Genomic DNA, 56,706 nt, shown 5'->3' with positions numbered 1-56,706 from the left:
TGTGCAATGATTCGAAAAAGTACCGAGAACGGACGTCGAACGATCCGCCGGACACGGCGAGAGCGTCCCTTGTCGCCGATGTACGCATCGATAGAACCTGTGTCAATCGAATGGTTGGCGCTTTGATTCGTATCTCTATGGAGAGGTAACCATGCACATCACCTACACCCCTGAGCAGCAACAGCTCCAGGAGGAGTTGCGTGCCTACTTCGCACAACTGATGACTCCCGAGCGGCGTGAAGCACTCGCTGCCACGACGGGTGAGTACGGCGAAGGCAATGTGTACCGCGAAGTCGTCGCGCAGATGGGCCAGGACGGCTGGCTCACGCTGGGTTGGCCGAAAGAGTACGGCGGACAGGAACGCTCCGCGATGGACCAGCTGATCTTCACCGACGAAGCTGCCATTGCCGGTGCGCCCGTGCCGTTCCTGACGATCAATTCCGTAGCGCCGACAATCATGCATTTCGGGACGGACGAGCAGAAGGCCTTCTTCCTGCCCAAGATCTCCCGCGGTGAGCTCCACTTCGCGATCGGTTACTCCGAGCCCGAGGCCGGCACCGACTTGGCGTCTCTGCGCACGTCGGCCGTCCGTGACGGTGACGATTACGTCATCAACGGGCAGAAGATGTGGACGAGCCTGATCCAGTACGCCGACTACGTGTGGTTGGCGTGCCGCACCGATCCGGAAGCCAAGAAGCACAAGGGAATCAGCATGCTGATCGTCCCGACCACCGCAGAAGGCTTCTCCTACACCCCGGTTCACACCATGGCCGGCCCCGACACCAGCGCCACTTACTACCAGGACGTACGGGTCCCGGCGTCGTCGATAGTCGGCCAGGAACACGGCGGCTGGGCACTGATCACCAATCAGCTCAACCACGAGCGTGTTGCCCTCACCTCGGCCGGACCGATTCTGACCGCGCAGCGTGAGGTCCGCGAGTGGGCACAGAACACCAAGCTGCCCGACGGCCGACGCATGATCGACCAGGAATGGGTGCAGATCAATCTGGCTCGCGTGCATGCCAAGGCCGAGTACCTGAAGTTGATGAACTGGGAAATCGCCTCCGCAACCGATCACGCTCCCGGTCCCGAAGCGGCGTCGGCCAACAAGGTGTTCGGTACCGAATTCGCCACCGAGGCTTACCGCTTGCTGATGGAGATCCTCGGATCCTCCGCCACGATCAGGCAGAACTCCCCCGGCGCTCTTCTACGTGGACGCATCGAACGCATGCATCGTTCTTCGCTGATCCTGACGTTCGGCGGCGGTACCAACGAAGTGCAACGCGACATCATCGGAATGACAGCTCTGCGGCTTCCCGCATCGAAGCGATAAGGACCAACGATCATGGAATTCACCCTTACCGAGGCCCAGCAGGACCTGTCCGGACTGACACGATCCGTCGTCGCCGAACTGGTCACCAACGACCGCCTTCGTGAACTCGACGCCGCCGAAGACCGTTTCGATGCCCTCTTGTGGAATGCACTGGCTTCGGCCGGCGTTCTCGGCGCGGCCCTTCCGGAATCGGTGGGCGGCGACGGATTCGGTGTCCTCGAGCAGTGCAGCATCCTGGCCGAACTCGGCCGCGGCGTCGCAGCTGTTCCGTTCCTGACGTCCATCGTCGGGTCCGCCGCAGCGATAGCCGAATTCGGCTCGGACAAGCAGCGCGACGACTGGGCAAGCGCTGCCGCTGCCGGTGAGAAGATACTCACCGCGGCCCTCGCCGAGGAATACAACGACGACCCGGCACACCCGATCACGCGTGCCGAGAAGACCGCCGATGGTTGGCGCATCGACGGAGCCAAGATCACCGTCGACAGTGCTCCGCTCGCAGATCTGTTCCTCGTCCCTGCCATCACCGAGGACGGTGTCGCGGTCTTCCTCGTCGAACCGTCGGACGCGGGCGTGAGCATTACCAGGCAATCGACCACGGATTTCTCGAGTGCGGCCCTGGTCGAGTTCGATTCGGTGCAGATCCCGGCCGATCGTGTTCTCGGCTCGGTTGCCCAAGGATCCGACATCGCGGCATGGATCGTCGAACGAATTCAGCTCGGTTCCAGCGCCTACCAGTACGGGGTGCTCGATCAAGCGCTGAAGCTGACCGCCGAATACGCCACCGAGCGTGTACAGTTCGGCCGTCCGATCGGTAGTTTCCAGGCCGTGGCCCAGCGCCTCGCCGACGGATACATCGACGTCAAGGGCGTGCGCCTGACTCTCTGGGCCGCAGCGTGGCGTCTGAGCGAAGGACTTCCGTCCGACGGGGCCGTGCAGACGGCCAAGTTCTGGGCTGCAGATGCGGGACACCGCGTCGGGCACACCGCTGTTCACGTTCACGGCGGCGTTGGTCTGGACGAGGACCATCCGGTTCACCGCTACTTCCTCGCGGCCAAGCATCACGAGTTCCTGCTCGGCAACGCAACAGATCAGCTTCGCGCACTGGGCAAGGAACTTGCCGCAGTTCCTGCCTGAGTGCGTCCCACCGAGTGGAAATCCATGACCTGGTCCGAGACGAATCGATGATGATGCAGCTATGAGTCAGAGCCCCACTGTTTCCGATCTACTCCTCGGAGTCAGCGAGATCGACGACCGCGGTATCCGTTTCGAGGACCAGGTCATCACCTGGCGCGAGCACATTCAAGGCTCGTTCGATCGAGCAGCGCTGCTGGACACGCTGCTCGATCGAACGCGCCCCCGGCATTTCGGTCTTCTGATGGAGAACGTCCCCGAATTCTCACTATTGCTCGGCGCAGCATCGTTCTCGGGTTCGGTTGCTGCCGGCCTGAACACGACCAGGCGCGGCCCGGCATTGGCGCGAGACATCCAACTCTCCGACTGCCAGGTCATCTTCACCGAGAACAACCAGGCACATCTACTCGACGACGTCGATCTCGGTGACGTCCGGGTGATCAACGTGGATTCTCCGGCCTGGACGCAATTGTTGGCGCCCTTCGCCGATACGCCGGCCTACGCGTCGACGGCGCAGCCCGATGATCTGTTGATGCTCATTTTCACTTCCGGAACAAGCGGTGATCCCAAAGCGGTTCGGTGCACGCACCACAAGTTGGCCTCTCCCGGAGTCATGCTTGCCGATCGTTTCGGGCTCGGCGCCGACGACGTCGTCTACATGGCGATGCCCATGTTCCATTCCAACGCCATGATGGCGGCGTGGACGGTCGCGCTGCACGCTCGTGCGGGAATTGCCATGCGCCGCAAGTTCTCCGCTTCGGGCTTTCTGCCCGACGTTCACAAGTACGGAATCACGTACTCCAACTACGTCGGAAAGCCGTTGTCCTTCATCGCTTCCACCCCCGAGGTGCCGAACGAGCGGGAGAACACCTTGAAGATCATGTACGGCAACGAGGGTTCGGCGCCCGCCGTCGCCACCTTCATCCGGCGCTTCGATGCCCGCGTCATCGACGGGTTCGGTTCCACCGAGGGCGGCATTTCGATTTCCGCGGCGCCGGTGCCGAGGACCGGCGCCCTCGGACTTCTCCCGGACGGAGTCAAGATCCTCGATCCCGAGACCGGAGCCCCATGCCCGCCTGCAGTCTTCGACGCTGACGGCCGGATCACCAATGCCGACGAGGCAACCGGTGAACTGGTCAACGTCACCGGCCCAGGCACATTCGCCGGGTACTACAAGAACCCGGAAGCCGACGCCGAGCGAATGCGCAACGGCCAGTACTGGAGTGGCGATCTGGCGTACACCGACGTCGACGGCTACGTCTACTTCGCGGGACGCAGTTCCGGTTGGCTACGAGTGGACGGCGAGAACATCGGCGCCGCACCCATCGAACGATCGCTCGTCGGTTACCCGGGCTTCGCGCAGGTGTCCGTGTACGCAGTACCCGACAGCGATGTCGGCGACCGCGTCATGGCGTCGGTGATTCCGGTCGGCGACGTCGACAACTTCGACCCGGTAGCCGTAGCCGAATACATCGATTCCCGGCCGGAACTCGGGCCGAAGCAGAAGCCGACCTTGATCCGCGTGTGCAGTGAGTTCCCGAGAACGGCGACGTTCAAGGTGGTCACTCGAACGCAGAGCGCCGAACGCTGGAACACACCCGATCCGGTGTGGATCCGCCGGCGCGGAGAATCCGACTTCCAATTACTCACTCCCGAAATGGCACTCGGCCTCGAGAAGACGCGAGAGCCCGTCTAGCCCGATATCTCAGTAGTGCTGAGCAAGCGGTTTGTGCGCAGACACCGTTTTGTAGAACTCGGTGAGCCGAAGCTGTGATGCCGCTGCATCGTCGATCACCACCGTCGCGTGTGGATGCAGTTGGAGGACCGATGCCGGGCACACCGCGGCCAGCGGCCCCTCGACGGCAGCGGCAACCGCAGCGGCCTTGCGCTCGCCGGTTGCGATCATCACCAGATGATTTGCTTCGCAGATAGTTCCGAGGCCCTGGGTGATCACGTGCCGTGGTACCTCGTCCGGACTCTCGAAGAATCGGGCGTTGTCGGTTCGAGTCTGTTCCGTCAGCGTCTTGACCCGGGTCCTCGAATTCAGCGAGGACGTCGGTTCGTTGAAACCGATGTGACCGTTGCCGCCGATGCCCAGAAGTTGTACGTCCACCGGACCATTCGACGCAATCGCCCGGTCGTAGGCTGCCGCGGCGGCAAATGGATCCGGCGCGGTGCCGTCGGGGCTGAATACCCTTGCCGCGTCCAGGTCCAGGTGATTCACCAGTTCGGTGCGGATCACCTGGGCATACGACTCCGGGTGGCCTTCCGGCAGGCCTACGTATTCGTCCAACAGGAACGCCTGCACGCCGGCAAAACTCAACCCGTCCTCGCGGTGACGGCGCGCGAGTTCGCGGTAGACAGAGAGCGGTGAAGATCCTGTCGCCAGGCCCAAAGTCCGTGCACCTGAATGCACCGCGTGTTCGAAGATGTCGGCAACAACGGTGCCGGCCGCCTCCGCACTGTCGACAATGACAATTTCCATCGGTTGATTCCTCAGCTTTCGGTGTAGTTCATGAGCCAGTTCCCAGCGGCCATGACGGCGCGGGTTTCGAGTTCTGGACCGGTGACGATCAGATCGGCGCGGCAACCCGGCACGAGATCGCCGACCATTCCGGCCAGCCCCATCAGCGAAGCAGGCGTTGCTGTCGCTGCGATGACAGCCGAAAGCAGATCGACGCCGGCGTGATTGACAGCCCGGCGGACTATGTCCATCAACCGACTCGTCCCGCCGGCAATGGCCGTTTCCCCCTGGCCGGCCAATCGCGCCACGCCACCGACCACGTCGACGTCGAGAGGCCCGAGTGGGTAACGGCCGTCGGGCATTCCGGCGGCAGCCATCGCGTCGGAGACCAACGCGATCTGATGCGGACCGACAAGATCGAACACCGTCGCTACCGTCTCGTCGGCCAGATGTACTCCGTCCCCGACCAACTCGACCACCATCTGTCCTTTCGCAGCCGCGGCAAGACATGCCGCCACTGCGCCGGGAGCACGGTGATGCATCGGAGCCATACCGTTGAACAGGTGAGTGGCACTGAGCGGTGCATGCGCCGAGTGTGCGATCGAACGTGTCGCAATCGGGTTGGACGCATCGGTGTGTCCGATACTCACGACGGCACCGTGACGCTCCAGCAATGAGGCAAGTTCGTCGAAGTGTGCTGTCTCCGGAGCGATCGTCATCGAGCGAATGTGCCCACGGCCGGCTTCGAGCAGCGACTCGAGCAGAGCCGGGTCGCCGTCGAGAATGCTGTCGGGATCCTGGGCGCCACAACGGAGTACCGAAAGGAATGGACCTTCCAGGTGAATTCCGGCCAGCGTGCCCTCGTCCACCAGTCCTGCCAGGAGCTCGATGCGACTGCGCAGGATCTGCGGCGGCGCGGAGACGAGCGAGCCGATCACCGAGGTCGTGCCGTTCGTCCGATGGTGATCGGCAGCCACGGTTGATCCGAACTCGTCTGCCTCGGGGAAACCGAATCCGCCGGCGCCGTGGCAGTGAACGTCCACCAAACCCGGAATGATCGTTGTTCCCGCAGCTGCCCGTTCGGGTAACGGGTCGGTTCGCTGCGACGCGGGTCCGGCCCACACCACACGATCACCGGAGATCTCGACAACCCCGTCCGAGAGCAATCGACCACCGGTCACCAATTGTCCACGCAGAATTTGTCCACGAAGTATCACGACATCACCTGCGGTACAACGGGAACTTCGGTATCCGCGATCGACAACTCACGGAGCACGGCGTCCGCGAGCACGTAGTGCCCTTGTTCGTTCGGATGGAACGCGTCAGCCAGGAGAGCCGGCGGTGGGCCCTCGGGAGAATGGGCCGTCCACTGCGCGTAGTGGTCGACGAACACAACGCGCGTCGAGGCGGCAACCTGCCGCACGACCTCGACGTACTGAACCAATCCCGCTCTGGTGGGCGCATTCTCGACGTCGATCGGTGGCGGCGTCTGGAGGATCGGCACCGCACCGATCGCTCGCGTCCGGAAAATCATGTCCGAGAGGTCGTCTCGAAACCGCTCCAGTCCTTCTTCGCCATCCAATGCGTCATTCGTACCGAGCATGATCAACACCACCGAGGGTTCGAACACTTCGATGCGGTGTGCGAAACCCGCACGCACATCGGAGGATCGATTGCCGCTCACCCCGGTGTTGACAAGGACGTGGTTGAACAAGGAAAGTTCACCACGGACGCGCTCGGCGCAGTGTTCGACGTAACTTCGATGACCGTCGGTGTGCGTCAATCCCTGAGTGATGCTGTCGCCGGTGAAGACCCACCGGATCGGCGTCGACGAGTCTACGAGCAAAGTCTCCAGTCGAATCCGTTCAGCAGTCTTGGACTTCAAAGCCTTCGACGTCGGGGTCACACCCTCTGCCTTTCGGCGCCCGATACTGCGGCTGCAAATTTCGACGTGATGAACGCCGGATCCGTGATTGCGGTTCCGACAACCACCGAGTCTGCACCCAGGGCGATGGCGCGTGCCGCATCCTCCGGGCTGTGGTATCGCCCCTCGGCGATGAGGACTACATCTGGAAGTGCCTGCCGCAGTTCCGAAACCAGCTCCAGGTCCGGGCCTGCCAGCCGTCGGCTGTTCTCGGTATATCCCGCCAGTGTGCTGGAGATGATGTCGGCACCCGCCGCGGCGGCAGCGATGCCGTCCTCGAGTGTTCCACAATCAGCCATGACGAGGCCGCCGCGATCATGGACCGCGTCGACGGTGTCGGCAAAGGTCAGCCCGTCCGGACGCGGTCGCAGCGTGGCATCGGCAGCCACGATCTGCGCACCCGAATCCACGACTTCGAGGGCTGATTCCCTTGTCGGCGTGATGAACACGACCTCCGAGCCGATCTTCGTCAAACCGATCACCGGTACCTTCACTGCCGACACGACTGCGGCGACATCCGGGGTTCCGCCCACACCGCCGCAGCGGATCGCCACTGCACCGCCGTCGACCGCGGCGCGGGCCATCCTCTCGATGGTCCCGGTGTCGCGCAAGGCATGGCCGTGTCCGGCCTGACAGGACACGATCAGCTTCCCGCTGATGATCGTGAGCAGTTCTTCGACAGTCACGGTGTTACCTCGATTCGTGTTGCGGCGGCCAGGAGCGCAGCTCCGACGAGCGGCGCATCGGTGCCCAAACGGGCAGGAAGAATGGCGGTTTCGGCAATCGGACCCATCGCTTCCACCCGGAAAGCGGACGTCAGCGGCGACAAGAGGTCGGCTCCGATCTGGGCTGCGCCGCCGCCGATGACGATCACCTCGGGATCGAATGCGGTGGCGACGCCGCCCAGGACTCGGCCGAGCAGAGTACCGGCGTCGGTGACCACGGCACGGGCGATCGGATCGCCGGAGCGCATGAGTGCCACCACCTTCTGCAACGGTTGAGTGGGCACACCCGCCCGCGCTGCGTACTCGGCCGCCATCGCCGGGCCAGAGGCGACTGCCTCGAGGTGATCGGTTCTACCGCATCCGCAACCTATCGCCCCGGGGACCGGAACCAGCAGATGCGCGAGCTCGCCGGCTGTTCCGTGGGCACCGTGGTACAGCTGTCCGCCCACGGTCAACGCGCCACCGATTCCGGTACCGATCGAGACGAACAGTGCAGAGCTTCGACCACGACCGGCGCCGATCATGTTCTCGCCGTGGGCCATCGCGCGCACGTCGTTGTCCACCGTCACCGGTAGACCCGAGTGCGCCTCGAGTTCCCCGCGAACCTCGGCGCCACTCCATCCGGACAGAATGTCGGAGGCGAAGACGACGCGGCCACGCACCCGATCGATGATTCCCGGTGCACCGACTCCGATTCCGGCTACCGGGTGATTCGCCCTCAGACGGTCGACCAACGCGGTGGCGGTCTCGAGAACAGCCTCCCTACCGGCCGTCGGTGTTGCCGCACGAACGGTGTCGATCACGTCTCCGTCGGACGTCACCACCGCGGCAGCCACTTTGGTGCCGCCGATGTCGATGCCGATCCATCGCTTCTGCCCAGATGTCATGTCAGAGGAGCCCCGCCTGTTCCAGAACGACCTTGATCGTTGCGGTCTCGGACTCGTCGAGCGAGAGCATCGGGGCGCACATCGTGTTGCCGGTGATGACGCCGCGCAGGGCCAGAGCCGTCTTGAATGCGCCCAGACCCGCGGCACCGGCACTGACGCGACCCGGTGTCGGTGCCTCGACGATGGAGAACAGATCGGTGAGTCGATCCTGCTCGGCCTTCGCCGCCGCCCAGTCTCCTGCCTGCGCAGCGCGCCACAGTCGCACGTAGCCGTGCGGGTCCACGTTCGCCAGGCCGGGCACAGCGCCCGAAGCACCCATCAGCAGGCATCCGTCGACGACTACCTCGTGCCCGGTGAAGACGGCGAAGTTTTCGAGCCCGGCCGACTGACGGAGCAACATACGGAAACTGACGTCGTCGCCGCTCGAATCCTTCACGCCGGCGATGACTCCCTCGCGACCGAGCTCGACCAGCATTGCCGGGCTGAGCTTGCTGTGGACACGAACCGGGACGTCGTAGGCGAACAACGGAAGATCCACTGCGGCGTGGATGGAGCGGAAATGCGTTGCCGTCTCGGCTGCGTCGGTGATCGCGTAGAACGGCGCCGTCGCGACGATGGCATCCGCACCCGCTTCGCGCGCCTGCTCTGCGACGGCGATGACCCGGTTGGTAGTCATGTCGTTCACTCCGACGAGGACCGGTACCTGGCCGCCGACGTGACCGATGGCCGTCTGCACCACCTGGGCGCGCTGAGCGTCGGTGAGGTAACCGACCTCACCCGAGGAACCGAGGACGAACAAGCCGTCGACTCCGGCTTCGATCTGCAGTGAGAGCAGGCATTCGAGCGACGTGGTGTCGACCTCGCCCTCGAGCGTCAGTGGTGTGACGATCGGCGGGACGATTCCGCTGAAGGTGGTGGTTTCCGTGCTCATGGGGTCTCCATATGTTGGTTGTCGGATTGAGTTGTGGGTGGGGCTGTCAGGGAGAGACGGAGACCGGCTGACCGCTCGAGGCGGACAGATAGGCAGCATCGATCACGCGCATCGACGCGCGGGCGTCTGCCACGGTGTAGTCGGGTTCGGTCCGTGTGGGAAGTCGATCGAGCACGTGAGAGAGAAAGCTCGACACCGCGTTGTCCGAACCGAAGCCGCCGATGGGTAGTGCGGTCACGTTTCCCGAGGATGCGAAGTGGGTCACCGCGGGTTTGTCGTCGTCGGAACTCGCGTATCCGTGGGAGCCGAGGACCCGAACCGTCGCGGTATTCGCGCCGAAACCCGGTGCTGCGGGGATTCTTCCGACGGTCACCGTCGCGGTGACGCCGTTTTCCAGGGCGAGCGAGATCAACGCCGTGTCTTCGACTCCGAACTGCTGGTGGGCCCCGCCGTAGAGTGTGCTCGTCTCGGCGTACACCTCGGTGACGTCCAGGCCGGTGAGGTATCTGAGGTAGTCGGCGGCGTAACCGGCGAAGTTCACTACTTCTCCCCCGCCGGAAAGCGCGGGATCCACCACCAGTTCGGGACGCTCGACGGACGTCGCGAAATGTGTTCCGCTTGCAAGGAACTCGATGTCCACGTGGCGCGGCAGTCCGAGGTTTCCGGCATCGATCCAGCGGCGCAGTCGCCGGAGCGCAGGTGAATGAGTGCGGTTCACCACCGTACAGATTCGCCCGTTCGACCGTGCCGCTTCCTCGACCGCCGCGGCCTCCGACTCGTCGATACCCACCGGCTTGTCCACCAGGACGTCGAGTCCCGCGTTCAGTGCGGCAATCGCAAGCCGTGCATGCCTGGTCGGCTCACTGCAGATGATCGCCAGGTCTATCCGTTCGGGGTCGAGCAGCTCGCCGAGTTCGTCGATCCACTCGATGTCTGCGGCCTTTGCCATCGCGATTCCGTCCTCACGAATCCAATCGTGGACCGAGGATTCGTCGGAGGCCCCGATCAAGCTCACTCGAGGATCGGAGCGCAACAGGTCCGCATAGGAGCCGGCATGCCTTACGCCGCTGACAAATCCGACGCGGATCGAACCGGTGCCGGTCATCGGTGTTCTCCGATCGAGATCGCGCGGCCGGTGTCGAGTGACTGTTGTGCAGCGATGGCAGTCGCGAGAGCTGCACGTACCTGCCAGTTCTCGACTATCGGGGTCGCGGAACCGTCGAGAGTGGCGATCCAGTGGCGCATCTGATGCGCCATCGCATCTTCGATCGACGACGGCGGCGCGTTTGTCGTATCCGTCATCAGGCCTGGGTCGTCGCCGGTGTCGTGCGCGAGCGTGCCGGACGTCCCCGACACCACGATCCGGCGCACCATCTTTCCCGATTGCGGCAGTGCGTAAGCCAATTCGATGAGCGCCAGCGATCCGTCCTCGAAGCGAACGGTCAGATGGAAGCTGTCGTGCACGGGCATCCCCGCCGCGAAGGTGGGGAAACTACGAGCGAACACACGGATCGGACGACGACCGATCAGCCACGTCACCAGATCGAGAGCGTGGGTTCCGTTGTGAACGGGGTGACCACCCGAGCGTTCCTTGTCGTGTTGCCAGCCTCGCCAGCCCCCTGGCCAGACGTGGCCGGTGTACCAACTGAGGTGGATCAACCGGGGGTCGCCGATGGCGCCTTGTGCAACCGAGTTTCCGATCGAGGTGATCGACGGCTGGAATCGTACGGTCTGTCCGACCATCAGTGAGGTGCCGCCACCTTCGGTGGCCTCGACCATCGCGTCGAAGTCCGCGACTGTCAGCGCTGCGGGCTTCTCCACGTGCACATGCTTTCCCGCGCGGCCTGCGGCTATCGTCACGGGCGCGTGGTCAGGAGTGGCCCCGACGACGTTGACCGCGTGCACGCTCGGGTCTGCGAGAATCTTCGCCAGATCAGTACTGGCCTTCGCGCCCGGCGCCAATGCCGCGACCGATGCGGCACGGTCCAAGTCACTGCCGAATACGTAGGCGACTTCGACCGACGGGATGCGCGCCAAAGCGCTGACGTGGTCCCGCGCGATTGCGCCGCTGCCGATGACGGCTACACGCACGGTCACCTCGCACTTCCCGACAGCGCCGCCGGTTCCCCGCCACCGAGTCGCACCTGTTCGGCGACGACGAGTGCGCGTTCACGTGCGTATGTCAACGGTGAGCCGGAGTCAGCCTTGCCGTCGAGAACTGCTGCCATCTCGTCGATTTCGTGGCGAATCGCAGCCTGCATCCACAGCGGGGATCCTCCGTTACCCGAGTTGTACTTCTGCGTCCTGCTCGCAGAGTCGATCAACGATTGATTCTCGGCGTCGACGTCGAAGATCGGCCACGACTCTTCGACCCGTCCCCCGCGCAGTCGGTTGACCCGGCCGGTGTGGAAGTCCGCGTGGACCGAGCCTTCGGCGGCATCGACCGTCAGCTCCCACGAAGAAGTGTGTGAACGCGTCGAGATGGTGTGTCTGCCGATCGCGCCGCCGGCGAACGACACCACTGTGTTGCGGAAGCCGTCGTCCGCGGTGGCGATGCTCGACACGGCAGTCACCTCGCCGCCGAGCCAGCACATCAGGTCCAGTTCGTGAATCTCGTGAGTCAGTTCTCCACCCGTTCGGCTCTTGTCGAGCTTCCACCACTGTGGATCTGCGCCGTCGGTGTCGATCCAGCGTGAGCGAGACGTTTCGATCGCAGCGACCTCACCGAGCTCCCCCGACGTCAGCAGGTCCGCCAGACGTCGTACACCCGGCATCATCCGCATGATGTGCCCGACCATCAACGGCGAACCGCTCGCGTCGGCGCTCGCGATCATGTTCTGCGCATCGACCAGTTCGACGGCAAGTGGCTTCTCGACAAAAACTGCCTTGCCGTGTTCGAGTGCCGCGATGGCAGGTTCGGCGTGCGCGTGATTGGGCGTCGCGACGACAACGAGGGCCAACTCCGGGTCAGCGGCCACCGCGTCGTGATCGTCTGTCGGGGTTGCCGAGAACTCTGCGGCGACATCCTTGGCCCGCTCGAAGTCACGGTCGCACAGCATCGCCAGTTCGAAACGTGGATGGGCAGCCAGCTCGCGAGCGAGGGAACTACCGAAGAATCCGCAACCGACCACACCGACTTTATATCGGGTCATGAAGTCTCCAAAGATTGGATGAGGGATGTCCTATGTTATACGGCCAGCGTCATCGGTCGTCAATTCGACGTCGGTAACGCAGTCTTCATCTATGCAGGTGAGCGCACTATTTTTGGTTCAAAACCGGCGAAACGTCCAAGTTCAGCGCCGCCAGTTCCGAAGATTCTCTAGACGCTTTCTGATCCACAATGTAAGTTACGCAACATCGGACGTCGAACATAGGACATCCCCTATCCACTCCCTTGATGTCCCGCTCCCCGCCTTGGAGGCCGCCTTGAAGAACGAACGACCGCTGAGCTCCGCGTTCACACGCCGAGACCTGTTCCGGTACACCGGGCTACTGGGAGCTGCAGCAGGTATCACCGCGACTCTCGCGGCCTGTGGCGGCGGCCCGTCGTCGACCTCGGTTGTCGGCGGTTCCGCGAGCACCGGCGATCTGACCACCGCCATCGGATACGGCAACGACCAGAGCTTCGACCCGATGCAGACTGCATCCGGTTTCCTCATGGCAGCGGTCAACCACGTCTACGAGGGACTGCTCGAAAACGATCCAGGCACCGGTGAGACGTATGCGGCGCTCGCACAGGCCGTCCCGACCGACGCCACCGCCTCGAGCTGGACCATGAAAATCCGCGAGGGCGCAACCTGGCACGACGGCACTCCGGTCACCTCGGACGACGTCGTCTTCACCTTCGATCGCATCCTCGATCCACAGCAGAACGTACTGATCCGCTCCTTCTTCTCCTCCTGGTTGCAGTCCGTCACCAAGGTCGACGACCAAACGGTGACCCTGAACTTCAACTACCCGTTCAGCGCTGCCGCACAGCGTCTCTCGATCGCCAAGATCATGCCCAAGCACGTCTTCGACGGCCACTGGGACGAGGCCAAGTCCGGAACGCTGGTCGTCGGTTCCGGTCCGTACAAGCTCAAGAGCCACACCCCCAAGAGCAACACAGCTTTCGAGGCGTTCGAGGCGTACAACGGGCCGCGTCCGGCCAACTTCGCGACCATGAACTGGCTCTCCATCGTCGACACCTCCTCACGCATCGCGCGCGTCTCGGGCAACAATGCCGGTGCACAACTCGCCGACAACATCCCCGTCGCCAACGTCCCTACCCTCACCTCCGGTGGGCGCACCGTCGAGGGCAACCCGGGCATGAACCTCATGTACCTGCTCTTCGACACCACTCAGGCACCGTTCGACGACGTTCGTGTTCGCCAGGCGATGTTCTATGCGATCAACACCCCGAAGATGATCGAGATCGCCCTCGGCGGCAAGGCAGCACCGGCCACGAGCTACCTGTACGAGCGCAACCCCGACTACGCGCGAGCGTCCACCGTCTACTCGTACGATCCGGACAAGGCCCGCTCGCTTCTCGCTGCCGCCGGTGTCAGTGGCCTCGACCTGACGCTGCTCTCCACCAACGTCAGCTGGTTGGCCGACTGCTTGCCGACCATCAAAGAGTCTTGGGATGCAGTCGGATTCAACACGACGCTCGAACCGCAGGACACCAGCGCCATGGTGAGCAAGCTCAACAGCGGCCAGAAGTTCCAGATCGCTGCGGGTACGTCCAACCCACAGGCATTCGGCAGCGACGTCGACCTCCTCGTGCGCTACACGTACAGCAAGGGCGGCCTGTGGACGAAGACCTACGCCAAGTGGGACGACACCCCCGAGGCACAGAAGATCTACGCCACCATGGACGAGGCCACCCGCGAGACAGACCCGGCAAAGCGCAGCACCCTTGTGCAGTCGTACCTGAACCAGATCGCCGAAAACGCTGTCTACTACCCGGTTCTCCATCAGGAACTCCTGACTGCGTGGGATCCGAAGAAGATCGCCGACGTCACTCCGCTGCCGTACCCCGGCGTCAACCTGCTTCAGGCGAAGCCGGCCTGATACCCGCCCGCTCGGCCGTTTCCCACAACTGAGAGATTCCCCGATGGCAAGAGTCCTCCCCATGCTGATCAGGCGATTACTGATACTGATCCCCCTGATCCTCGGCATCATCGCGTTCGTCTTCATCGTGATGCAGTTCGCGCCCACCGATCCCGCAACGGCGGCGTTCAACGGCGGCAACCCGACTGCGGAACAGTTGCAGAAGTTCAAGGAAGAGAACGGACTGCTCGATCCGCTTCCGCTGCAATACGTTCACTTCGTGACCGATCTGGTCAGCGGCAATATGGGTGACAGTCTGATTTCCGGTACCCCGGTGTTGGACTCGATCTCCACCGCTCTGCCACTGACCATTCAGCTCACGGTTCTCGGACTGGTGATCGCCATCGTGCTCTCGCTGATCTTCGGTGTCACCAGCGCACTGTTCCGCGATCGTTGGCCGGATCAGGTCATCCGAGTGATCTCCCTCGGTGGTGTGGCAGCACCGTCATTCTGGTTGGCACTGCTGATGATTCAGTATCTGGCCGTCCAACTCGGATGGTTCCCCACCGGTGGCTACGTCAATCCGAGCGACTCCGTCACCGACTGGCTCTGGTACATGGCGCTCCCGGCGCTGTCCCTGTCACTGCCCGTCGCAGCACAACTCACGCGCATCATCCGCACGTCGATGGTCGAGGAGTTGGACAAGGACTACGTCCGTACCGCGATCGGCAGCGGCCTGCCCTATCACGTGGTGATCGGGCGAAATGTCTTGCGTAACGCACTGATCAACCCGCTCACCGTCCTGGGTCTACGGGTCGGATACCTCCTCGGTGGCGCTGTGGTCATCGAGCAGATCTTCGGTCTTCCCGGAATGGGTCAGCTCATGATCAACGGCGTCACCAACGGTGACCCCGCAGTAGTTCAGGGTGTTGTCATCGTGATCGCGGTCGGCTTCGTCGTCGTCAACCTCGCCGTCGACATCCTCTACCTGCTCGTCAATCCACGACTTCGGAGCGCAGCATGATGAGAAGAAAACTCACCGAGAAGCTTTCGCGACCCGGTATCACCTTTTCTCGCTTCCCCCTCTCGGCCTGGCTGTCGATGGCGGTTCTCGCGATCATCGTGCTCGCCTGCCTCTTCGCGCCGCTGATCACGCAGTACACCCCACTCGAACAGGCGGTCGGTACCGCGGGCCCCAGCGCCGAGCACTGGTTCGGTCAGGACAGTCTCGGCCGAGATCTGTTCAGCCGCTTGCTCTACGGCGGACGCTGGTCGTTGACCATCGGTCTCGGGTCCACCTTCCTCGCATTGTGCGCCGGTGCTCTCATCGGGTCGGTCGCCGCAACGAGCCGAAAAGGCGTCGACGAGACCATCATGCGAGTGCTCGACGTGGTCATGGCGTTCCCGGGCATCGCGCTCGCTGCCGTACTCGTCGCAGCCTTCGGTGGTTCGATTCCGGTTCTGATCGTCACCATCGCGTTCCTCTACACACCGATGGTCGCCCGCGTCGTTCGCGCGAACGTTCTCGCTCAGTACGGTGAGGACTACGTCGCGGCCGAAAAGGTCATCGGCGCAAGAACTTCACACATCGTCGTCAAGCACGTCGTAGCCAACTGTGCTGCGCCCGTTCTCGTCTTCTGCACTGTCATGGTCGCCGACGCCATCGTGCTGGAAGCCAGCCTGTCGTTCATCGGAGCAGGTGTCCGTCCCCCGGATCCGTCGTGGGGATCGGTGATCGCCGACGGCAAGAACATGGTCCTTCTCGGTGGTTGGTGGGCAACGGTGTTCCCCGGTCTGCTGATTCTTCTGACGGTGCTCTCCCTCAACGTGCTCGCCGAGGGCCTGACCGACGCGATGGCAGATCCGAGTCTGAAGAAAACCAAGAAGACGCCCTCCGCACTGGAAGCAGCGCAGACTGCCGCAGCGGAGGAGACCTCCAACGAGCTCATTCTGGAGGACGAAGCCGCATCGGTCGCCAACACTCCGGAGTTGATCGACGACTTCGCCGACCCGAGCGTCGTGAAAGATGTCCTGAAGCCGGCGGCCGAGCCGACTCCTCTCGAAACTCACCTGAAGATCCTGGCGGAAACCGAGCGGTCTCGGTCCGATCGTCTTGTGTACGAGGGCGATGCAGCGCCCCTCCTCGAGGTCCGCAATCTCACGATCCGGTTCCCCGAACGCTACGGAGACACGGCGATCGTCGACAACGTGAGCTTCACCGTCCGCCCGAACGAGACGATGGCACTGGTCGGCGAGTCCGGTTGCGGAAAGTCGCTCACTTCGCTGGCGATCATGGGTCTACTGCCCAAGACAGCAGTGGTGACCGGCGAGATCCTGTTCGACGGCGTCAACGTCCTCGAACTGAACAACCGGGAGCGAAACAAGCTGCGCGGACACGACATGGCGATGATCTACCAGGATGCGCTGAGTTCTTTGAACCCGGCGATGCTGATCCGCGCGCAGTTCAAGCAGCTCACCAAGCGCGGCGGTACCCGCACAGCCGAGGAACTGCTCGAACTCGTCGGACTCGATCCGGTGCGCACTCTCTCCAGCTACCCACACGAGCTTTCCGGTGGTCAGCGTCAGCGCGTTCTGATCGCCATGTCGCTCACCCGCAGTCCGCGGTTGATCGTCGCGGACGAGCCCACCACCGCTCTCGACGTCACCGTCCAGGCGCAGGTCGTGGACTTGCTCAACGATCTTCGGGAAAAGCTCGGCTTTGCCATGGTTTTCGTGAGCCACGATCTTGCACTCGTTGCTTCACTCGCTCACAAGATCACGGTGATGTACGCCGGTCAGGTCGTCGAGTCTGCGCCCACCAGCGATCTACTCGTCGATCCGCGTCACGAATACACTCAGGGCCTCCTCGGCGCCGTTCTCTCCATCGAGGACGAGGCTCCGCGGCTCCACCAGATCCAGGGAACCGTACCGTCGCCCGGCAGCTTCGCCACCGGTGACCGTTTTGCCGAACGTTCCCTGCGTCCGGATTCCGATCCAAACCGAAAGCCCGAGATGGTTCGGATCGGCGAGACCGAGCATTTCTTCGCGAACCAGTCCGCGACTCCCGCACACGCAGAATCGGAATTGGAGAGCGTGCGATGACTACAGCTGAAGCACCCATCCTGGAACTGAAGAACATTCACGTCGTCCACAAGACCCGTTCGGGATCACTGTTCAAACCCGGCACGGTTCACGCGGTCAACGATGTCAGTATCGCCGTACGACGAGGGGCGACGATCGGCATCGTGGGCGAGTCGGGTTGCGGCAAGTCCACTCTGGCCAAAGTCATGGTCGGATTGCAGAAACCGACGTCGGGCGACGTGGTATTTCGCGGCCGAAGCGCTCTGACCCGGTCGGCGGGCGTGCGCAAGGAGTTCGGGCGGGCGATCTCGATCGTCTTCCAGGACCCGGCTACCGCGCTCAATCCGCGAATGACGGTGGCCGACATCCTTACCGATCCGCTCGACGTCCACGGCATCGGCAACCGCGCGAGCCGAACCGCCCGAGTTCGCGAGCTGGTCGGTTTGGTCGGACTCCCCCAATCTGCGCTCGAAGTCATTCCGAGCCAGATCTCCGGCGGTCAGCGTCAACGTGTCGCGATCGCGCGTGCACTCGCGCTCGAGCCTGACGTCATCGTGGCCGACGAACCGACATCGGCTCTCGATGTCTCGGTGCGAGCGCAGATCCTGAACCTGCTCAGCGACATCAAGGCTCGGTTGGGGCTCGGCATGGTGTTCATCTCGCACGACATCCAGACGGTGCGGTACGTCTCCGACACGATCGTCGTCATGAACGCCGGGCGGATCGTCGAGCAGGGGACGGCCCAGGAAGTATTCGACAACCCGTCGGATGCGTACACGGCCAAACTGCTGGGCGCGGCGCCCAGTCTCCTGCAACGCACCGTTGACGTGGGTTGACCAATGGAGCGGATGACCGGACATAGGATGAAGGACGTTCGTATCAGAAAAGGGGAATCGATGTCTGTCCGGAGTGGCACACAGGGCGCTCGTTTCAGCGCGCAAAACCGCATGCGCGCACTTCAGACCGACATCATGAACTTGATCCTCGAACGCAGACTCTCCCCCGGCGACCCGATGCCCACCGAGGCCGAACTGTCCGAGGAATTGGGTATCGGCCGGAACACCCTCCGCGAGGCACTCAAGGTTCTGCAGGCCTTGGGCGTCGTCGAGATCCGTCACGGTTTCGGAATGTTCGTCGCCCCGAGCAACTTCGACGCTCTCGCCGACGGCCTGACCTTCCGTGGCCGGTTGTCGTTGCAGGGCACCGGGCACGAGGCGATGGAACTGGTCGACATTCGTCAGGCACTCGAGACCGGACTGATCGGTGCGGCGATGGCCGAGATGACGTCGGCCGACCACGCCGACCTCGACGAACTCGTCACCGGCATGGAGGTCCGTGCCGCCGCCGGGAAGAACTTCTCCGACATCGACGCGACCTTCCATTCCCGCCTGTACTCCCCGCTCGACAACCAGGTCCTCGCTCAGTTGATGGACGTCTTCTGGCAGGTGTACAGCGAGATCCAGCAGGCTATCGGGCATTCGGATACACCACTGATCGACATCGCGTCGAAGCATCGTGCGATTCTCGACGCGATCCGTACGGGTGATGCCGTCGAGGCGGCGCACACTCTCGATGTGCACTTCGGTGGCCTGCGCGAGCGGATCGCCGGCCTTCATGCTTCCGAAGCGCAGTAGTTTCGAAACGCGTGATTTTGCTCCGCTGTCTCACCATCGCGCCCGTTCTTCCGGCAAAATTACGGGTATGAAGAACCCGAACCTGACGCCTTCGCGCGTTCTCGCAGTTGTCCTCGCTGCCGCCCTGGTCATTTTCGTGATCGCACGTCGCCGCGACGACGGCGCCCTCAGCCGCGGAGAATGGTTGTCGGACAGCGTCGGACCGGACGACCTCGCCGGCTGAAACGACGTATGCCCTCGGCCGAAACTCGGCCGAGGGCATACGTACGTGTCATCTACTACTTCATCGAATCCAGTCGGGTTCGCGCGTCCTCGAACCCCGACACCAGCTCTGCCATGACCTCGGCGACCGGTCGGATCTCGTTCATCCGTCCCACGATCTGACCGACGGGCATTGCCACAACTTCCGGGTTCTCCGATGCAGCGATTCTCTGATGAGCGTCGCTGACCAGTAGGTTCTGCAGCGGCATCGGCAAGGGCGCCGGTGCTCCCGGGTTCGACCAGGCTTCCGTCCACTTGGTCTTGAGCAACCGAGCGGGCTTACCCGAGTAGATGCGCGAACGTACGGTGTCGGCCGACGTCGCGCCCAACAGTGCACGCTGAATAGCGGAAGGGCCTTCGCCCGACGCACTGCCGAGTTTGTATTCGGATGTGGTGAGCCAGTACGAGCCCATCCACACTCCGGACGCACCGAGTGCAAGTGCAGCAGCCACCTGACGGCCGCTGCCGATACCGCCGGCAGCCAGTACGGACGCCGAATCGCCCAGTGCATCAACGATTTCCGGAACGAGAACCATCGACGCAATTTCGCCGGTGTGACCGCCGGCCTCGTAGCCCTGCGCGATCACGATGTCGACACCATTCTCGACGTGACGACGTGCATGCTCGACGGCGCCGGCCAGTGCTGCTACCGGAACGCCTTTCTCGTGTGCCTGATCGATAACGTCCTTCGGCGGTGATCCCAGTGCATTCGCAATCAACGCGATCCGGTGTCCCAGAGCAACATCGACGTGAGACCGCGCCACCGAGTGAAGCCATCCCAGTACGCCGGTCGCATGCTCGACGTCGTCGGAAAGCTGCGGCACACCGAGCTCGTCGAGCGTGCGGTTGACGAAGGCGCGGTGCTCCTCCGGAATCAGCTTGTCGAGATCGACGGCGCCGCCCTCGGTCGGCACCTTGGCCGGCATGACGATGTCGACGCCGTACGGCTTACCGTCGGTGTTCTCGTCCATCCACGTCAGTGCGGCTTCGAGCTCTTCCGGATCGTTGAACCGGACGCAACCGAGCACGCCCAGACCGCCCGCGCGGCTGATCGCGGCCGCGACGTGCTCGGAAGGAGTGAATCCGAAGATCGGGTATTCGATGCCGAACTTATCGGCCAGATCCGAACGCATCAGGCTTCCACGCTTTCGTTTGCGGACGCCACAGGAGCGCCGTTTCCGTTGTGATCGTCAGCCTCGCGCGATTCCGTTTCGGCCTTCGCCCAGCGGTAGTCGGGCTTGCCGGCCGGATTGCGTTTGATCTGGTCGACGAACCACACACTGCGCGGAACCTTGTATCCGGCAATCTCTTTGCGCGCTGCGGTGGCGATGTCGTGCAACGTCGGCGACGTGCCTTCGCGTACCTGAACCACTGCGGCAACCCGCTGACCGAAGCGCTCGTCGGGGATACCGACCACCAGCACGTCGAAGATGTCCGGGTGCGCCTTCAACGCGCCCTCGACCTCTTCCGGGTAAACCTTCTCGCCGCCGCTGTTGATGGACACCGAACCGCGGCCGAGCATCGTGACCGTGCCGTCGGCTTCGACCTGCGCATAGTCGCCGGGAATCGAGTAGCGAACGCCATTGATGGTGCGGAAGGTTTCGGCCGTCTTGACCTCGTCCTTGTAGTAGCCGAGCGGGATGTTGCCCTTGCGCGCGAGCATGCCGCGCTTGCCCGATCCGGGTTCGACCTCGTTGCCGTCGTCGTCGAGAACCGTTGTGGAGGCGTCGATCTTGACCGTCGGACCGCCAGTATGCTTCTGACCCTTGCTCAGCACGGCCAGTCCGCCGAAGCCGGTCTCGGATGCTCCGATGGAGTCTGTCAGCAGGCGGTTGGGCAACAGTTCGAGGAACTGCTCCTGGATGCTCGGCGAGAAGAGCGCAGCACTGCTGGCCATCACGTAGAGCGTCGAAAGATCGTACGGCTCACCCGTCTTCGGATTGCCGGCGATCAGTGCGTCGAGCATCGGACGGCCCATCGCGTCACCCGTGATGAAGATCAGGTTGACCTTGTGCTTGTCGATGTTCTGCCACACCTCGTGGGCGTCGAATTCCGGGTGCATCAAACAGGTTCCGCCGCCGAAGAGGCTGTGGAACACCGCAGACTGCGAACCACCGTGAATCATCGGGGGGATCGGGTAGCGGATCATGCTCGGGTTTGCTGCGCCGACCTTCGCCATCTCGTACTCGTCCTCGACCGGAACTCCGGTGACGAAGTTGATGCCGCCGCCGAGAACACGCCACCAGTCCTCGTGGCGCCACATGACGCCCTTGGGACTTCCGGTGGTGCCGCCGGTGTAGAGCATGAAGATGTCGTCGTTGCTGCGCTCTTCGAAATCACGCTCAGCCGAACTCTGCGCGAGTGCGTCCTCGTAGCCGATGCCGAAAGCATTGAAGCCCAGATCGGTGCCGTCCTCGACCACGATGACGGACTTGACCTTGGGAGTGTTCGGCAGGACGTTCGCGACCTTGTCCGAGTAGCGGCGCTCGTGAATGAGCGCAACCATGTCGGAGTTGTCGAAGATGTACTGCAACTCGTTCTCGACGTACCGGTAGTTGATGTTGACCATCACGGCCCGGATTTTGAAAACGGCGACCATGGCCTCGATCGCCTCGATGACGTTCCGGCAGTAGATGCCGACCTTGTCACCCGGCTGAACGCCATGTTCACGCAGGTAGTGACCGAGGCGGTTTGCTCGGTCCTCCAACTGCGCATAAGTCATCTCGCGGTTGTCCGAGACCAGCGCAACGCGGTCCGGAACGAGGTCGATTGCGTGCTCTACGAAGTCTGCGATGTTAAGGGCCACGAGTTCAAAGTAGAACGTGTTACCGTTTCTGGCAAGACCCAATTTGAGAGCCAGCTCACAGACCCGCCAGGAGTCATCAGTGTCCACTTCGACGACCGAAAAATCAGACATTTCGGAAACCGCGCCGCATTGCCTCGTGGAGAAGCGTGGCCACGTTCTCATCGTGACCATGAATCGCCCCGAACGTAAGAACGCCATCACCGGCGAAATGATGGCGATCATGGTCGACGCCTGGGATCAGGTCGACAACGACCCCGAAATCCGCGTCGCGATACTCACCGGAGCTGGCGGCGACTTCTGCGCCGGCGCCGACCTCAAGAACATGTCCGCCAAGCCTCCGGGAGATTCCTTCGCGGGCGGCGGCGTCGACATGTCCAAGATCGAAGGTCTACTCAAGGGTCGCCGGTTGACCAAGCCGCTGATCGCTGCGGTCGAGGGTGCAGCCATCGCCGGTGGAACCGAAATCCTGCAGGGCACCGACATCCGCGTCGCGGGTGAGAGCGCCAAGTTCGGCGTCTCCGAAGCCAAGTGGGGGCTCTTCCCGCTCGGCGGTTCCGCGGTGCGTCTCGTTCGACAGATTCCGTACACGATCGCAGCCGACATCCTGCTCACCGGTCGTCACATCAAGGCTCCGGAGGCCAAGGAGATCGGGCTCATCGGCCACGTCGTCCCGGACGGTCAGGCCCTCGACAAGGCGCTGGAGCTCGCGGACCTGATCAGTGCAAACGGTCCCCTCGCCGTGCAGGCGATTCTCAAGACCATCCGCGACACCGAGGGTATGCACGAGGAAGAGGCCTTCCAGATCGACGCGCAGCTGGGCATGAAGGTGTTCATGAGCGCGGACGCCAAGGAGGGCCCGCGGGCTTTCGGTGAGAAGCGGGCGCCCCAGTTCAAGGGTGTCTGACCCACCCCTGCCTGACCCACCCCTGCCTGACCCACCCCTGTCTGAGCCACCCCCCTTTCCCGTCCGCTCTCGGTCCCACCCACCCCCTTTTCGAGCGAACGTACCTTTCGGCGCCTTCAGTGCGCCGAAAGGCACTTTCGCTCAGCCGGTTTCGTCCAATTTGACCCACCTCGACCTCGCGAACACCTGTGGCCGGGGACGTGACTGCGCCAATCTGTAGTGCGCACGCAGGTCCTCGATCACACGATCAGGGTCCGTTCGCAGTGCACTGGGCACCGTCGGCAACACGATGATTCCCGCATTCTGCATACGCGTCCGACGTTCCACCGTGCGCTTGTAGTCCGTCGGCGCGGCATGCCATTCCAAGGAGTCGATGTCCCACGCGAAGGCAACCGAATCGATCCATCCGTCCGGAATTGCGATGAAGTCTCCGTCAGCATCCCGGATCTCATGGTTGAACAACATTTCCGGCAGCCCGCTCCGCTGCCACAGTTTTCGCGCGTGAACCTCCGGAACCGAGTGGACGTTCGCGTTCACTTCGCGCAACACGACCCGAGGTAGCGCGGAACCCCGACTGCTACCCGCCTCGAGTTCCTTCGCAAGTTCGCGCACCGAGACGTCGCCACGCTGAACGACCTCGGCAATGAGTGCCCGTGTGGGATCGAGGGCCTTGCACCGCCTCGCAGCGTCGAGTAGTGCCCGCGGCAGCGGCGCACAGCGCAGACCGTTGCGAATCTCCGCCTCAGGCAGTCGAATAGTGCGCTCCACCGTGACGAATCCAACCGATTGAACTCGACGGTCGATGGGTATGAGCACCTGCACATCCCCGGCGTGCGTCCGATATCCGTACTCCGACATGGCAGATCGCCCCGTCAGCAGAGACTCGTCACCGCTCAACATGAGCGCAGCGATCGATCGTTGACGTGGCGTCGGTTGACCATTTCGGAGCAGGATCACTCCTGGCAATATGCGCTGCCAGGGTCCGCCCGCTCGACACCGGGTGTGCACGGCGGAGTTGGAGACGCCCAATCGCGCCAACTCGGCCGTTCGGATCACTCCACTTCGACTGACGCGGTAGATCGCGTCCAGATCATCGCCCCACATTCCACGTCGCATGGTTGCAGCATGACTCGAGTAGCAGCGTGGGCCCCGGCGGCGACCTGGGGTTTTGGCGGCCCTGTGGATAACTTTCGGCGAGCGAAAGGCGCGTTGAGCGCCTCAGATGCGCTGAACGTACCGTTCGCTCGGAAAATGGGGGTCCCGCTCGAAAAAAGGGGGGTGCCCCGCTCAACCACCCACCGCGGCCGCGAGCTCTCGCACATGGTCGGCGTCGCGGCAGGTCACCAGCAGCATCGTGACTCCGGCTTCCTCCCAACGCTTCACGTCCGCGCGCACCTCGTCGACGTTGCCGATGATCATGGTCTCGGTGACCATCTCGTCGGGGACGACGGCAGCAGCTTCGTCCTTGCGACCCGACATGAAGAGGCGACCGATCTCGTCGACCTCCTTCTCGTAGCCCATCCGCTTGTAGACCTGTGCGTGAAAGTTCAACTCCGGGGCGCCCATTCCGCCGACGTAGAGGGCGGTCATCGGCTTGAGCGCGGCGATGGCGCCGGCGCGATCGTCGGTCACGATGACCTGGCACGTGGCGGCCACCTCGAAGTCTTCGCGACTACGACGGGCCCCGGCGCGAGCGAAGCCTTCGTCGAGCCACTTGTTGTACATCGGGGCCAGGCGTGGGGTGTAGTAGATCGCCAGCCACCCGTCGGCGATTTCACCGGCGAGCGCGACGTTCTTCGGCCCTTCGGCGCCGAGCCAGATCGGGATGTCCGCACGCAGCGGGTGCGTAATGGGCTTGAGCGGCTTGCCAAGTCCCGAACTGCCCGGTCCCGCATACGGCAGAGGGTAGTGGGGGCCGGGGCTGGTGACGGGCGCTTCACGGGCGAGGACCTGGCGCACGATCGAGACGTATTCGCGGGTGCGCGCGAGCGGCTTCTCGAATGGCTGGCCGTACCAACCTTCGACGACCTGCGGTCCGGATACGCCGAGCCCGAGGATCGTTCGCCCACCGTTGAGGTGATCGAGAGTGAGCGCGTGCATGGCACAGCTGGTCGGTGTTCGTGCCGAAATCTGTACGACGGACGTGCCGAGACGGACGTTCTCGGTCCGAGATCCCCACCAGGCAAGCGGGGTGAATGCGTCCGAGCCCCACGACTCCGCCGCGAAGACCGCGTCGAATCCCGCGCCTTCCGCGGCCTCGATCAGTTCCGGGGCGTTTGCCGGCGGCTGTGCGCCCCAGTATCCGAGTTGCAACCCAAGCTTCATCGCAGGCCTCCACATTGCCGGTGATCAGAAGTGACTCTTGCCACAATCTCTAGAACCTGTTCTACTCGATCTTGTGACCATCGGAAAGAGCGGGGTGGCCGACAAGCCCCTGAGCGCACCATTGAATCTCCATTTCGACTACACCAGATCGACGGGACCGACCATCGGCGCGTTCGTGACTGCCCTGCGTGATCGCAAGGTGATCGGCGCACGTGGGTCGAACGGTCGTGTCTTCGTGCCGCCACCGGAATTCGATCCGGATACGGCCGAACCACTGACCGACTTCGTCGGAGTCTCCGACGGCGGAACGGTCGTGAGTTGGACGTGGATGCCCGAACCCATCGAGGGTCAACCCCTGACGAAGCCTTTCGCGTGGGCCCTGATCAAGCTCGACGGCGCGGACACGTCCATGCTCCACGCGGTCGACGTCGACTCCCCCGACGACATCAGCACCGGCCTGCGGGTTCGTGCTCGCTGGGCGTCGGAGCGGATCGGGCAGATCAAGGACATCGAGTGCTTCGAACCAGGTGAGAGCGAAAATGGAATCGCGACAGTCGATTCCACCGCCGATCCTGTCACCATGATCACGACGCCTGTCGACCTGCACTTCATGCATTCCGCTTCGGCCGAGGAGAGTTTCTACCTCCGTGGTCTCGCAGAAGGCAAGCTGATCGGTGGTCGCAGCGGACCCGAAGACAAGATCTACATCCCACCGCGCGGCGCGAATCCCACCAACGGGAAGCCGACGAGCGAGCAGATCGAACTGCCCGACAAGGGAATTGTCACCACCTTCTGCATCGTCAACGTCCCGTTCCTCGGGCAGCGAATCAAACCTCCCTACGTGGCCGCCTACGTGCTTCTCGACGGGGCTGACATTCCGTTCCTGCACTTGATCCTCGAATGTGATGCCGCGGACGTACGCATGGGCATGCGCGTCGAAGCCAAGTGGAAGCCTCGCGAAGAGTGGGGTTACACCCTCGAGAACATCGAATACTTCCGGCCGACAGGTGAACCCGACGCCGAGTACTCCACCTTCCAACACCACCTGTGAGGCTCCTGAAATGACTTCTGCAGACATCGCAGTCGTGGGCTTTGCTCAGGCACCCCACGTCCGCGAAACCAACGGCACCACCAACGGCGTCGAGATGCTCGTCCCGTGCTTCCAGCAGCTCTACAGCGATCTGGGAATCACCAAGTCCGACATCGGCTTCTGGTGCTCCGGATCTTCCGATTACCTGGCCGGACGAGCGTTCTCCTTCATCTCGGCCATCGACTCCATCGGAGCGGTCCCGCCGATCAACGAATCTCACGTCGAGATGGATGCTGCGTGGGCCTTCTACGAAGCGTGGATCAAGATCTTGACCGGCGAGGTCGAGACCGCGCTGGTGTACGGCTTCGGCAAATCCTCCGCCGGGCACCTGCGCAAGATCCTGTCCATGCAGCTCGATCCGTACCTCGTCACTCCGCTGTGGCCGGACTCCGTCTCGATCGCCGGACTTCAAGCCCGACTCGGACTCGACGCGGGTAAGTGGACGCAAGAGGACATGGCGGAGGTTGCCGCTCGTAGCCGTCGTCACGCGCTGAGTAATCCGAAGGCTCAGCTCGCAGGCGAGGTCGACATCGAGGCACTACTCGCCAGCCCGTTCCTCGCAGATCCGTTGCGCGCACACGATTGTGCGCCCATCACCGATGGTGCGGCAGCAATCGTGCTGGCCTCGGGCAATCGCGCCCGCGATCTCTGCGAGCGGCCGGCGTGGATCACCGGACTCGAGCATCGCATCGACTCCCCCAACCTGGGTGCACGTGACCTGACCACCTCGCCGTCCACAACGTCGGCAGCCAAGGCGGCAACGGGCGGCGAGGTCGGCAACATCGACGTCGCCGAACTGCACGCGCCGTTCACTCACCAGGAATTGATCTTGAAGGAAGCGATCGGCCTGACCGACGCCACCACGATCAATCCGTCCGGCGGTCCGCTCAGCGGCAACCCACTGTTCGCCGGTGGTCTGGAACGAATCGGCCACGCCGCCAAGGCAATCTTCGACGGCCAGGCGAATCGCGCTCTGGCCCATGCAACAAGCGGCCCTGTGCTGCAGCAGAACCTGGTAGCAGTCTTGGAGGGACGGAACTGATGGCCGGAACGCCTCAACTCGCGGCCGTGCTCGGCACCGGCCAAACTCACTACGTCGCAAAGCGTCATGATGTCTCGATGGCGGGCTTGGTTCGTGAAGCCATCGACGCCGCGATGCTCGACGCCAACGTCGGCTGGGACGACATCGACGCCGTCGTCATCGGAAAGGCCCCCGACCTGTTCGAGGGTTCGATGATGCCCGAACTCGCCATGTCGGATGCCCTTGGCGCCAACGGAAAGCCGTTGCTGCGTGTTCACACTGCCGGCTCGGTGGGTGGTTCGACGGCTATCGTCGCCTCCAGCCTGGTCAAATCCGGTGTCCACAAGCGGGTTCTGACGGTTTCCTGGGAGAAGCAGTCCGAGTCGAACGCCATGTGGGCGCTGTCCACACCGGTACCGTTCAACATGCCTGTCGGCGCCGGCGCCGGTGGATACTTCGCCCCGCACGTCCGTTCGTACATTCGCCGATCGGGCGCACCGGAGCACATCGGCTACCTCGTCGCGGTGAAAGATCGGCTCAACGGCAGCCTCAATCCGTATGCGCACCTGCGGCAGCCGGACATCACCTTCGAATCGGTGCAGGCATCTCAGATGCTCTGGGATCCGATCCGCTACGACGAGACCTGCCCGTCCTCGGACGGCGCGTGCGCTCTGGTGATCGGCAACGAGGAAGCGGCCGCACAGGTCGAGGCCGAGGGTCGTTCGGTCGCGTGGATCCACGCAACCGCCATGCGCACCGAGCCGACCTTCTATGCCGGACGCGATCAGGTCAATCCGCAGGCCGGCCGTGACGCCGCGGCCGCGCTGTGGAAGTCCGCGGGAATCACCGATCCGCTCAACGAAATCGACTGCGCCGAAATCTATGTCCCGTTCTCGTGGTTCGAGCCGATGTGGCTCGAGAACCTCGGTTTCGCGGAGGAAGGCCAGGGCTGGAAGCTGACCGAGGCCGGCGAAACCGCGATCGGCGGCAAGCTCCCGGTCAATGCCTCGGGCGGCGTTCTCTCTTCCAACCCGATCGGTGCCTCGGGCATGATCCGTTTCGCCGAGTCGGCGATGCAGGTCATGCACCGCGCCGGCGATCACCAGGTGGCCGACGCGCGCAAGGCTCTCGGCCATGCCTACGGCGGTGGCTCGCAGTACTTCTCGATGTGGGTCGTCGGCTCCGAACGTCCCACCACGTAACAGCAGCACACACGCCGATCAGGAAGAGGCCGAAGATGAAGTACACCGTCGGGGTTGCCATGAACCCCTTGGACCAGTTAGCCGGTATCGCCAAAACGGCCGAGGAATGCGGCTTTTCGTCGATCGCTCTCCCCGATTCACTGTTCTTCATGGAAACGCAGGCGGCGGATTACCCGTACACCCCGGACGGGTCTCGGATGTGGAATGCCGAGACCCCCTGGGTCGATCCGCTGATCGCCGCAGCTGCAATGGGCGCGGTGACCGAGAAGATCGAGTTCTACACCCAGGTGCTCAAGCTGGGTAGCCGCAATCCGGTCCTGCTCGCGCGGCAGGTCGGATCTGTAGCGGCATTGACGAACAACCGTTTCGGCTTCGGCGTCGGAATCGGTTGGGCTCCCGAAGAGTTCGAGTGGTGCGGCGCGCCGTACAAGCGTCGCGGCGCCCGAGTGGACGAGATGATCGACGTTCTCAAACTTATTCTCGGCGGCGGGATGGTCGAGTATCACGGCGAGTTCTTCGATTTCGATCGCCTGCAGATGAGTCCAGCTCCCACCAAGCCGGTTCCGTTCTACGTCGGCGGCCACACCGAGGTGGCACTCAAGCGTGCTGCGCGAGTCGGCGACGGTTGGACCTCGGCGATGATCAAGTTCGACGACCTGGTGGGTGTGATCGCACGACTACGCGAACTGCGCGCCGAGTACGGCCGCGAGAACGAGCCGTTCGAAATCCAGACGGTGTGCATCGACCGTTTCGGCAAGGACGGTTACGCAGAACTCGAAGATGCCGGCGTCACGGACATCATCACCGTACCTTGGGTTTTCGACGGAATCGGCTTCGATGCCCCGCTGGAGGCAAAGCAGGATTCGATGCGTAAGTTCGCCGAACAGTACATCAACTGAGGAGTCGCGATGACTGACGAACACCCCGCCCGCGTCGCGGGTAACGCTTCGCGCGCCGCAGCGAGTGGCAAGAACAAGGAAGCCTGGCTGGACCTCTTCGCCGAGGACGGTTGGGTGGAGGATCCGGTCGGGCCGTCGGGATTCGATCCCGAAGGCAAAGGCCATCACGGACGCGAAGCGATCTCCAAGTTCTACGACATGACGATCGCGACCGCGGACAAGCTCGAGTTTCTGATCGACGATTCACTGGTGTGCGGCAACGAGAACGTCAACATCGGCAAGATCCGGACCACCATCGGCGGGCCCCGGTCATCGACCGGGGCCGCTCTCGTCGTATTCGAATCAGCCTGTCGTACTTGCACCGAGAACCCTGAAATGGTTTCCTGGTTGCCAACGTCGCGTGTCGATGACGGACTGCGTCAGGCATGGAGGCGTCGTACTGCAAGGGGTCACTCATGACCATTTCGTTCAACCACACCATCATCGCCGCAAAAGACCGACAAGAGTCTGCGTGGTTCTTCACTCACATGTTCGGTCTGCCAGGCCCGGTCGAGGCCGGCTACTTTCTCGGCGTCGAACTCGAGCACGGGGTGACACTGGACTTCGCACAGGTGGAAGAGGGCGCCGAGGTTGCGTCTCAGCACTACGCTTTCCTCGTCTCCGAAGATGACTTCGACGGCATCTACCAGCGGATACAGGCGTTGAAACTTGATCACTGGGCCGATCCGCGCCAGTCGAGTACCGGCTTCAACACCAACGACGGTGGGCGTGGGGTCTACTTCCTCGACCCGTCGGGACATTTCCTGGAAGCGATCACCAAGCCATACGGCGGCTGAATTAGAGATTGAACTACAAACGGCGGCGCCTACGGGAGATGAGGGATCCCGCAGACGCCGCCGCAGTTCCAGGTTGCCAACTAGTGGCCCCCCGGAACGTCTACTGTAGTTCTGCGTGTTCGAGAGTGCAGAGGCAACTCCCGAAAACCTACACAGAACCTACTCGCCGGTTACCAGGTCAGTATATGTCCGGATCAGTGTTTGACCGGGCAGCCCGATGTCTTGTAATCAACCTGAAACTCTTTGATGCCGTTGAGCCAGCCCGAGCGCAGGCGACGGGGATCGCCGAGCCTGGTGATATCGGGTAGGTGATCGGCGATCGCATTGAAGATCAGATCGATTTCGAGACGAGCCAAGTTGGCGCCGATGCAGAAGTGCGCACCCGTGCCGCCGAATCCGAGGTGCGGATTGGGGTCACGCATGATGTCGAACTTCGTGGGGTTCTCGAAGACGTCTTCGTCGAAGTTGGCCGACGCGTACATCATCACGACGCGATCGCCCTTCTTGATCTTCTGTCCCCCGAGTTCGGTGTCTTCGAGCGCGGTCCGCTGGAAAGAGGTCACCGGGGTGGCCCAACGAACGATCTCGTCGGCCGCAGTCTTCGGGCGTTCCTTCTTGTACAGCTCCCACTGGTCGGGATTGTCGAGGAAGGCAACCATGCCGTGTGTGATGGCATTGCGAGTGGTCTCGTTACCCGCGACCGCAAGCAGAATCACGAAGAAGCCGAATTCCTCTGGGGAGAGCTCATTTCCGTCGATGTCAGCTTCGATGAGCTTGGTGACGATGTCATCGGCGGGACACTTCTTGCGCTGATCCGCCATCTGGTACGCGTATCCCAGAATCTCCATCGACGCTGCCTGCGGGTCGATGTCGAACTCGGGGTCGTCGTAGGACGTCATCTGGTTGGACCAGTCGAAGAGCTTCATTCGATCTTCCTGCGGCACACCGAGAAGCTCGGCGATTGCCTGCAGCGGAAGTTCGGACGCGACCTGAACCACGAAGTCTCCGGCACCACCGGCAGCCGCAGTCTTGACGATCTTTTCGGCGCGCTCGGTCAGTTCTTCGCGCAGGCTGTTGATGGCTCGCGGGGTGAATCCACGCGAAACCAGCTTGCGCAGCTTGGTGTGCTCCGGAGCGTCCTTGTTGATGAGGATGAATCGCTGCATCTCGACGTTCTCGCGCGGGATGTCGTCGGCGAAGCGAGGAATCGCAGTGTTCTCGTGGGTCGAGAAGATGTCGCTTCGCTGCGAGACCTCCTTGACCTCTTCATGACGGGTGACCACCCAGAAGCCCTCGTCCTGGAATCCACCGATTTCCGGGGGCTGCGGATTCCACCACACGGGGGCCGTCTTCCGGAGTTCGGCGAACTCCTCGAACGGCATGCGTTCCGCGTAGATGTCGGGGTCCGTGAAGTCGATTCCCTCGGGGAATGCGGGCTGTGCCACTGATGTCTCCTGCCCTAAGCCTTTTCATCACAGGGGTGATGGGGATCCGTGATGTGTAACACGTTCTACTCTCATTGAAACACAAGCCTGCTTACTAGGAAAGGAAACGTCGACAGGTCTTGCTTCCCGCAGAGAACCTGTTCTACTTTTTCATTACAAGGAAAGGAGCCCGCTGTGGGCACACCAGTAATCGTCGAGGCTGTCCGTACACCGATCGGCAAGCGCGGAGGTTGGCTCGCCGGTCTGCACGCCGCCGAGATCCTCGGAGCGGCACAAAAGGGCGTTCTCGACCGGTCGGGAATCGACCCGTTGCTGATCGAGCAGGTGATCGGCGGCTGCGTCACCCAGGCCGGCGCTCAGTCCAACAACATCACGCGGACGGCTTGGCTGCACGCCGGACTTCCGTGGCAGACCGGCGCAACCACCGTGGACTGCCAGTGTGGTTCGGCCCAGCAGGCGAACCATCTGATCGCCGGTCTGATTGCCACCGGCGCCATCGACGCCGGCATCGCCTGCGGCATCGAAGCCATGAGCCAGGTTCCCCTCGGCGCCAACGTCGGCGATCAGGCCGGACCGCGTCGACCGGCGACGTGGGACATCGACATGCCCAACCAGTTCGAAGCAGCGGAACGCATCGCGCGTCGACGCGGACTGACCCGCGACGACATCGAAGCCCTCGGCGTCCGCTCGCAGGCGCTGGCCAAGCAGGCCTGGGAGGAAGGGCGTTTCGACCGCGAGGTTCTCGAACTTTCGGCGCCCCAGGTCGACAAGGAAGGAAACTTCACGGGCGAGACGAAGCTCGTCAATCGCGATCAGGGCCTGCGCGATACGACGGCCGAGTCCCTAGCGCGCTTGAAGCCAGTCCTCGAAGGCGGGATTCACACGGCCGGAACGTCTTCCCAGATCTCCGACGGCGCAGCCGCAGTCCTGCTCATGGACGAGGACAAGGCCCGCGCACTCGGCTTGAAGCCGCGAGCCCGCATCATCGCCCAGGCACTGGTCGGCTCGGAACCGGAATTCCACCTCGACGGACCGGTGCAGGCAACCAGCCGTGTCCTGGAGAAGAGCGGAATGAAGATCGGCGACCTCGATCTGTTCGAGATCAACGAAGCATTCGCATCCGTCGCACTGTCCTGGGCTCAGGTTCACGAACCTGACTTCGACAACGTCAATGTCAACGGCGGCGCGCTCGCTCTCGGCCATCCGGTCGGCAGCACGGGCTCTCGACTGATCACCACCGCACTGCACGAACTCGAGCGTCGCAACGGCTCGACGGCTCTGATCACGATGTGCGCCGGCGGCGCGCTGGCCACCGGAACCATCATCGAGCGTATCTGAGATGACTACTCCCCCAGCTAAACCCAAGGGACTCGACGCTCCGGCGACGGTCAAGATCATCAAGTGGATGTCGAAGGCAAACGTCGCCATGTATCGCGCCACCGACGGGCGGCTGGGTAGCAAGTGGCGGGTCGGCAGCGCGTTCCCACGCGGGCTGCCGATCTGCCTGCTCACCACCACCGGTCGCAAATCCGGCGAGGAGCGGATCAGTCCGTTGCTGTTCCTCGAGGACGGCGAGAACGTGATTCTGGTGGCGTCGCAAGGTGGTCTTCCGAAGAACCCGATGTGGTACCTCAACATCAAGGCGGACCCGGTGGTGACGGTGCAGATCAAGTCTCGGATCCGATCGATGAAAGCCCGCGTCTCCACCGAGGACGAGCGTGCTCGGCTGTGGCCGATGTTGACGGCGATGTATCCGGATTTCGACAACTATCAGGCCTGGACCGACCGGGTCATTCCCGTCATCGTGTGCGAGCCGCTGAAGAAATAAACGGACTGTTTACAACAAAACGTTTACATCGACCCGGGTTCATGCCAGCCTGGGTTCATGACCGATGACCAGTTCAGACCGATCGATTCCGGCCGCGAACGCGCACATCGCGAGTACGCCGGACTCTTTCGGATCAGCGAGCGCCACGGCGCGACCCAAAGCCAGCGCGCGCGGCAATCCCATCCGGAGATGCTCGAGCCCTACGGCGCGGTGCGCGTCGTGGCTCGTCTTGCCGGCGGCACCGACACACCGCAGGCGAACGAACCCGAGGTCGACGACGCCGATGTCATGGCTGCGTTGACTCTGATTCCCAAGGCCCGAGCCGAAATGGAACAGCTGGAAGCACTGTTCCTCGGAATTGCCCGCGAACGGGGCATGACCTGGCAAGATATTGCCTTCGGACTCGGGCTCGGCAGCACTCAAGCTGCCCGCCAGCGCTACGAACGGCTCGTTCGCCGCACCGGAGGCTGAACACGTGCCATAACGAGCGAGTTGGAGCACTATTGACTCGTACGGTCCGCACGGCGTTTCGACAGAGCCTCGAACACAGCAAGGAGTCGCATATATGACGACGCATATTCAAGATCAAATCCTGGACCGACGCGAGATCACCTCAGCCCTCGTGCGTGCGCTGGAGCGTCGCCACGAGGTGCTGGACGCAGTGGTCGACAGCAAGGACCACCAGGAGGCACTGACCACCGTCGCGGAACTCCTCGGCACGTCGGAAGCAAATGCCGAAGCAGTTCTGAGCCTCAAGTTCAGTGCGCTCACCAAGGCTGCGCGTGATCGCATCCAGGGCGAGCTGGAGAATCTCGACGCCACTCTCGAATGGACGACGCTCGATCGTCCCGCGAGCAGCGGGCAGAACTTCACCCTGCGCCCGTTCAGCGACAGCGCAGAAGACAAGTCGCTGTTCACGATTCGTTCGGGCGAGCAGCTCGGCGAAGACGGCAAGCCGTGGAGCGAGGATCGGATCGAAGCTGAGCGCGTCGGTGGCCTCGGCCGGATCGACGACGAGACCGCTGCCTGGTTCGTCGCCGAGGACGTCTCCGGTGACGGCTCGAAGAGCGTCGGCCTGGTATTCGGCGAACTCGACGGCCAAGAGGTCAACGTGGCGATCTGGATCGCGCCGGAATCTCGCAAGAAGGGCTACGGCACAGCCTGCGTGAAGCATTCTCGGCGCGAGCTCGCCGCAGAGTTCCCCGGCACCGTGTTGGTGGTTCGGGCGCCTGCGTAGCCGGCACACCACCTGTGAGTGGTTAAGGAGTCCCTGCACTCCTTAACCACACACGGGGCTGGAGGCCCTACGCCCCGTACACCGGCGTCGGAATCTCCGCCTTCTCCAACAGCGTTGCCACGACTGGCCCGATCTCCTTCGGGTCCCAACGGTCACCCTTGTCCTCGCTCGGGCCGTGACGCCAGCCCTCCGCGACGGTGATCTTTCCGCCCTCGACCTCGAACACCCGCCCCGTGACGTCCTTGGACTCGGCGCTACCGAGCCAGACGACCAGCGGCGAGATGTTCTCGGGCGCCATGGCATCGAAGCCCTCTTCGGGAGCTGCCATCGACTCGGCCATCGCCCCACCCGCGCCGACGGTCATGCGCGTGCGCGCAGCAGGCGCGATCGCGTTGACACTGACGCCGTAATTCTTGAGCTCGGCTGCGGCCTGGATGGTCATCTCGGCGATACCGGCCTTCGCGGCAGCGTAGTTACCCTGGCCGATCGAACCTTGTAGTCCTGCACCCGAACTGGTGTTGATGATGCGTGCGTCGACGGTCTTGCCCGCCTTGGCCTCAGCGCGCCAGTAGGCAGCAGCGTGACGCAGCGGCGCGAAGTGCCCCTTGAGGTGCACGCGAATCACCGCGTCCCACTCGCCTTCGCTCATGCCGACCAGCATGCGGTCCCGCAGGAAGCCCGCGTTGTTCACGAGTACGTCCAGGCCACCGAAGGTGTCGATCGCGGTCTTGATCAGATTCTCGGCGCCCACCCAGTCGGCCACGTCGTCTCCGTTGACCACTGCTTGGCCACCGGCGGCGATGATCTCCGCGACAACCTGCTCGGCCGGACTCTCACCGGTCTCGGAACCGTCGGCACCCGCACCGATGTCGTTGACGACGACCTTGGCGCCCTCGGCAGCAAACGCCAAGGCATGCGCACGTCCGATCCCGCGACCAGCCCCGGTGATGATGACTACGCGTCCGTCGACCAATCCACTCATATTTGTCTCCTAATGCACTCTGCTCGGGCTTGTCGGCTCCGCTTGTGTGCTAACTTACCAAGCAATCGCTTGGTTTGGTACACAGACGTAAGGAATCCCGATATGGGCATCAGCACCTCCTCCGACGGAACCGGCATCACCACGGTCACCATCGACTACGCGCCGGTCAATGCAATCCCGTCCAAGGGATGGTTCGAGCTTGCCGACGCCATCCTCGACGCGGGCAAGGATCTCAACACTCACGTGGTGATCCTGCGAGCCGAGGGACGCGGATTCAACGCCGGCGTCGACATCAAGGAGATGCAGGCGACCGAGGGATTCGACGCACTGGTCGCCGCCAACCGCGGTTGCGCCGCGGCCTTCGCAGCCGTCTACGACTGCGCTGTACCCGTCGTCGTGGCCGTCAACGGATTCTGTGTCGGCGGTGGCATCGGACTGGTCGGCAACGCGGACGTGATCGTCGCTTCCGACGACGCGATCTTCTCCCTCCCCGAGGTCGACCGCGGCGCACTCGGCGCTGCCACACACCTCTCACGGCTGGTGCCGCAGCACATGATGCGCACGCTCTACTACACCGCACAGAGCGTCGACGCCCACACACTCAAACAGTTCGGCAGCGTCTACGACGTGGTCCCGCGCGAGAAGCTCGACGAGTGCGCTCGCGAGATCGCCGCAAAGATCGCCGCGAAGGACACCCGCATCATCCGGTGCGCCAAGGAAGCCATCAACGGCATCGACCCGGTCGACGTCAAGGGCAGCTACCGCCTCGAGCAGGGCTACACCTTCGAACTCAACCTCCTCGGTGTGTCCGACGAACACCGCGACGAATTCGTCGCCACCGGCAAGCCGCGCGAGAACGCAACCCAGAAGGAAGGCTGAGACAAACATGGCTAGCAAGCGTGACAAGACGAAGTCGCTCGACGAGGTAGTCGGCGAGCTCCGCAGCGGAATGACGATCGGCTTGGGCGGCTGGGGATCTCGCCGCAAGCCGATGGCCTTCGTGCGTGCGATTCTGCGTTCGGACATCAAGGACCTGACCGTGGTCACTTACGGCGGACCGGATCTCGGGCTGCTGTGCTCGGCCGGCAAGGTCAAGAAGGCGTACTACGGTTTCGTGTCCCTGGACTCCGCTCCGTTCTACGATCCGTGGTTTGCCAAGGCACGCACCGCCGGTGAGATCGAAGTCCGCGAGATGGACGAGGGAATGGTCAAGTGCGGCCTCGAAGCCGCTGCCGCTCGCCTCCCTTTCCTCCCGATCCGCGCGGGCCTGGGTTCGGACGTTCGCAACTTCTGGGGCGACGAACTCAAGACCGTCACCTCCCCGTACCCAGAGGCCGACGGCCGTTCCGAGACCTTGATCGCGATGCCTGCACTCAACCTCGATGCGTCGTTCGTTCACCTCAATCTCGGTGACAAGCACGGCAATGCCGCGTACAACGGTGTCGACCCGTACTTCGACGACCTGTACTGCATGGCCGCCGAAAAGCGTTACGTCTCCGTCGAACGCATCGTCGAGACCGAGGAACTGGTCAAATCCGTTCCACTGCAGAATCTTCTGCTCAACCGCATGATGGTCGACGCCGTCGTCGAGGCCCCGAACGGTGCCCACTTCACGTTGGCCGGCGAAAGCTACGGCCGCGACGAGAAGTTCCAGCGTCACTACGCCGAGGCCGCCAAGACCCCCGAGTCGTGGCAGACGTTCGTCGACACCTTCCTCTCCGGCAGCGAAGAGGACTACCAAGCCGCAGTAAAGAAGTTTGCCGATTCATCAAAGGCAGGGGAGCAGGCAAAATGAGCGAATCCACCGTCACCCGCGCAGAGTACGTTGTTCTCGCGTGCGCTGAAATCTTCTCCGGTGCAGGCGAAATCATGGCCAGCCCGATGTCGACGTCGTCCACCATCGGCGCTCGCCTGGCTCGGCTCACCACCGAACCCGACCTGCTGATCACCGATGGTGAAGCCCTCATTCTCGAGGACACCCCGGCAGTCGGAACGAAGGGCCCCATCGAAGGATGGATGCCTTTCCGCAAGGTGTTCGACGTCGTCGCTTCGGGCCGTCGCCACGTAGTCATGGGCGCCAATCAGCTCGATCGCCACGGCAACCAGAACCTCTCCGCCTTCGGCCCGCTTCAGCAGCCGACGCGTCAGATGTTCGGTGTGCGCGGCGCCCCGGGCAACACCATCAACCACGCGACGAGCTACTTCGTCCCCAAGCACTCCAAGCGAGTGTTCGTCGACAAGGTCGACGTGGTGTGCGGTGTCGGCTACGACCAGATCGATCCCGAGAACCCGGCATACAAGTACCTGAACATCCCCCGCGTTGTCACCAACCTCGGTGTCTTCGACTTCGGTGGACCGGGAAACACCTTCCGCGCGCTGAGCCTCCATCCCGGCGTCACCGCCGAAGAGGTAGCCGAGAACACCTCGTTCGAGGTAGCCGGACTCGCCGAGGCCGGTATCACCCGTGACCCCACCGCCGAAGAGCTCCACCTCATTCGCGAGACCCTCGATCCGCGCAACCTTCGGGACCGTGAGGTCTCGGCATGACCCCTACTCTGAAGACAGCACTGACCGAACTGGTCGGTGTCGAGTACCCGATCGTGCAGACGGGCATGGGCTGGGTTTCCGGGCCAGCGCTGACGTCGGCGACGGCCAACGCGGGCGGTCTCGGCATCCTGGCTTCGGCCACGATGACCTACGACGAGCTCGAGCACGCGATCAAGAAGACGAAGCAGCTCACGGACAAGCCGTTCGGTGTCAACATGCGTGCCGACGCCACCGACGCGCCGCAGCGCGCGGACCTGCTGATCCGTGAGGGCGTCAAGGTCGCGTCGTTTGCCTTGGCTCCCAAGAAGGAACTGATCGCCAAGCTCAAGGACCACGGCATCGTCGTCGTACCGTCGATCGGTGCCGCGAAGCATGCGGTCAAGGTTGCATCTTGGGGCGCGGACGCCGTCATCGTCCAGGGCGGCGAAGGTGGTGGTCACACCGGCGGTGTGGCAACGACATTGCTTCTTCCCTCGGTTCTCGACGCGGTCGATATTCCGGTCATCGCCGGTGGCGGATTCTTCGACGGCCGCGGGCTGGCCGCAGCGTTGGCGTACGGCGCTGCCGGTGTCGCCATGGGGACGCGTTTCTTGCTCACCAGTGACTCTTCGGTGCCGGACTCCGTCAAGCAGGAATACCTCAAGCGAGGACTGACGGATACGACGGTCTCACGCAAGGTCGACGGCATGCCTCATCGTGTGCTCAACACCGACCTGGTCAACAGCCTCGAAGGTTCCAGCTATGCAACCGGTTTGATCGCTGCTGCCAAGAACGCCACCAAGTTCAAGGCAATGACAGGTATGAAGTGGTCGACGCTCGCCAAGGACGGCCTCGCGATGAAGCGCTCGGGTGACCGCACGCTGATGCAAATCATCATGGCGGCGAATACCCCGATGTTGCTCAAGGCCGGTCTGGTCGAGGGCAATACGGAAGCCGGCGTGCTTGCCTCGGGTCAGGTTGTCGGAATGATCAACGATCTGCCCAGCTGCAAGGAACTGATCGAGAACATCATGGAGGACGCGGCCAAGCGTATCGACGCGCTCGCGGCTCTTCGCTGACGCAGATTCATCCGAGTGCGTCTCCCCCACTGCGCTTTACGCGGAGTTGGAGGAGGCGCACTCTGCGCATTGCCGAGCTAACCGGTCTGCTGGTGACGACCACCCGGCACCTCGAAATACTGGGAGATTGCCACCGCGGCCATCTGTACCGGTGCAACGTGTCGATCGTCGATCTTGCCTCGAACGAGTGGGCCGCTGATCGACAGACCGACTTCCGCTTCGCCCAGCGCACCCACCCTCACACCGATGCAGCCGAGACCCGAAGTACACGTACCGAATACGACGCCGTACCGATGGTTGGCTATTGCGGAATGTTGCGCGACCGTCGAACGGCGGCCCGCTGCCAAGAGTGCCTTGCCGATTGCCGAGGATCGCGCCGGGATGCGAGAGCCGACGCCTGTCTGGAGGTCAGGTATCGCCTGGCTGCCGATCTTCTGAAGGTATCGCACGTTGCTTCCCTCGAGGACCCCGAGATGTACGGCCTGATTGGTGACGAGGTGCAGGTTGTACAACAACGGCACCACCACCCTCTCGAACTTGTTTCGATACAACGAGATTGCCCCAAGATCGCCGAGTTTGTCGCCGATTTCGTACTCGAGGCCTTCTCTGCGAAGCCAATCCATCCTCACTAGCTTCAGAAGCATCCTGTGCACGGACGATCGCGGAATCCCGGTTCGACGGGCCACCTCGCCCAGCGTCAACCGCGGCGCGTCACGAAAGCAATCCACTACCATCGCCAACCTGTCGAGGGTTGACATAGGGATGGGCTCTTCTGTGATCGGTCCGACCGACATGGCGTCTCCGTTTCGGTGATCCGCCCGTCGAGAGGACAGCGCTGGGCGTGCTCTGCTGACTGCAAATCTGGGCCTTCACCGGACGAACCGCCAGGGCGTTTCCCACCGTGCGGGAGACAAACCTGCCTGGCCACTCCACCTGCAGCTATACCGATCACCGGTTACCCCCGTTGAACCTGGACCAACTCCTCACCACAGTGGCCAACACAGATCACTGAACAAAGGACGACGTTTTGACCACAGACGTGACGACCACAACGGACCTCGGCGAAGTCGACGAGATCCGCATGATCGACGAGGGCGCTGCGCCCGAACGTTTTGCCCGCGGATGGCACTGCCTCGGACTTGCAACGGATTTCCACGACGGGAACCCACATCCGATCGAGGCCTTCGGCACCAAGCTTGTCGTATTTGCCGACAGCCAGGGCGAATTGAAGGTCCTCGATGCCTACTGCCGTCACATGGGCGGCGACCTCAGTCAGGGCACGGTCAAGGGCGATTCAGTCGCCTGCCCCTTCCACGACTGGCGTTGGGGCGGCAACGGCAAATGCACCGCGATCCCCTATGCACGCCGCGTTCCACCGCTTGCCAAAACTCGCGCCTGGACCACCCTCGAACAAGACGGACTGCTCTTCGTCTGGCATGACCCCGAAGGCAATCCGCCTCCGGCCGAAGTCGCCATACCGGTAATCAAAACTCCGGACCACGAATGGACCGATTGGGTATGGAAGTCAATCGTCATCGACACCAACTGTCGAGAAATCGTCGACAACGTCGTGGACATGGCGCACTTCTTCTACGTGCACTTTTCGTTTCCCACTTACTTCAAGAACGTCTTCGAGGGGCATGTCGCCATCCAGGAGCAGAGCGGTATCAACCGCGACGACATCGTGACCTGGACGGATCCCGACGTGCCGAAGTTGGTCTCGAACTTCTCGGTGGCCGCCTATCACGGACCGTCGTTCATGATCGATGATCTGGTGTACCAGTACGAAACGTTCAAGGTGGATTCGGTTTTGATCAACTGCCACTATCCGGTCAGCCCGAACAAGTTTGTCCTGATGTACGGCATCACCGTCAAGAAGACCGAGGAACTTCCCGCCGGGATAGCGGACCAAACCGTTGACGCGATGATCGGTTACATCGGCGTCGGATTCGAGCAGGACATCGAGATCTGGAAGAACAAGACCCGCATCGACAACCCACTACTCTGCACCGAGGACGGTCCGGTCTACCAACTGAGGCGGTGGTACGAACAGTTCTACGTCGACGTCGCCGACGTCACGCCCGAGATGATCGATCGCTTCGAATTCGAGATGGACACAAGCAAACCCATCGAGGTGTGGAAACAGGAGGTTGCAGACAACCTCGCACGCCGTGCAGGAGCAGCGCAGTGACCATGGAACCAGTGGACTGCGAGCGGTGTGGAACATATGTCCTCGTCGAGAAGAACAGCTGGCAACATACCTCGACTCAATGGCGATCGGATCCGCACAACGTGTGTTCGGAGTATCGCGAAGACAAGGCGTCGCCGAAAATTCGCACCGGAACTTGTTCGGCATTAAGAGATTCCATCAACCGAGCTGCAGTCGACGGGAGACTCACCGTTCCAGATTGACCTAGCGCGCGCCCACCGCATCCACCTCGTCGCCGGCCATCACAGCGGCCAGCTCTGATGCCAATGTTCCATTGTTCTCCACGACTACGGTGTCGCAGCCTTGCCACATTGCGGTTCTACGAAGGAGCTCAGCCAGACGCGGTGCAGTGTCGGCATCGGCGGTGGGCTCGGCCCAAGCAGCGCGCACGAGTAGCCGACGGTTCTGTCGGTCGTTCTTGAGATCGACTCGCGCGCAGATATTGTCGTCGATCAACACGGGGAGCACATAGTAGCCGTGAACCCGCTTGTGTGCGGGAGTATAGATCTCGATCCGGTAGTGAAAGTCGAAGAGCCGCAACGCTCGATCGCGCGCCCACACTACCGGATCGAAGGGCGACAACAGAGCCTCGGTTCGGATCGACCTTGGACGCTTTGCCTGTGGATCACTCCATACCTCGCGAGGCTTGCCACGACGCTCCCAGCCCTCGACGGAAACACTGCGTACATTGCCGGCGTCTTCGAGCTCACGCAAGGCAATTCGTGCCTCAGCGCTCGGCAGCCGAAAGTAGTCGGCGATATCGTCGAGCGTACCGAGTCCGTGGGCCTTCACACCGCGCAGCACCAGCTCACGGATCGCGTCCGATCGATCGATCCTCGCATCGAGGATCTCGGGCGCGAGCATGTGTTCGGCAAGGCCGTATCGACGTTCGAATCCTGCGCGACCCGCCGATACCACTTCGCCCCACCGGAACAGAGTCTCCAGCCCGACTTTCACGTCCGACCACCCCCACCACGGGCCGCGGCGTGTATTCGCTTCATGCTCGACTTCGCTCGCCGCCATCGGACCGTTTTCACACAGTTCGTTGCGCAACCAGTCGAGGAAGTGGCGCCGATCAGACGCCCATCCGTTCTTGTCGCTCAAAGCTTTGTCACGAAACTGGTCCATGCGCCAACGAAAGAGCGGCCACATGTCCACCGGCAGGAACGTCGCTTCGTGTCCCCAGTATTCGAGGTACCCCGACTCCGGGGAGAAGGTCAGCTGATCAAGCCTGGACTTGTCGTAGGCGCCCAGTCGCGCATAAACGGGCAGGTAGTGGCTGCGTTCGAAAACGTTGACCGAGTCGATCTGCAAGACCTGCAGCCGGTCCATCACGCTGACCAGATTGCGCCGCGTCACCGTTGCCGGGTGTGATTTGCCGAACCCTTGAGCGGCGAGCGCTATTCGGCGGGCAGCTGCCAGAGACACGACTTCGCTCATAGCCGACCACACTACGCACGCCGTCCGACAAGTTTCAGGGCGGCGAGAAGTTCAGGGCGGCGCGAAGTTCAGGGCGGCGGAGCCGGGCGGCCGAAGAGAACTGCTGACATGAACGTCTGAAGTGTGGAGGCGTTTTCTGCTGCAACATCGAACTTCATCAAGCGTCCGATGTCGGGGACGAGGTTCAAAGCAGCGTGAACCAGGAACTTCGCCTCTATCGCCGAAAGGTCCGGACGAATTTCGCGAAGTATCCGCGCCCACTCGACCACGTACAGCTTCTGGCGATTCTTCAGATCGCTTCGATGTCCCGGCAGAAGGTTGTTCATCTCGGAAAAATAGACCGACATCAATTCATGTTGTGCAAACGACAACTCCACGTACATCGCCGACAGTGCGCGCAGCGCTTCCTCCGGCGACGTCGCAGACTCGAATACTGCTGCCGTCGCAAGGTCCAGACGGTCCGCCGCTCGATAGAACACCGCCCCGAGAAGTTCCGCTTTGCTCGGAAAGTAGCGGTACATCCCGGAAGCGTTCAAACCCGCAGCGGCTGCCATCTCTTCGATACTGACGTCGTGGTAACCGCGAGAATCGAAGAGCCGCACGGCTTCCTGCAGCAGACGTTCACGCTTGTTCGTCGTCACCGACCGCGTCGACACAGTTTGCTCCGACCGCCGCGATGTAATTGCACTCCCACCATGTTCGATCGACAGACAAGCGTCGAGAAGAACTTGCTCCATCCGACGTTGGGGCAGTATCAGATTGTGAGCGGTGATGCTGCCGATCACGCTGAACATCGCTGAGGTGAGGATGGTTTCGGCACGAGCACTCGCCGGCGGTTCGGAGCGTGAAAGATGCAGTGCAACTCGGTGATTGACAGCAGCTGACTGAGCTCGGACCGATTTCCGATCGGCAGCGTCGAGAAACCGACTCTCCCACCGGTAGATCCCGGCTGTGCGCCGATTACGCACCGTCGTTCGGATCACAGCGAGCAAATCCTCGCGTAGGCGCTCCCGGTCAGTTGCATCGGCGGCGACGGAGACCGCATCGAGTGCACTCTCGAGCGCGTCGGTCAATTCCAGTGCCGCGTGGCGGAACATCGCATACTTGTTCGGAAAATGCCGATAGAGTGCCGAACCCGAAATACCGACGGACGACGCAATATCCTCGACGCCTACGGCAGGATATCCCCGTTCGCTGAACGCAATTGCAGCCGCAGCGGCGATCTTCGCCTTGCGGTCCTTCGGACGTCGCTTGACCGACTCCGATCCCGCCGCTCGAAGGATTACACGCGAGGTCTGTTCGTCAACTGTCTGCGCATCGACAGACTGCTGTCTCGGGCTCACTCGCGCACCCCCTCTCTCAGCCCCACCAGACACCAAACCGATCCTTTTGCGAATGAGCATAATCATAATCGCTGCGCGCCATCGGAAACTTTCGAGATTCCACTGTATCCACGCTCTATATACGCTGCTAGCTGCCCTAACTTTAGGTTGCCATCAACTGCATCGCCCCGATCATCGATGCTGAAGCTCGAGAGAATTCTCGTTAACAACGCCTTGCCCTGTGGTCGAAACCAGGGGTAGGGTCACCGCTCGAAGCGGCCCCTCTCTCCCCGATCGGGACATCGGACGACGGCTTCCGGAATTTCGATGAACTTAAGCCGAGGACGCCACCCGACAGAACTCATATTGGCACGTCAACGCACTCACCGTCGCTGTTACACCAAAAATTCCGCCGAGAATTTTCGTTCACATAATGCTTGCCACGTCACATATATGTGTGAGATGCTTCACAAGCAGTTCGCTCGACCGCCAGCGTCCGAACAGTTCGACTTTCGTGCTGAACCATGTTGATCTGCAAAGGAATTCAATTAGATGACGTACGAGCTACCAGCCCAGAAAGGCCCGGTACGAGACGTAGCGTTGCAGGGGGGCTATCTGATCGGATTCTCGGTGCAGGCACTGTTCGGCCTGTTCACGGCAATCCTCCGCAGGCGACTCTCGTTGCACGAGACGATCACTCAGACGCTCTTCATCGGTCGCGTCAGCACTGGTCCGTCGCTGCTCCTCATGATTCCGATCGGTGTCTTCATCGCGGTGTCGGTCGGCGAACTGGCCGGCCGCATCGGTGCCGGTGGCTACTCGGGCGCCGTCGTGGCATTCATCATCGTCGGACAGGCCGCAGCACTGGTGTGCGCGTTGATGATGGCCGGTGTTGCCGGGTCGGCGATCTGCACCGATCTTGGTTCGCGAAAGATTCGCGAAGAGATCGATGCCATGGAAGTGATGGGCATCGATGTGATCGAACGCCTGGTAGCTCCGAGATTGGTTGCGGCAGTGATCGTCTCCCTCGCACTGTGCTCGATGGTGACCTTCGGCGGAGTGATCGCGTGCTATCTGTACCACATCTACGTGCAGCATCTTCCGGCCGGAACGTTCATGGCAACGTTCAGCCAATACGGTCGATCGTCCGACTTCGTCATGGCTTTGGTGAAAGCCGCGATCTTCGGCCTCGCTTCGACTTTGGTGGCCACTTTCAAAGGTCTCCATGCAAAAGGCGGCCCCCGCGGCGTTGCCGACGCAGTCAACGAGGCCGTCGTCATCGCGTTTGCGCTCGTCTTCATCGTGAACACAGTGTTGTCCGCGTTGTACACCGTAATCGTCCCGGCAGTCGGTGAATTCTGATGTCGCTCGTCGATCTCCGTGTTCGAGCCCGTCAAGCGAGCAGACCCCTGCGAACCGCCGGCGACGGCCTCGTCTCCCTCGGTCAGCACGTCACTTTCTACGTCCGCACCATCGCATCGATCCCTTTTGCGCTCACCAAGTACCGCAAGCACGTACTCGGTCAGATCAGCGAGGTCAGCTTCGGCACGAACTCCTTGCTGTCCGGCGGCGGCACCATCGGGATCGTCTTCGCGATGTCGCTCGCCGCGGCAATGATGTTGGGCGTCGAGACTCACCGGGGCCTCGAACTCGTCGGGATGACCTCGCTCTCGGGCATGCTGTCTGCGGTCGCGAACACCCGTGAGCTTGCCCCTGTTGTCGTCGCTATCGCGTTGGCCGCCAAGGTCGGAACGGGTTTCACTGCCCAGATCGGGGCTATGCGCATCTCGGACGAGATCGACGCCCTCGACTCGATGGCGATCAGATCCATCCCCTTCCTCGCGGGTACGCGGGTGATCGCTGCCATGATCTGCGTCATCCCGATCTACATGATCGGACTGCTCGCCAGCTACCTGTCGACCCGACTGGTCGTCGTGTTCTTCAACGGTGCATCGGCAGGTACTTACGACTACTTCTTCCATCTGGCGATCTCGCCGCAGGATCTCCTGTACTCGGGCCTCAAGGCCGTGGTGTTCGCCGCTGTTGTCGCGCTGGTTCACTGCGCGTACGGCTACTATGCCTCCGGTGGTCCGGCCGGCGTCGGGCAGGCAGCCGGGCGCGCGCTCCGGACTGCGATCCTCGCGATCGGAATCCTCGACGTACTGATGACTTTCGCGCTGTGGGGCCTCGTGCCCCAGATCCCGGGAATGGGGGTCTGAGCCGTGGACAGACTCACTACACACACAAAGATCGTGTATGCCCTTCGCGGCGCGATCGCCGTAGTGGTAGCCGTCGCCGCCGCTGTGACAATGGTTCTACGCGGTTCGGGAAACCTCGAGCAGAGCACCGATATCTTCGTCGCTGTTCCAGCCACAGCCGGTCTCATCAGCGGTGAAGCTCCGGTTCGGTACCACGGCGTCAACGTCGGCCGAATCGGCGAAATCGAATCAGGCACCGCCGAATCCGTTGTGCAGTTGCAGATTCAGACCGATGACGCGTCGAAGATTCCCGCCGACGTGGTGGCCCGCGTCGTTCCGCGCACGTTCTTCGGCGACATCTACATGCAGCTCGTGGACAGTCCGAATGAGCAGGGCCAGACGACTCTGTCGGACGGAGACGAGATCCACATGGACGACGGTCCCGAAGCCGTTGCGCTCTACGACGTGTACACCAAATTGGTGGGAGTCCTCACGGCGATGCAGCCCGAGAAGTTGCAGACAGCCCTGACTGCGCTGGGCCAGGCACTCGACGGAAACGGAGCCGAGATCGGTACCACAATAGACAATCTCAGTGCCGCGTCCGGCGTATTGACGCCCGCCGCACACCAATTCCTCGAATCGACACCCGAATTCAAGTCGGTCGTCGACGCGTTGGACCGCGCGACCCCCGACATTCTCGATACCTTGGCAGCCGCCACAACCGTCTCGAACAACATGGTCGCCAACAGAGCGAATCTCGAGTCCTCGATCGGCGCGGCCGCAGTCTTCGCCGCTACCGTCGACGATTTTGTCGTGGAGAACAACCGAAACATCATCACTGTGATCGATTCCGCCGGAAAGATACTCGCAACCACCGCGGCCAATCCCGGAGGACTGCGTTCCACCCTCGCCAATGCCAGTACGTTCGGCGCCGCGGGCGCGCGGGTCTTCGCCACCGGTAAGTTCGACATCACAGCAGTTGCCACGTTCGCCGAACCGCTCCCATACACCGGCGATGATTGCCCGCAGTACGGGGACTCGCGCGGCGCGCAGTGTTCAGGCTCCAACCTGACGCCTGCACAACCCGTCAGTGCCCCGGTCGTGGGCGGCGAAGCCGAAGCGGCCACGCTGCGCTACCTCGAAGATCAGCTACTGGGCGGATCGCCGGAACGCTCGGACACCCCCAACCCGGCAACAACACTGATGTTGGGGCCGATGGTCAGAGGCAATGAGGTGACCGTCCCGTGAAGGTCCGTCCTGGCCAGGTAATTCGGTTGTCACTCTTCTGTCTCACCGGCGTCGCTTGTGCGTCGTTCGTGGCGAACACGTTGTCGGTACCGGTTCGCGGAAGCACCGATTCGTATTCGTTCGAGTTCACCGATGTCGAAGGCCTCAACCCGGGTAACCCGGTCACGATGTCCGGTGTGCGTATCGGCCGCGTGGACTCGGTTGCGTTTGCCGACAACGGCGGCGGCACGAGCAAGGCGATCGTCGACGTCGAAATCGAGTCGCAATATTCCCTCGAGTCGGATGTCCGTGCCGCCGTGCGCTACGGCGACATGCTCGGTGCTCGATATCTGGCACTGACGCAGGACGACAGCGCGACAACGGTATCCGCAAGACAGCTCGAACCAGGTGACACGATACCGCTGGCGCAGACAACACCGCCGATCAACTTGACGGCACTGATGAACGGGTTCAAACCGTTGTTCGCCGCGCTGCAACCCGAGCAGGTGAACACGCTCACGCGAAGTTTTGTCGAAACCTTCAACGGCCAGGGCCAGGCGATGACCACCCTCCTCGACCAGATCGCGACCATGAGCTCCGGCCTTGTCGACCGTCAGGACGTCTTCGCACAACTACTCACGAACATGAACACTCTTCTCACCTCCGTCGACGAACGCCAACCCGAATTGGTCGGTCTGCTGGACGGTTTGAACGATCTGAGTACTTCCGTCGTCGGGCAGAACGATCAACTGGTCTCGCTCTTGGATCAGGGAAACCGAACTGTCTCGTCGTTGGCTCAGATCATGGCCGGGTCGAACGGCACATTCGGTCAGACCGTGCAACAACTCGAAAGTATCACCGGGAGTTGGATTGCGAGCACCGACGAGTTCAACAAACTTCTCGCCAACCTTCCCCAGTTCGCCGACGCCGCCAACCGGATCGGAAGTTACGGAAGTTTCATCAGCCTGTATCTGTGCAATTTCACTCTGAAGGCAGGCGACATGGAAGCCAACATCTTCGGTCCGACACATTCGCCGGTGTGCTCATGATGTTCCTGGTCAAGCTGATCGACGTGTTCGTCGGCATCATGCTCTTCCTGTTCAAAGGGGATCGCCGTCGCAGCGGTAGCGGCACCGCTCTCGCCCTGGGTAGTCTCGGAATCTTCGTTCTGGTGGTGGGACTCGGCGCCGCCTTGGGCATTCCGAAGCTCTGGTACAACGTACGCACGTCGGCATACACAGCGGAGTTGGCCAATGCCAGCGGGCTTTCCGACACCGATCCGGTTTACGTGGCCGGGGTTCCCGCGGGCCGAGTGGATTCGATCGACCTTGCCGGCGACCACGTCGTCGTCAACTTCCGCTTGGACAAGGACCAGCCTTTGGGAAACCAGAGCACGGCGACTGTCAGGCTCAAGACGGTCCTTGGCAAGCGCTACCTGGAGATCGTGCCGGCCGGAGTCGTCGACGACTCCGATGCGCGGGTCATCCCGCTCTCCCGCACAACCGTGCCGTACAGCCTCGACGACGTCAGCAGTGATGCCACCACTGCGGCCACCGGCGTCGACCTACAGGCGATGGAGTCCATGATGAACACCCTTTCGCAGGTGATTCCAACTGATTCCGATCAGGTGGGCCGGGCTCTGGCCGGAATCAGCGGCGCCTCGGCGGCTTTCGCGCAGAACAGTGAACAGATCGACCAGATTCTCATCATGTCCCGCGAGCTGTCGGACATGGCTGCGGCACAAACCGATTCGATAGTCGGTACTGCGGCCAATGCTCAGACGATCGTTCGTACTCTTGCGATGCGCAAGGACGCACTGACTCAGCTGGTCGACAACCTGACAATCATCATCTCGAAGCTCTCCACCACTTTCGTCGATCGTCAGGACGAGTTCGGAGCCATGACCGACAACCTCGTCGAGGTCACCACCACGCTGAAGAACAACGCAGATCAGATCGACCTGCTGTTGACTCGTCTTCCTTCCGCGCTGCGTTCGGTCACCGATTCCACCGGCACCGGCAATTGGACCGACGTCAACGCGCCGGCCGCCGTGATCCCGGACAATCTGCTCTGCGCGCTCGGCATCATGGAGGGCTGCAAGTGAATACACGAAAAGCCGTCACGGCCATGCTGGTCGTGACCCTGGCGATTGCACTCCCCGGTTGGTACATCTTCGGACGAACGGATCAGTCCAAGACCGTCTACGCCGATTTCAGCTACGTCGGCGGAATCTACGAGGGAAGCAAGGTCACCGTCCTCGGAGTCGGCGTCGGGACGGTCACGTCGGTGGAACCTCGCGGAACTTCTGTTCGAGTAGCGATGTCGATGCCCAACTCCGTGGACCTGCCCGCCGACGCCTCGGCCTATGTCCTTAATCCATCGGTGATCAGCGATCGCCACATCGAACTCGGCCCGGCTTACACCGGCGGAGAGACGCTGAAAGACGGCGACCAGATTCCGATCGAACGTGCCCACTCCCCCATAGATTTCGACGGCTTGATGGGAAGCTTCAGCACTTTGGCCGACGCATTTGCCGGGGATGGGGGCAATCTCGGCGATCTCGTGAGCCGCGGCGCTGCCGGATGGCAGGGTCAGGGCGATCAATTCAACACCGCAATTCGCAACCTCAGCACGGCAACCGGAGTTGTCGGCGCTCGGTCGGAAGACATCGGTGCCCTTGTCGACAATCTCAATACCTTGATGAATGCTCTGGACGCGAGGCAGGTCAGCCTCGACGAACTTGTCGGTGACCTCGGCACATTGGGCGATCAGTGGGCGAACCAGAACATGGACATCTCACAGCCTCTGCAGGATCTGCAGGTGGTCTTCGACCAGTTGAACAGTTTCATGACAACTCACGGCGATGATGTCGGTGCCATAGCCGACAACGTGCGAGTTCTCGGTGACACTCTGGCTGCCAAACAACCCGGCCTCGCAGAGTTCATGGACCTTGTGCCGTTGATGATGCAGAACCTTTCCCAAACAATCGGTCCTGATCAGCGCGGGCGCATTCGGCTTAACGTCTCGACTGCATTGACTCAGTTCGCGGTTGCGAAACCGCTGTGCGACACCTACAAGTTGCCGATCTGCACCGGAGCCGGGTTCACGAATCCGATTTCCTTCCCCCTCAGCACTTCTGATCCGCTCGGAATCGCCTCCGCGATTTCCGGCGGAGCCGTCCCCGGAGGTGGCAATTGACGCGGCAATCGGTTCGAATAGTCGCCGGTATCGTGATCATCGGTGTGGGTTCTGCGGCCGTGTTCGCCTTCGGCGGCTGTAGCGCAGGCATTCAAGACCTACCCCTGGGTCGTTCGGCCGACGGTGATGCGTACAACGTGGCGCTGCAGCTGGCCGGCGCCGACGGCCTGGTGTTGGGGGCAGACGTCCGCAGCGGCCAGAAAGTCATCGGCCGAGTATCCGCGCTGTCCGCCGACGTCGTCGGAGCCGATGTGACACTGAGTCTGGACGCCGCGACGCCGTTGCCGGACAACGTCGAAGCATCCGTCGAACTCCCGTCCGCACTGGGCAACCCGTTCATCAGACTATTGGTGCCGGAGGTTCCGTCCGGCTCGATGCTCAGCGACGGCGACACAATTCCGGAGTCTCGCACCGAGATCGGTCCGCAAGTCGAAAGTGCGCTTGCCACGCTCGGTACGGTTCTGACCGGAAGCGGCATCGATCAACTCGATACCGTGGTGCGCGAGCTGAACACCGCGTTTTCCGGGCGCTCCGGTGAAGTTCGTTCTCTGACCGACACCCTGACCTCGCTCATGGCAGAGGCAAGCAGTCACCGCAGCGAGTTCGACGAGGCCGTCGACCTCGCTGCCCGGGTCTCCTCCCAACTGGCCGGCCAACGCGACGTCGTCGACAACTACCTCGATTCCGTTCCACAGGTGGTGTCGATTCTCGTGGGACAGAAGGATCAGATTGCAAGCCTGTTGAACTCGACCGTTCAGCTCGCCACCAACGCAAACACCATCCTCGACTCGTCACCCGACGGCCTCGACGCGATGCTGCACGATGCGTCGACCGTTGTCGGGACTCTGGATTCGTTCAATTCGGAGATCGGTCAGACACTGGCGAATATGAACGGACTGCTCGAGAACTTCACCAGTGCAGTCCAAGGTGACTACCTCGTTTTCGACGGCGCCCTGGATATTCCGGGAACGATCGACAAGCTCTGGAGCGGCGGGATGGCCGGTCAATCGATCACACCGGCGGGAACTCTCACCGATCTACTTCAAGGAGGTCTGCGTTGAGTCGCCTTGCGCTTGTTCAACTTGTCCTGTTCGCTCTGATCGCTGCTGTGGTAATCCCTTTCGGAATCGTCTACGTGGTCGGCCCTCAGGGTTTCGGTGGCCAAATCCGGCTGCACGCCAACATGTCCGACGCCTTCGGGCTGACCAAGGGCACGGTCGTCACGTATCGCGGCGTACAGGTGGGGAAAGTGAGTGAAGTCGAACTCGACGCAGGCACCCGCTCGGCTCGGGTGGAACTCTCACTCAACGACAACACCGAGATACCTACCGACAGCGTCGCCAAGGTGACGATGGGGACCGCAGCCGGAATTCAGAATGTCGACATCTATCCCAACACAGACCACGGCCCGTATCTTCGGGACGGCGACGAAATCGCCATGCCCGCGGATCAGCAACCGGTCCAGATGAGCCAGTTGATGCTTCAGGCGTCCGGTGTCCTGGAAGGGATTGATCCGCAAGCGATCAGCGACATCGGGACCGAACTGGGAAATTCGTTCAACGGGCTCGGCCCGAGCTTGGCGACGATGATCGACAACGGTGGGACCATGTCCGCGCAGTTGAACGACCAGTCGGCCGAACTCGCCGCGCTGCTGTCGCGAACCTCCACGTTGGTGGACTCCATGGCGACACAATCGGATTCGTTCGTCCGAGGAATGGCAGCTGCCAAGAACTTCACCGAACAACTCGAATCCAACGCTCCGGTGCTGATCTACCTCACCGATCATTCGCCCGCCGCCCTGAACAGCGCTCAACAGTTGTTCGACAAGTACCACAACACTTTCGGAGCGGTCCTGGCCAATCTCGTCACTGTCGCACCGATCATCTCCGACCGCACAGACGCCCTCGAAACCGGACTTGTCACGATTCCTGAAGGTCTCGCCAAACTGGCATCCATCGTCAAAGGCGATCGCGCCGACTTTGCCTTGGTTGCCACACAGGGGCCGGTCTGTAACTACGACACCCCTAGGCGTGAGGTCGGCGATCTGTCTCCCACCAGTCCAAGTCTGGCGATGTACTGTCCCCCCGCCGACGACCTCGTCCAACGCGGAGCACAGAATGCTCCCCGCCCGAACGACCTCGGATTGCAGAACTCGACGGTCCCCGGTACGCCGATCGGACCGCCCGTCGTCGCAGATCCGATTCTCGTCCCCACCGGAGTCGACGCCCTGAACTACTGGAGATTGATGTTGGAAGGACTGGGAAATGGCACACGGTGACAACGCACTACTCGACGAGGCTCAAGCCGAGGTGGCCGAACATCCGACTTCTCCGTCGCTACTTCGCCGCCTCAAGGAGCCACGCAACGCACTGATCTCACTCATAGCGGTAGCGCTGGTCGCAGCATTGGTGGTGCTCGGATTCCAGATGTACTCGGCGAATCAGGAAGACACGCTGCGGCAGGAGGCTTTGGACACCGCGCGGGATTACTCGACCATCATGTCCTCCTTCGACTATCAGAACCTCGATGCCAACAAAGACAGCATCGCCTCGATGTCGACCGACGAGTTTGCCGGCACCTACCGAACGATGGTCGATTCACTGCGCGAAGTCGTCGCCGGGGGGCAAGGCCAGGCGAGCGCAACGGCGACAGACGTCGGCATCGAATCGCTGGACAATTCGTCGGCCAAGGTGCTCGTGTTCGTCGACCAACAAGCGAAGACTGTCGCAGCGCCAGAGGGAAACACACAGAAGTACCGCATGGTCGTGTCCCTGGTCCGCTCGGACGACCGGTGGCTCGTGAGCAACGTCGAGACCAAGTAACTCACCACGCGCGGAGGAAGATCCATGCCCACTCACTACCTGGATTCGGAAAAGTCCGAGTCGTCTCTTCGGACCGATCAGACACGCATCACCATCACGGCGGAGCGTAGGCGGTGGGCACGTAAACCCGCACACATCACCGACGCACTCGATTTCTGGTCGTTCGCCGGAGCCGCTGCCAACGTCATCCTGCAACTCGGTTGGCCCGAGGTGGCGTACGGCGTCATGGAGAGCAAGGTCGAATCTGGTGCTCTGACAGCGCATCCGTGGAAGCGCGCACGAACCACAACGCAGTACCTGACGGTCGCGATCCTGGGCAACGAGGAAGAGCGAAAGGCCTACCGCGAGGCTGTGAATTCGGTACACCGACATGTGAAGTCGGATGCGAACAGCCCGGTCAAGTACAACGCCTTCAATCGCGAACTCCAATTATGGGTTGCTGCTTGCCTGTTCATCGGTTTCGAAGACAGTCATCAGTTGTTGCACGGCAAGATGTCGGAAGAACAGGCGGAGTCGTTCTATCAGTCCGCATCAACTTTGGGAACGACACTGCAGGTCACCGAAGAGATGTGGCCGGCCACACGCGCAGACTTCGAGCGCTACTGGAACCTCGGTTGCGAACGCGTCGTGATCGACGAACGCACCAAGCAGTATCTGATCGACCTGGTCAATCTACAGATGATCGCTTGGCCGATACGCCTGGTATTCCGAAACTTGTTGCGGTTCCTGACGGTCGGATTCCTTCCACCGATCTACCGCGACCAACTCGACCTCGAGTGGACCGAAGACGACCGCCGCCGGTTCGAACACCTCTTCATTTTCGTGTCGTTCGTCAACAGGTTCATCCCACGCTCCGTTCGTCAGGCCGGCAACACCATACAGATGCGCGACATTCGTCGTCGGATCAAGGCGAGCAAGAATCTCGTCTGAGCCAGCAGCGCGTAATTCGTTTTCAATTCTGCTGCCCCACAGGTAAATCGGGGCGGTCGGTCGACAATAGATCGCGGTTCGACACAGCCTCCTGTGTGACCAGAACTGGGGCCGGAAATCGACAAAACCGGCCGATCGAGCGCCACATTCGCCACATACCGACGCCATCAAGACGCATTTCCAGTGACTTGCATCACACTTTATCTCGATTATGTAACGCCGAGAGAGGTGGCATATCGCCACGCCACCTGGGAAAACACTCTTTGATGCATTTCTGTTGCACAAACATGCGTCGACACGCCGACCCGTGACCAATCCGTAATCATCTCTTATGGTTGGTGACAGCCCGATCAACCGGGCATTACCGAATCGCCACCGCCCGTCCCACCCCGCGGTTCGGACTCGACAACATTCCTAGTGGTGGGAGCGGAGCTGAGACGGTCACCGTCCTCCGTCGGCGGGACTCGAGAGGATTTACCAAAAATGACCAAGACCACCGTTACCCGTGCCCTTGCCTCTGTCGCCGCAGCCGGAGCCCTCGCAGCCGGAGCCCTCGGACTGAGCGCCGGCACCGCATCCGCAGCCACCCACGACTGGTCGGGTGTCGCAGAATGCGAATCTTCGGGCAACTGGGCCGCGAACACCGGAAACGGCTACTACGGCGGGCTCCAGTTCAGCCAGAGCACGTGGGAAGCCTACGGCGGAGCCGGCAGTGCCGCCAACGCCAGCCAGGCAGAACAGGTCCGCGTCGCGGAAAACGTCCTTGCCGGTCAGGGTGCCGGCGCGTGGCCGGTTTGCGGACAGTACCTCCGCTGAGCCCAGCCCAAGTAGTGCGTCACTGCCCGGTGTTCGTCGAGAATTCGACGGCCCGGGCAGTGTTGTACACCGATACCTATTTCCCACCACCATTACTGTTGAAAGATGTTACAGCGGTGCGTGATCCGTCGGGATGACGCGGTGCGAGCGAGGTATATCGACTCGCCTTCCGATCCCCCATCATCCCGCGAAGAATTATCGACAACCTTTGGAGCATCCTTCTGAACCGGTTGCGAGAACTGACCGGCGCAGCCGTAGACGCGTACGGGATGGGCTCCTTGCGCACGTAGTGCTCCATAACCCCAGTTTAGCCGTGTTTCGATGCCGAAATGCTCGAATACGGCGATGCCTCGCGGCCCTCATGGTGCCCGAACAAAATGTTCCAGCGAACTCGGTGATCCATCCTTGACCAGGCGTGCAAACCGGTCGGGTAAATCGCGTGGCCCGAACACTTCTCGACCATTGTGTGACAGAAGGCGGTCAACGCTCCACCACTCGAAGTGCTCGACCAGCTCGGCGGCCAGCGCTTCGCGCCCCAACGACCCACAGGGCTCGAATGCGGCCGCTACCGGCACGAGGAAGTAGTCGTTGATCGCACCGTCCCAACCCGGCAATATCGTCGGATCATGGATCTCCTCATGCCACACATGGGTGGCGTCGCCGTAGTCACGCAAGCCGATCTCCTCGTCCAATTCGCGCGCGAGCGCCTCGGGCGGGGTTTCGTCTCCTTCCAAGCCTCCGCCCGGAGGACACCAGACCGTCAGCCCGCCCCCGGGTGCGATGAATCGGTACAGCAGAAGACGAGACTGGTCGTCAACGACCAACCCCCTGGCCGAATGCCTCAGACGCATGAGTGCCACTGTAAGTCAGCAGGTCAGGCCACAACGGCCAACTCCGGCAGTCCGGCAACCACAACCGCGAGGTTGTAACCCGACATCCGCAGTTCTCCGTTGTCCCCGGTT

At 62.1% G+C, this 56,706-nt stretch carries 55 protein-coding genes and 1 pseudogene (1 of these 56 running past the window's edge); 36 read left to right on the top strand and 20 right to left on the bottom strand.

Annotation, left to right across the window (positions count from 1 at the left end):
- Positions 1-151: 151 nt before the first annotated feature.
- From AC1DVN_RS15605 to AC1DVN_RS15595, 3 genes are all read left to right on the top strand, one after another.
- Positions 152-1,333: an acyl-CoA dehydrogenase family protein gene (locus tag AC1DVN_RS15605; RefSeq protein WP_003945878.1), complete on the top strand. Its 1,182-nt coding sequence runs from the start codon at positions 152-154 to the stop codon at positions 1,331-1,333.
- A 12-nt stretch (positions 1,334-1,345) separates the two neighbouring features.
- Positions 1,346-2,467, top strand: a complete 1,122-nt coding sequence (locus AC1DVN_RS15600) for an acyl-CoA dehydrogenase family protein (protein WP_021332432.1) — start codon at positions 1,346-1,348, stop codon at positions 2,465-2,467.
- 61 nt (positions 2,468-2,528) lie between these two features.
- Positions 2,529-4,160 (top strand): long-chain-fatty-acid--CoA ligase, encoded by a 1,632-nt coding sequence (locus AC1DVN_RS15595; RefSeq protein ID WP_092764631.1) that lies wholly within the window; start codon positions 2,529-2,531, stop codon positions 4,158-4,160.
- Positions 4,161-4,169: 9 nt separating this feature from the next.
- On the opposite strand, the gene nagB is transcribed toward AC1DVN_RS15595, so the two are convergent.
- The 9 genes from nagB to AC1DVN_RS15550 are packed head-to-tail and all read right to left on the bottom strand — an operon-like array spanning position 4,170 to position 12,547.
- On the bottom strand, positions 4,170-4,949 hold the full coding sequence (gene nagB, locus AC1DVN_RS15590) for a glucosamine-6-phosphate deaminase (RefSeq protein WP_021332431.1): 780 nt from the start codon (positions 4,947-4,949) through the stop codon (positions 4,170-4,172).
- Positions 4,950-4,960: 11 nt separating this feature from the next.
- Positions 4,961-6,145: an N-acetylglucosamine-6-phosphate deacetylase gene (locus AC1DVN_RS15585; protein WP_021332430.1), complete on the bottom strand. Its 1,185-nt coding sequence runs from the start codon at positions 6,143-6,145 to the stop codon at positions 4,961-4,963.
- On the bottom strand, positions 6,142-6,834 hold the full coding sequence (locus AC1DVN_RS15580; RefSeq protein WP_021332429.1) for an SGNH/GDSL hydrolase family protein: 693 nt from the start codon (positions 6,832-6,834) through the stop codon (positions 6,142-6,144). The genes AC1DVN_RS15585 and AC1DVN_RS15580 overlap by 4 nt, the downstream gene beginning before the upstream one ends.
- The gene (locus AC1DVN_RS15575; RefSeq protein ID WP_021332428.1) at positions 6,831-7,538 is read right to left on the bottom strand and encodes an N-acetylmannosamine-6-phosphate 2-epimerase; all 708 of its coding nucleotides are present in this window, start codon (positions 7,536-7,538) and stop codon (positions 6,831-6,833) included. The genes AC1DVN_RS15580 and AC1DVN_RS15575 overlap by 4 nt, the downstream gene beginning before the upstream one ends.
- Complete coding sequence (locus tag AC1DVN_RS15570) at positions 7,535-8,464, bottom strand: ROK family protein (protein ID WP_021332427.1); 930 nt, start codon at positions 8,462-8,464, stop codon at positions 7,535-7,537. Before AC1DVN_RS15570 ends, AC1DVN_RS15575 begins: the two co-directional genes overlap by 4 nt.
- Position 8,465: 1 nt before the next feature.
- The gene (locus tag AC1DVN_RS15565) at positions 8,466-9,395 is read right to left on the bottom strand and encodes a dihydrodipicolinate synthase family protein (protein WP_477994001.1); all 930 of its coding nucleotides are present in this window, start codon (positions 9,393-9,395) and stop codon (positions 8,466-8,468) included.
- Positions 9,396-9,441: 46 nt separating this feature from the next.
- Positions 9,442-10,500: a Gfo/Idh/MocA family protein gene (locus AC1DVN_RS15560; RefSeq protein WP_021332426.1), complete on the bottom strand. Its 1,059-nt coding sequence runs from the start codon at positions 10,498-10,500 to the stop codon at positions 9,442-9,444.
- The gene (locus AC1DVN_RS15555) at positions 10,497-11,492 is read right to left on the bottom strand and encodes a Gfo/Idh/MocA family protein (RefSeq protein WP_021332425.1); all 996 of its coding nucleotides are present in this window, start codon (positions 11,490-11,492) and stop codon (positions 10,497-10,499) included. The genes AC1DVN_RS15560 and AC1DVN_RS15555 overlap by 4 nt, the downstream gene beginning before the upstream one ends.
- Positions 11,489-12,547, bottom strand: a complete 1,059-nt coding sequence (locus AC1DVN_RS15550) for a Gfo/Idh/MocA family protein (protein ID WP_477994000.1) — start codon at positions 12,545-12,547, stop codon at positions 11,489-11,491. Before AC1DVN_RS15550 ends, AC1DVN_RS15555 begins: the two co-directional genes overlap by 4 nt.
- 274 nt (positions 12,548-12,821) lie before the next feature.
- On the opposite strand from AC1DVN_RS15550, the gene AC1DVN_RS15545 reads away from it, so the two are divergent.
- The 6 genes from AC1DVN_RS15545 to AC1DVN_RS15520 all read left to right on the top strand — a co-directional run bounded on the left by AC1DVN_RS15545 (position 12,822) and on the right by AC1DVN_RS15520 (position 19,364).
- Complete coding sequence (locus tag AC1DVN_RS15545) at positions 12,822-14,447, top strand: ABC transporter substrate-binding protein (RefSeq protein ID WP_007734285.1); 1,626 nt, start codon at positions 12,822-12,824, stop codon at positions 14,445-14,447.
- Positions 14,448-14,490: 43 nt separating this feature from the next.
- Positions 14,491-15,450, top strand: a complete 960-nt coding sequence (locus AC1DVN_RS15540) for an ABC transporter permease (protein ID WP_182261384.1) — start codon at positions 14,491-14,493, stop codon at positions 15,448-15,450.
- The gene (locus tag AC1DVN_RS15535; protein ID WP_021342926.1) at positions 15,450-17,528 is read left to right on the top strand and encodes a dipeptide/oligopeptide/nickel ABC transporter permease/ATP-binding protein; all 2,079 of its coding nucleotides are present in this window, start codon (positions 15,450-15,452) and stop codon (positions 17,526-17,528) included. The genes AC1DVN_RS15540 and AC1DVN_RS15535 overlap by 1 nt, the downstream gene beginning before the upstream one ends.
- Positions 17,525-18,343 carry an ABC transporter ATP-binding protein gene (locus tag AC1DVN_RS15530; RefSeq protein ID WP_020906302.1) on the top strand — a complete coding sequence of 273 codons (819 nt, stop codon included), beginning with the start codon at positions 17,525-17,527 and terminating at the stop codon, positions 18,341-18,343. The genes AC1DVN_RS15535 and AC1DVN_RS15530 overlap by 4 nt, the downstream gene beginning before the upstream one ends.
- A 60-nt stretch (positions 18,344-18,403) precedes the next feature.
- A complete protein-coding gene (locus AC1DVN_RS15525) occupies positions 18,404-19,141 on the top strand; it encodes a FadR/GntR family transcriptional regulator (RefSeq protein ID WP_024487763.1) in 738 nt (245 codons plus the stop codon).
- Between the two features lie 67 nt (positions 19,142-19,208).
- Positions 19,209-19,364: a hypothetical protein gene (locus AC1DVN_RS15520; RefSeq protein WP_019746984.1), complete on the top strand. Its 156-nt coding sequence runs from the start codon at positions 19,209-19,211 to the stop codon at positions 19,362-19,364.
- A gap of 55 nt (positions 19,365-19,419) precedes the next feature.
- Here AC1DVN_RS15520 and AC1DVN_RS15515 read toward each other — a convergent pair whose 3' ends face one another.
- Together AC1DVN_RS15515 and AC1DVN_RS15510 are read right to left on the bottom strand one after the other, a co-directional pair.
- Positions 19,420-20,535, bottom strand: coding sequence for an NAD(P)H-dependent flavin oxidoreductase (locus AC1DVN_RS15515; RefSeq protein WP_477993999.1), 1,116 nt, complete (start codon positions 20,533-20,535; stop codon positions 19,420-19,422).
- On the bottom strand, positions 20,535-22,208 hold the full coding sequence (locus tag AC1DVN_RS15510; protein ID WP_477993998.1) for an acyl-CoA synthetase: 1,674 nt from the start codon (positions 22,206-22,208) through the stop codon (positions 20,535-20,537). Before AC1DVN_RS15510 ends, AC1DVN_RS15515 begins: the two co-directional genes overlap by 1 nt.
- Before the next feature lie 79 nt (positions 22,209-22,287).
- On the opposite strand from AC1DVN_RS15510, the gene AC1DVN_RS15505 reads away from it, so the two are divergent.
- Positions 22,288-23,112 carry a crotonase/enoyl-CoA hydratase family protein gene (locus AC1DVN_RS15505; RefSeq protein ID WP_007734275.1) on the top strand — a complete coding sequence of 275 codons (825 nt, stop codon included), beginning with the start codon at positions 22,288-22,290 and terminating at the stop codon, positions 23,110-23,112.
- A 141-nt stretch (positions 23,113-23,253) separates the two neighbouring features.
- Here the strand turns inward: AC1DVN_RS15505 and AC1DVN_RS15500 are convergent, their stop codons facing one another.
- Together AC1DVN_RS15500 and AC1DVN_RS15495 are read right to left on the bottom strand one after the other, a co-directional pair.
- Complete coding sequence (locus AC1DVN_RS15500) at positions 23,254-24,228, bottom strand: hypothetical protein (protein WP_042950858.1); 975 nt, start codon at positions 24,226-24,228, stop codon at positions 23,254-23,256.
- A gap of 171 nt (positions 24,229-24,399) precedes the next feature.
- Positions 24,400-25,437, bottom strand: coding sequence for an LLM class F420-dependent oxidoreductase (locus tag AC1DVN_RS15495; protein ID WP_021342922.1), 1,038 nt, complete (start codon positions 25,435-25,437; stop codon positions 24,400-24,402).
- Positions 25,438-25,510: 73 nt separating this feature from the next.
- Between AC1DVN_RS15495 and AC1DVN_RS15490 the strand changes: the two genes are divergently transcribed.
- Genes AC1DVN_RS15490 through AC1DVN_RS15465 form a run of 6 tightly spaced genes read left to right on the top strand, consistent with a single transcriptional unit; the run spans position 25,511 to position 30,485 of the window.
- A complete protein-coding gene (locus AC1DVN_RS15490) occupies positions 25,511-26,488 on the top strand; it encodes a Zn-ribbon domain-containing OB-fold protein (protein ID WP_021342921.1) in 978 nt (325 codons plus the stop codon).
- Between the two features lie 10 nt (positions 26,489-26,498).
- A complete protein-coding gene (locus tag AC1DVN_RS15485; protein WP_003945801.1) occupies positions 26,499-27,569 on the top strand; it encodes a thiolase domain-containing protein in 1,071 nt (356 codons plus the stop codon).
- Positions 27,569-28,750, top strand: coding sequence for a thiolase domain-containing protein (locus AC1DVN_RS15480; RefSeq protein WP_003945946.1), 1,182 nt, complete (start codon positions 27,569-27,571; stop codon positions 28,748-28,750). The genes AC1DVN_RS15485 and AC1DVN_RS15480 overlap by 1 nt, the downstream gene beginning before the upstream one ends.
- Positions 28,751-28,785: 35 nt before the next feature.
- On the top strand, positions 28,786-29,649 hold the full coding sequence (locus AC1DVN_RS15475; protein WP_019746978.1) for a TIGR03619 family F420-dependent LLM class oxidoreductase: 864 nt from the start codon (positions 28,786-28,788) through the stop codon (positions 29,647-29,649).
- A 9-nt stretch (positions 29,650-29,658) separates the two neighbouring features.
- The gene (locus tag AC1DVN_RS15470; RefSeq protein WP_477993997.1) at positions 29,659-30,108 is read left to right on the top strand and encodes a nuclear transport factor 2 family protein; all 450 of its coding nucleotides are present in this window, start codon (positions 29,659-29,661) and stop codon (positions 30,106-30,108) included.
- Positions 30,105-30,485, top strand: coding sequence for a VOC family protein (locus tag AC1DVN_RS15465; RefSeq protein WP_020906296.1), 381 nt, complete (start codon positions 30,105-30,107; stop codon positions 30,483-30,485). Before AC1DVN_RS15470 ends, AC1DVN_RS15465 begins: the two co-directional genes overlap by 4 nt.
- Before the next feature lie 194 nt (positions 30,486-30,679).
- Here the strand turns inward: AC1DVN_RS15465 and AC1DVN_RS15460 are convergent, their stop codons facing one another.
- Entirely contained in the window at positions 30,680-31,930 is a 1,251-nt protein-coding gene (locus AC1DVN_RS15460) for a cytochrome P450 (protein ID WP_003945573.1), read from the bottom strand.
- A gap of 174 nt (positions 31,931-32,104) precedes the next feature.
- Between AC1DVN_RS15460 and AC1DVN_RS15455 the strand changes: the two genes are divergently transcribed.
- The 4 genes from AC1DVN_RS15455 (at position 32,105) to AC1DVN_RS15440 (ending at position 34,995) form a co-directional block, all read left to right on the top strand.
- Positions 32,105-33,268, top strand: a complete 1,164-nt coding sequence (locus tag AC1DVN_RS15455) for a steroid 3-ketoacyl-CoA thiolase (protein ID WP_046377965.1) — start codon at positions 32,105-32,107, stop codon at positions 33,266-33,268.
- A 1-nt stretch (position 33,269) separates the two neighbouring features.
- Positions 33,270-33,758 carry a nitroreductase family deazaflavin-dependent oxidoreductase gene (locus tag AC1DVN_RS15450; RefSeq protein ID WP_030534715.1) on the top strand — a complete coding sequence of 163 codons (489 nt, stop codon included), beginning with the start codon at positions 33,270-33,272 and terminating at the stop codon, positions 33,756-33,758.
- 57 nt (positions 33,759-33,815) lie between these two features.
- Positions 33,816-34,229 carry a hypothetical protein gene (locus tag AC1DVN_RS15445; protein WP_019746973.1) on the top strand — a complete coding sequence of 138 codons (414 nt, stop codon included), beginning with the start codon at positions 33,816-33,818 and terminating at the stop codon, positions 34,227-34,229.
- Between the two features lie 94 nt (positions 34,230-34,323).
- Positions 34,324-34,995 (top strand): GNAT family N-acetyltransferase, encoded by a 672-nt coding sequence (locus tag AC1DVN_RS15440; protein ID WP_019746972.1) that lies wholly within the window; start codon positions 34,324-34,326, stop codon positions 34,993-34,995.
- Positions 34,996-35,062: 67 nt separating this feature from the next.
- Here AC1DVN_RS15440 and AC1DVN_RS15435 read toward each other — a convergent pair whose 3' ends face one another.
- Entirely contained in the window at positions 35,063-35,977 is a 915-nt protein-coding gene (locus tag AC1DVN_RS15435) for an SDR family oxidoreductase (protein ID WP_151531299.1), read from the bottom strand.
- A 102-nt stretch (positions 35,978-36,079) separates the two neighbouring features.
- Here AC1DVN_RS15435 and echA20 point away from each other — a divergent pair, with 102 nt between their 5' ends.
- The 4 genes from echA20 to AC1DVN_RS15415 are packed head-to-tail and all read left to right on the top strand — an operon-like array spanning position 36,080 to position 39,582.
- On the top strand, positions 36,080-36,856 hold the full coding sequence (echA20, locus tag AC1DVN_RS15430; protein WP_003945611.1) for a (7aS)-7a-methyl-1,5-dioxo-2,3,5,6,7,7a-hexahydro-1H-indene-carboxyl-CoA hydrolase: 777 nt from the start codon (positions 36,080-36,082) through the stop codon (positions 36,854-36,856).
- A 7-nt stretch (positions 36,857-36,863) separates the two neighbouring features.
- On the top strand, positions 36,864-37,772 hold the full coding sequence (gene ipdA / locus AC1DVN_RS15425) for a cholesterol ring-cleaving hydrolase subunit IpdA (protein ID WP_019746969.1): 909 nt from the start codon (positions 36,864-36,866) through the stop codon (positions 37,770-37,772).
- The gene (locus AC1DVN_RS15420; protein ID WP_019746968.1) at positions 37,769-38,524 is read left to right on the top strand and encodes a CoA-transferase subunit beta; all 756 of its coding nucleotides are present in this window, start codon (positions 37,769-37,771) and stop codon (positions 38,522-38,524) included. The genes ipdA and AC1DVN_RS15420 overlap by 4 nt, the downstream gene beginning before the upstream one ends.
- Positions 38,521-39,582 (top strand): NAD(P)H-dependent flavin oxidoreductase, encoded by a 1,062-nt coding sequence (locus tag AC1DVN_RS15415; protein ID WP_019746967.1) that lies wholly within the window; start codon positions 38,521-38,523, stop codon positions 39,580-39,582. The genes AC1DVN_RS15420 and AC1DVN_RS15415 overlap by 4 nt, the downstream gene beginning before the upstream one ends.
- Positions 39,583-39,659: 77 nt before the next feature.
- On the opposite strand, the gene AC1DVN_RS15410 is transcribed toward AC1DVN_RS15415, so the two are convergent.
- Positions 39,660-40,340 carry an IclR family transcriptional regulator gene (locus AC1DVN_RS15410; protein ID WP_477994013.1) on the bottom strand — a complete coding sequence of 227 codons (681 nt, stop codon included), beginning with the start codon at positions 40,338-40,340 and terminating at the stop codon, positions 39,660-39,662.
- A 323-nt stretch (positions 40,341-40,663) separates the two neighbouring features.
- On the opposite strand from AC1DVN_RS15410, the gene AC1DVN_RS15405 reads away from it, so the two are divergent.
- Positions 40,664-41,773, top strand: a complete 1,110-nt coding sequence (locus AC1DVN_RS15405) for a 3-ketosteroid-9-alpha-monooxygenase, oxygenase component (protein ID WP_051295962.1) — start codon at positions 40,664-40,666, stop codon at positions 41,771-41,773.
- A 222-nt stretch (positions 41,774-41,995) separates the two neighbouring features.
- Here AC1DVN_RS15405 and AC1DVN_RS15400 read toward each other — a convergent pair whose 3' ends face one another.
- Positions 41,996-43,231, bottom strand: a complete 1,236-nt coding sequence (locus AC1DVN_RS15400) for a winged helix-turn-helix domain-containing protein (RefSeq protein WP_477846354.1) — start codon at positions 43,229-43,231, stop codon at positions 41,996-41,998.
- Positions 43,232-43,299: 68 nt separating this feature from the next.
- A complete protein-coding gene (locus AC1DVN_RS15395) occupies positions 43,300-44,574 on the bottom strand; it encodes a TetR/AcrR family transcriptional regulator (protein WP_477846355.1) in 1,275 nt (424 codons plus the stop codon).
- Positions 44,575-45,105: 531 nt separating this feature from the next.
- Between AC1DVN_RS15395 and AC1DVN_RS15390 the strand changes: the two genes are divergently transcribed.
- From AC1DVN_RS15390 to AC1DVN_RS15340, 11 genes and pseudogenes are all read left to right on the top strand, one after another.
- Positions 45,106-45,915, top strand: coding sequence for an MlaE family ABC transporter permease (locus AC1DVN_RS15390; protein ID WP_477993996.1), 810 nt, complete (start codon positions 45,106-45,108; stop codon positions 45,913-45,915).
- Positions 45,915-46,772, top strand: coding sequence for an MlaE family ABC transporter permease (locus AC1DVN_RS15385; protein WP_003945491.1), 858 nt, complete (start codon positions 45,915-45,917; stop codon positions 46,770-46,772). Before AC1DVN_RS15390 ends, AC1DVN_RS15385 begins: the two co-directional genes overlap by 1 nt.
- 33 nt (positions 46,773-46,805) lie before the next feature.
- Positions 46,806-47,999: an MCE family protein gene (locus AC1DVN_RS15380; RefSeq protein ID WP_238076902.1), complete on the top strand. Its 1,194-nt coding sequence runs from the start codon at positions 46,806-46,808 to the stop codon at positions 47,997-47,999.
- Complete coding sequence (locus AC1DVN_RS15375; protein WP_477993995.1) at positions 47,996-49,027, top strand: MCE family protein; 1,032 nt, start codon at positions 47,996-47,998, stop codon at positions 49,025-49,027. The genes AC1DVN_RS15380 and AC1DVN_RS15375 overlap by 4 nt, the downstream gene beginning before the upstream one ends.
- Positions 49,027-50,082 (top strand): MCE family protein, encoded by a 1,056-nt coding sequence (locus AC1DVN_RS15370; RefSeq protein WP_029537558.1) that lies wholly within the window; start codon positions 49,027-49,029, stop codon positions 50,080-50,082. Before AC1DVN_RS15375 ends, AC1DVN_RS15370 begins: the two co-directional genes overlap by 1 nt.
- Positions 50,079-51,176, top strand: a complete 1,098-nt coding sequence (locus AC1DVN_RS15365) for an MCE family protein (RefSeq protein WP_477993994.1) — start codon at positions 50,079-50,081, stop codon at positions 51,174-51,176. Before AC1DVN_RS15370 ends, AC1DVN_RS15365 begins: the two co-directional genes overlap by 4 nt.
- Positions 51,173-52,237, top strand: coding sequence for an MCE family protein (locus AC1DVN_RS15360; RefSeq protein WP_477993993.1), 1,065 nt, complete (start codon positions 51,173-51,175; stop codon positions 52,235-52,237). Before AC1DVN_RS15365 ends, AC1DVN_RS15360 begins: the two co-directional genes overlap by 4 nt.
- Positions 52,234-53,454 carry an MlaD family protein gene (locus AC1DVN_RS15355; RefSeq protein ID WP_021342906.1) on the top strand — a complete coding sequence of 407 codons (1,221 nt, stop codon included), beginning with the start codon at positions 52,234-52,236 and terminating at the stop codon, positions 53,452-53,454. Before AC1DVN_RS15360 ends, AC1DVN_RS15355 begins: the two co-directional genes overlap by 4 nt.
- Entirely contained in the window at positions 53,441-53,998 is a 558-nt protein-coding gene (locus tag AC1DVN_RS15350) for a mce associated protein mas1a (protein ID WP_477846357.1), read from the top strand. The genes AC1DVN_RS15355 and AC1DVN_RS15350 overlap by 14 nt, the downstream gene beginning before the upstream one ends.
- Before the next feature lie 24 nt (positions 53,999-54,022).
- Positions 54,023-54,928 carry an oxygenase MpaB family protein gene (locus tag AC1DVN_RS15345; RefSeq protein WP_020968478.1) on the top strand — a complete coding sequence of 302 codons (906 nt, stop codon included), beginning with the start codon at positions 54,023-54,025 and terminating at the stop codon, positions 54,926-54,928.
- A gap of 483 nt (positions 54,929-55,411) precedes the next feature.
- A pseudogene (locus AC1DVN_RS15340) lies at positions 55,412-55,738 on the top strand (transglycosylase family protein); the annotation flags it as partial.
- 365 nt (positions 55,739-56,103) lie between these two features.
- On the opposite strand, the gene AC1DVN_RS15335 reads toward AC1DVN_RS15340, so the two are convergent.
- Positions 56,104-56,595 carry an NUDIX domain-containing protein gene (locus AC1DVN_RS15335; protein ID WP_477846358.1) on the bottom strand — a complete coding sequence of 164 codons (492 nt, stop codon included), beginning with the start codon at positions 56,593-56,595 and terminating at the stop codon, positions 56,104-56,106.
- 23 nt (positions 56,596-56,618) lie between these two features.
- Positions 56,619-56,706, bottom strand: the end of a protein-coding gene (locus tag AC1DVN_RS15330; RefSeq protein ID WP_477993992.1) for an alpha/beta hydrolase. Its footprint extends 680 nt past the window's final position; only the last 88 of its 768 coding nucleotides appear in the window; its start codon lies beyond the right edge, outside the window — the gene reads right to left on this strand; the stop codon is at positions 56,619-56,621.

This window comes from Rhodococcus sp. P4_E4, from assembly GCF_056401575.1.
This window is presented reverse-complemented; position numbering and strand designations above follow the sequence as displayed.

Excerpts from the sequence above, each read along its gene's own strand:
- AC1DVN_RS15605 (WP_003945878.1), top strand. The coding sequence starts at position 152 with ATGCACATCACCTACACCCCTGAGCAGCAACAGCTCCAGGAGGAGTTG.
- AC1DVN_RS15600 (WP_021332432.1), top strand. The coding sequence starts at position 1,346 with ATGGAATTCACCCTTACCGAGGCCCAGCAGGACCTGTCCGGACTGACA.
- AC1DVN_RS15595 (WP_092764631.1), top strand. The coding sequence starts at position 2,529 with ATGAGTCAGAGCCCCACTGTTTCCGATCTACTCCTCGGAGTCAGCGAG.
- nagB (WP_021332431.1), bottom strand. The coding sequence starts at position 4,949 with ATGGAAATTGTCATTGTCGACAGTGCGGAGGCGGCCGGCACCGTTGTT.
- AC1DVN_RS15570 (WP_021332427.1), bottom strand. The coding sequence starts at position 8,464 with ATGACATCTGGGCAGAAGCGATGGATCGGCATCGACATCGGCGGCACC.
- AC1DVN_RS15565 (WP_477994001.1), bottom strand. The coding sequence starts at position 9,395 with ATGAGCACGGAAACCACCACCTTCAGCGGAATCGTCCCGCCGATCGTC.
- AC1DVN_RS15560 (WP_021332426.1), bottom strand. The coding sequence starts at position 10,500 with ATGACCGGCACCGGTTCGATCCGCGTCGGATTTGTCAGCGGCGTAAGG.
- AC1DVN_RS15550 (WP_477994000.1), bottom strand. The coding sequence starts at position 12,547 with ATGACCCGATATAAAGTCGGTGTGGTCGGTTGCGGATTCTTCGGTAGT.
- AC1DVN_RS15540 (WP_182261384.1), top strand. The coding sequence starts at position 14,491 with ATGGCAAGAGTCCTCCCCATGCTGATCAGGCGATTACTGATACTGATC.
- AC1DVN_RS15535 (WP_021342926.1), top strand. The coding sequence starts at position 15,450 with ATGAGAAGAAAACTCACCGAGAAGCTTTCGCGACCCGGTATCACCTTT.
- AC1DVN_RS15530 (WP_020906302.1), top strand. The coding sequence starts at position 17,525 with ATGACTACAGCTGAAGCACCCATCCTGGAACTGAAGAACATTCACGTC.
- AC1DVN_RS15525 (WP_024487763.1), top strand. The coding sequence starts at position 18,404 with ATGTCTGTCCGGAGTGGCACACAGGGCGCTCGTTTCAGCGCGCAAAAC.
- AC1DVN_RS15520 (WP_019746984.1), top strand. The coding sequence starts at position 19,209 with ATGAAGAACCCGAACCTGACGCCTTCGCGCGTTCTCGCAGTTGTCCTC.
- AC1DVN_RS15515 (WP_477993999.1), bottom strand. The coding sequence starts at position 20,535 with ATGCGTTCGGATCTGGCCGATAAGTTCGGCATCGAATACCCGATCTTC.
- AC1DVN_RS15500 (WP_042950858.1), bottom strand. The coding sequence starts at position 24,228 with ATGCGACGTGGAATGTGGGGCGATGATCTGGACGCGATCTACCGCGTC.
- AC1DVN_RS15495 (WP_021342922.1), bottom strand. The coding sequence starts at position 25,437 with ATGAAGCTTGGGTTGCAACTCGGATACTGGGGCGCACAGCCGCCGGCA.
- AC1DVN_RS15485 (WP_003945801.1), top strand. The coding sequence starts at position 26,499 with ATGACTTCTGCAGACATCGCAGTCGTGGGCTTTGCTCAGGCACCCCAC.
- AC1DVN_RS15480 (WP_003945946.1), top strand. The coding sequence starts at position 27,569 with ATGGCCGGAACGCCTCAACTCGCGGCCGTGCTCGGCACCGGCCAAACT.
- AC1DVN_RS15475 (WP_019746978.1), top strand. The coding sequence starts at position 28,786 with ATGAAGTACACCGTCGGGGTTGCCATGAACCCCTTGGACCAGTTAGCC.
- AC1DVN_RS15470 (WP_477993997.1), top strand. The coding sequence starts at position 29,659 with ATGACTGACGAACACCCCGCCCGCGTCGCGGGTAACGCTTCGCGCGCC.
- AC1DVN_RS15465 (WP_020906296.1), top strand. The coding sequence starts at position 30,105 with ATGACCATTTCGTTCAACCACACCATCATCGCCGCAAAAGACCGACAA.
- AC1DVN_RS15450 (WP_030534715.1), top strand. The coding sequence starts at position 33,270 with ATGACTACTCCCCCAGCTAAACCCAAGGGACTCGACGCTCCGGCGACG.
- AC1DVN_RS15445 (WP_019746973.1), top strand. The coding sequence starts at position 33,816 with ATGACCGATGACCAGTTCAGACCGATCGATTCCGGCCGCGAACGCGCA.
- AC1DVN_RS15440 (WP_019746972.1), top strand. The coding sequence starts at position 34,324 with ATGACGACGCATATTCAAGATCAAATCCTGGACCGACGCGAGATCACC.
- AC1DVN_RS15435 (WP_151531299.1), bottom strand. The coding sequence starts at position 35,977 with ATGAGTGGATTGGTCGACGGACGCGTAGTCATCATCACCGGGGCTGGT.
- echA20 (WP_003945611.1), top strand. The coding sequence starts at position 36,080 with ATGGGCATCAGCACCTCCTCCGACGGAACCGGCATCACCACGGTCACC.
- ipdA (WP_019746969.1), top strand. The coding sequence starts at position 36,864 with ATGGCTAGCAAGCGTGACAAGACGAAGTCGCTCGACGAGGTAGTCGGC.
- AC1DVN_RS15420 (WP_019746968.1), top strand. The coding sequence starts at position 37,769 with ATGAGCGAATCCACCGTCACCCGCGCAGAGTACGTTGTTCTCGCGTGC.
- AC1DVN_RS15415 (WP_019746967.1), top strand. The coding sequence starts at position 38,521 with ATGACCCCTACTCTGAAGACAGCACTGACCGAACTGGTCGGTGTCGAG.
- AC1DVN_RS15410 (WP_477994013.1), bottom strand. The coding sequence starts at position 40,340 with ATGTCAACCCTCGACAGGTTGGCGATGGTAGTGGATTGCTTTCGTGAC.
- AC1DVN_RS15405 (WP_051295962.1), top strand. The coding sequence starts at position 40,664 with ATGATCGACGAGGGCGCTGCGCCCGAACGTTTTGCCCGCGGATGGCAC.
- AC1DVN_RS15400 (WP_477846354.1), bottom strand. The coding sequence starts at position 43,231 with ATGAGCGAAGTCGTGTCTCTGGCAGCTGCCCGCCGAATAGCGCTCGCC.
- AC1DVN_RS15390 (WP_477993996.1), top strand. The coding sequence starts at position 45,106 with ATGACGTACGAGCTACCAGCCCAGAAAGGCCCGGTACGAGACGTAGCG.
- AC1DVN_RS15385 (WP_003945491.1), top strand. The coding sequence starts at position 45,915 with ATGTCGCTCGTCGATCTCCGTGTTCGAGCCCGTCAAGCGAGCAGACCC.
- AC1DVN_RS15370 (WP_029537558.1), top strand. The coding sequence starts at position 49,027 with ATGTTCCTGGTCAAGCTGATCGACGTGTTCGTCGGCATCATGCTCTTC.
- AC1DVN_RS15350 (WP_477846357.1), top strand. The coding sequence starts at position 53,441 with ATGGCACACGGTGACAACGCACTACTCGACGAGGCTCAAGCCGAGGTG.
- AC1DVN_RS15345 (WP_020968478.1), top strand. The coding sequence starts at position 54,023 with ATGCCCACTCACTACCTGGATTCGGAAAAGTCCGAGTCGTCTCTTCGG.
- AC1DVN_RS15335 (WP_477846358.1), bottom strand. The coding sequence starts at position 56,595 with ATGCGTCTGAGGCATTCGGCCAGGGGGTTGGTCGTTGACGACCAGTCT.